Annotated in this window: 37 protein-coding genes and 1 pseudogene (1 of these 38 running past the window's edge); 31 read left to right on the plus strand and 7 right to left on the minus strand. The window is 62.0% G+C overall.

Going from position 1 to position 57,671, the window contains the following annotated elements; all coding sequences use genetic code 11:
- Positions 1 to 414: 414 nt before the first annotated feature.
- The 4 genes from ugpC (at position 415) to JS541_RS12335 (ending at position 15,387) form a co-directional block, all read left to right on the plus strand.
- On the plus strand, positions 415 to 1,542 hold the full coding sequence (ugpC, locus tag JS541_RS12320) for a sn-glycerol-3-phosphate ABC transporter ATP-binding protein UgpC (RefSeq protein ID WP_214374783.1): 1,128 nt from the start codon (positions 415 to 417) through the stop codon (positions 1,540 to 1,542).
- A 158-nt stretch (positions 1,543 to 1,700) separates the two neighbouring features.
- Complete coding sequence (locus tag JS541_RS12325) at positions 1,701 to 3,125, plus strand: DUF4032 domain-containing protein (RefSeq protein WP_214374784.1); 1,425 nt, start codon at positions 1,701 to 1,703, stop codon at positions 3,123 to 3,125.
- A 557-nt stretch (positions 3,126 to 3,682) separates the two neighbouring features.
- Positions 3,683 to 11,056 (plus strand): Cna B-type domain-containing protein, encoded by a 7,374-nt coding sequence (locus JS541_RS15055; protein WP_214374785.1) that lies wholly within the window; start codon positions 3,683 to 3,685, stop codon positions 11,054 to 11,056.
- The gene (locus JS541_RS12335; RefSeq protein ID WP_214374786.1) at positions 11,053 to 15,387 is read left to right on the plus strand and encodes an InlB B-repeat-containing protein; all 4,335 of its coding nucleotides are present in this window, start codon (positions 11,053 to 11,055) and stop codon (positions 15,385 to 15,387) included. Before JS541_RS15055 ends, JS541_RS12335 begins: the two co-directional genes overlap by 4 nt.
- Before the next feature lie 942 nt (positions 15,388 to 16,329).
- Here JS541_RS12335 and rlmB read toward each other — a convergent pair.
- A complete protein-coding gene (gene rlmB / locus JS541_RS12340) occupies positions 16,330 to 17,325 on the minus strand; it encodes a 23S rRNA (guanosine(2251)-2'-O)-methyltransferase RlmB (RefSeq protein WP_214374787.1) in 996 nt (331 codons plus the stop codon).
- Positions 17,326 to 17,409: 84 nt separating this feature from the next.
- Here rlmB and JS541_RS12345 point away from each other — a divergent pair, with 84 nt between their 5' ends.
- Entirely contained in the window at positions 17,410 to 18,774 is a 1,365-nt protein-coding gene (locus tag JS541_RS12345) for an MFS transporter (RefSeq protein WP_214374818.1), read from the plus strand.
- A gap of 114 nt (positions 18,775 to 18,888) precedes the next feature.
- Here the strand turns inward: JS541_RS12345 and JS541_RS12350 are convergent, their stop codons facing one another.
- The 4 genes from JS541_RS12350 to JS541_RS12365 all read right to left on the minus strand — a co-directional run bounded on the left by JS541_RS12350 (position 18,889) and on the right by JS541_RS12365 (position 20,444).
- Entirely contained in the window at positions 18,889 to 19,143 is a 255-nt protein-coding gene (locus tag JS541_RS12350; protein ID WP_214374819.1) for a Txe/YoeB family addiction module toxin, read from the minus strand.
- Positions 19,143 to 19,412, minus strand: coding sequence for a type II toxin-antitoxin system prevent-host-death family antitoxin (locus JS541_RS12355; protein WP_214374788.1), 270 nt, complete (start codon positions 19,410 to 19,412; stop codon positions 19,143 to 19,145). The genes JS541_RS12350 and JS541_RS12355 overlap by 1 nt, the downstream gene beginning before the upstream one ends.
- Positions 19,413 to 19,752: 340 nt before the next feature.
- Complete coding sequence (locus JS541_RS12360) at positions 19,753 to 20,115, minus strand: hypothetical protein (protein WP_214374789.1); 363 nt, start codon at positions 20,113 to 20,115, stop codon at positions 19,753 to 19,755.
- Entirely contained in the window at positions 20,112 to 20,444 is a 333-nt protein-coding gene (locus JS541_RS12365; protein ID WP_214374790.1) for a hypothetical protein, read from the minus strand. Before JS541_RS12365 ends, JS541_RS12360 begins: the two co-directional genes overlap by 4 nt.
- A gap of 370 nt (positions 20,445 to 20,814) precedes the next feature.
- On the opposite strand from JS541_RS12365, the gene JS541_RS12370 reads away from it, so the two are divergent.
- The 4 genes and pseudogenes from JS541_RS12370 to JS541_RS12385 all read left to right on the plus strand — a co-directional run bounded on the left by JS541_RS12370 (position 20,815) and on the right by JS541_RS12385 (position 30,284).
- A complete protein-coding gene (locus JS541_RS12370) occupies positions 20,815 to 23,415 on the plus strand; it encodes a prolyl oligopeptidase family serine peptidase (protein WP_346428315.1) in 2,601 nt (866 codons plus the stop codon).
- 350 nt (positions 23,416 to 23,765) lie between these two features.
- A pseudogene (locus JS541_RS12375) lies at positions 23,766 to 26,339 on the plus strand (YhgE/Pip domain-containing protein); the annotation flags it as partial.
- A 404-nt stretch (positions 26,340 to 26,743) separates the two neighbouring features.
- Positions 26,744 to 29,098, plus strand: a complete 2,355-nt coding sequence (locus JS541_RS12380; protein WP_214374793.1) for a YhgE/Pip domain-containing protein — start codon at positions 26,744 to 26,746, stop codon at positions 29,096 to 29,098.
- Between the two features lie 79 nt (positions 29,099 to 29,177).
- A complete protein-coding gene (locus JS541_RS12385; RefSeq protein ID WP_214374794.1) occupies positions 29,178 to 30,284 on the plus strand; it encodes an alpha/beta fold hydrolase in 1,107 nt (368 codons plus the stop codon).
- Positions 30,285 to 30,305: 21 nt separating this feature from the next.
- Here the strand turns inward: JS541_RS12385 and JS541_RS12390 are convergent, their stop codons facing one another.
- A complete protein-coding gene (locus tag JS541_RS12390; RefSeq protein WP_214374795.1) occupies positions 30,306 to 31,274 on the minus strand; it encodes a transcriptional regulator in 969 nt (322 codons plus the stop codon).
- 416 nt (positions 31,275 to 31,690) lie between these two features.
- Here JS541_RS12390 and JS541_RS12395 point away from each other — a divergent pair, with 416 nt between their 5' ends.
- From JS541_RS12395 to JS541_RS12460, 14 genes are all read left to right on the plus strand, one after another.
- Positions 31,691 to 33,202, plus strand: a complete 1,512-nt coding sequence (locus JS541_RS12395; RefSeq protein ID WP_214374796.1) for an amino acid permease — start codon at positions 31,691 to 31,693, stop codon at positions 33,200 to 33,202.
- A 122-nt stretch (positions 33,203 to 33,324) separates the two neighbouring features.
- On the plus strand, positions 33,325 to 34,536 hold the full coding sequence (locus JS541_RS12400; RefSeq protein WP_214374797.1) for an aminotransferase class I/II-fold pyridoxal phosphate-dependent enzyme: 1,212 nt from the start codon (positions 33,325 to 33,327) through the stop codon (positions 34,534 to 34,536).
- A 200-nt stretch (positions 34,537 to 34,736) separates the two neighbouring features.
- Entirely contained in the window at positions 34,737 to 35,666 is a 930-nt protein-coding gene (locus tag JS541_RS12405; protein ID WP_240539358.1) for a DMT family transporter, read from the plus strand.
- A 257-nt stretch (positions 35,667 to 35,923) separates the two neighbouring features.
- Positions 35,924 to 37,594, plus strand: a complete 1,671-nt coding sequence (locus JS541_RS12410; RefSeq protein WP_240539359.1) for a VWA domain-containing protein — start codon at positions 35,924 to 35,926, stop codon at positions 37,592 to 37,594.
- On the plus strand, positions 37,594 to 38,265 hold the full coding sequence (locus JS541_RS12415) for a hypothetical protein (RefSeq protein ID WP_240539360.1): 672 nt from the start codon (positions 37,594 to 37,596) through the stop codon (positions 38,263 to 38,265). The genes JS541_RS12410 and JS541_RS12415 overlap by 1 nt, the downstream gene beginning before the upstream one ends.
- Positions 38,262 to 39,341: a substrate-binding domain-containing protein gene (locus tag JS541_RS12420; RefSeq protein WP_214374799.1), complete on the plus strand. Its 1,080-nt coding sequence runs from the start codon at positions 38,262 to 38,264 to the stop codon at positions 39,339 to 39,341. The genes JS541_RS12415 and JS541_RS12420 overlap by 4 nt, the downstream gene beginning before the upstream one ends.
- 32 nt (positions 39,342 to 39,373) lie before the next feature.
- Complete coding sequence (locus JS541_RS12425) at positions 39,374 to 40,552, plus strand: toxic anion resistance protein (protein ID WP_236036997.1); 1,179 nt, start codon at positions 39,374 to 39,376, stop codon at positions 40,550 to 40,552.
- 307 nt (positions 40,553 to 40,859) lie between these two features.
- Positions 40,860 to 41,228: a YccF domain-containing protein gene (locus JS541_RS12430; RefSeq protein WP_214374800.1), complete on the plus strand. Its 369-nt coding sequence runs from the start codon at positions 40,860 to 40,862 to the stop codon at positions 41,226 to 41,228.
- A 207-nt stretch (positions 41,229 to 41,435) separates the two neighbouring features.
- Complete coding sequence (locus tag JS541_RS12435; protein ID WP_214374801.1) at positions 41,436 to 41,768, plus strand: putative heavy metal-binding protein; 333 nt, start codon at positions 41,436 to 41,438, stop codon at positions 41,766 to 41,768.
- Positions 41,769 to 41,818: 50 nt separating this feature from the next.
- The gene (locus JS541_RS12440; protein ID WP_214374802.1) at positions 41,819 to 42,778 is read left to right on the plus strand and encodes a TatD family hydrolase; all 960 of its coding nucleotides are present in this window, start codon (positions 41,819 to 41,821) and stop codon (positions 42,776 to 42,778) included.
- Between the two features lie 332 nt (positions 42,779 to 43,110).
- Positions 43,111 to 45,696, plus strand: a complete 2,586-nt coding sequence (locus tag JS541_RS12445) for a KUP/HAK/KT family potassium transporter (protein WP_214374803.1) — start codon at positions 43,111 to 43,113, stop codon at positions 45,694 to 45,696.
- Positions 45,697 to 45,774: 78 nt separating this feature from the next.
- Positions 45,775 to 46,659 (plus strand): class II glutamine amidotransferase, encoded by an 885-nt coding sequence (locus JS541_RS12450; RefSeq protein WP_214374804.1) that lies wholly within the window; start codon positions 45,775 to 45,777, stop codon positions 46,657 to 46,659.
- A 46-nt stretch (positions 46,660 to 46,705) separates the two neighbouring features.
- Complete coding sequence (locus JS541_RS12455; protein WP_214374805.1) at positions 46,706 to 47,431, plus strand: HD domain-containing protein; 726 nt, start codon at positions 46,706 to 46,708, stop codon at positions 47,429 to 47,431.
- Between the two features lie 98 nt (positions 47,432 to 47,529).
- Complete coding sequence (locus JS541_RS12460) at positions 47,530 to 49,140, plus strand: endonuclease/exonuclease/phosphatase family protein (protein WP_214374806.1); 1,611 nt, start codon at positions 47,530 to 47,532, stop codon at positions 49,138 to 49,140.
- A 167-nt stretch (positions 49,141 to 49,307) separates the two neighbouring features.
- Here JS541_RS12460 and JS541_RS12465 read toward each other — a convergent pair whose 3' ends face one another.
- Entirely contained in the window at positions 49,308 to 51,074 is a 1,767-nt protein-coding gene (locus JS541_RS12465) for a sugar transferase (protein ID WP_240539361.1), read from the minus strand.
- A 578-nt stretch (positions 51,075 to 51,652) separates the two neighbouring features.
- Between JS541_RS12465 and JS541_RS12470 the strand changes: the two genes are divergently transcribed.
- The 8 genes from JS541_RS12470 to JS541_RS12505 all read left to right on the plus strand — a co-directional run.
- The gene (locus tag JS541_RS12470) at positions 51,653 to 51,955 is read left to right on the plus strand and encodes a hypothetical protein (RefSeq protein ID WP_214374807.1); all 303 of its coding nucleotides are present in this window, start codon (positions 51,653 to 51,655) and stop codon (positions 51,953 to 51,955) included.
- Positions 51,948 to 52,181, plus strand: a complete 234-nt coding sequence (locus tag JS541_RS12475) for a hypothetical protein (RefSeq protein ID WP_214374808.1) — start codon at positions 51,948 to 51,950, stop codon at positions 52,179 to 52,181. The genes JS541_RS12470 and JS541_RS12475 overlap by 8 nt, the downstream gene beginning before the upstream one ends.
- Positions 52,174 to 52,458: a DUF4160 domain-containing protein gene (locus JS541_RS12480; protein ID WP_214374809.1), complete on the plus strand. Its 285-nt coding sequence runs from the start codon at positions 52,174 to 52,176 to the stop codon at positions 52,456 to 52,458. Before JS541_RS12475 ends, JS541_RS12480 begins: the two co-directional genes overlap by 8 nt.
- 382 nt (positions 52,459 to 52,840) lie before the next feature.
- Positions 52,841 to 54,052 carry an EpsG family protein gene (locus JS541_RS12485; protein ID WP_214374810.1) on the plus strand — a complete coding sequence of 404 codons (1,212 nt, stop codon included), beginning with the start codon at positions 52,841 to 52,843 and terminating at the stop codon, positions 54,050 to 54,052.
- 49 nt (positions 54,053 to 54,101) lie between these two features.
- Positions 54,102 to 54,917 (plus strand): DUF4422 domain-containing protein, encoded by an 816-nt coding sequence (locus JS541_RS12490; RefSeq protein ID WP_214374811.1) that lies wholly within the window; start codon positions 54,102 to 54,104, stop codon positions 54,915 to 54,917.
- Positions 54,901 to 55,896: a glycosyltransferase family 2 protein gene (locus tag JS541_RS12495; RefSeq protein ID WP_214374812.1), complete on the plus strand. Its 996-nt coding sequence runs from the start codon at positions 54,901 to 54,903 to the stop codon at positions 55,894 to 55,896. Before JS541_RS12490 ends, JS541_RS12495 begins: the two co-directional genes overlap by 17 nt.
- A 110-nt stretch (positions 55,897 to 56,006) precedes the next feature.
- Positions 56,007 to 57,116, plus strand: coding sequence for a polysaccharide pyruvyl transferase family protein (locus JS541_RS12500; protein ID WP_214374813.1), 1,110 nt, complete (start codon positions 56,007 to 56,009; stop codon positions 57,114 to 57,116).
- Positions 57,109 to 57,671 carry the 5' portion of a glycosyltransferase family 2 protein gene (locus JS541_RS12505; RefSeq protein WP_214374814.1) on the plus strand. 451 nt of this gene lie beyond the right edge of the window, so only the first 563 of its 1,014 coding nucleotides appear in the window; it begins with the start codon at positions 57,109 to 57,111; its stop codon lies beyond the right edge, outside the window. The genes JS541_RS12500 and JS541_RS12505 overlap by 8 nt, the downstream gene beginning before the upstream one ends.

Here is a 57,671-nt window from a genome sequence, read left to right on the forward strand (position 1 = left end):
AAGTGGAACGCCAAGAGCGACACCCGAGGGGGCGGAGGGAGGGTAAGAGGTGGATAAGGGACAGGGTTCGGGCGGATGAGGGCGGCTGGGTGTGGTGATGGGGCGGCTGCCGGGGCGAAGGACGATCCGACAGCCGCGGCGAATTTGTTCGACGATTGGACGAAATGCGGAATCTTATCGATGAGATTACAAAAATGGCGGAAACACGCCGAAACACACCGTTGACGGAACGCACTCGGCGTGTATAGTAGAGCTTGGCTCAGCGAAGAGATCTTCAACGAACCGAAGATAACTGAACGCCGCGGTTTGGGACTTGGCCGATGTGGGAAGTCACGGACCAACGCACAGTAACAACCCAACATCCCTTTACAACGGATCGTGAGACACGTACCTGTCTCTGAAAGGATAAACATCATGGCAGAAGTCGTTTTCGACCATGTTACTCGTATCTACCCGGGCAACGACAAGCCCTCCGTGGATGATCTGAATCTGGATATCAAGGACGGCGAGTTCCTGGTGCTGGTTGGCCCGTCTGGCTGCGGTAAGTCCACCACCCTGCGCATGCTCGCTGGCCTGGAAGAGGTCAACAAGGGCCGCATCCTCATCGGTGGCAAGGACGTCACCACGATGCAGCCGAAGGACCGCGACATCGCTATGGTGTTCCAGAACTACGCTCTGTACCCGCACATGACCGTGGCCGACAACATGGGCTTCGCCCTGAAGATCGCCGGCACTCCGAAGGACGAGATCCGTAAGCGCGTCGAGAAGGCCGCCGAGATCCTCGACCTGACCGAGTACCTCGACCGCAAGCCGAAGGCTCTGTCTGGTGGTCAGCGTCAGCGTGTCGCCATGGGCCGTGCAATCGTCCGTGAGCCGAAGGTCTTCCTCATGGATGAGCCGCTGTCCAACCTCGACGCGAAGCTCCGTGTCCAGACCCGTACCCAGATCGCTGCTCTGCAGCGTCAGCTGGGCGTCACCACCCTGTACGTGACCCACGATCAGACCGAGGCTCTGACGATGGGCGACCGCATCGCCGTCATCAAGCTCGGCATCCTGCAGCAGGTCGGCGCCCCGACCGAGCTGTACGATCGCCCGGCCAACGTCTTCGTCGCCGGCTTCATCGGCTCCCCGTCGATGAACCTGAACACCCACCCGGTGGTCAACGGCAAGGCGAAGATCGGTGAGGACACCGTGGATCTGCCGGCCGAGGCCGTCAACAAGCTGACCGCTGAGGACGGCGGCAAGATCGTCGTCGGCTTCCGTCCGGAGGATGCCTCCCTGGCCACCCCGGATGACCCGAACGCCTTCTCCCTGAAGGTTGTCAACGTCGAGGATCTTGGTTCTGACGGCTACATCTACGGCAACATCATCACCGATGGTTCCGCCGCGGAGGCCTCTCAGGTCATGTCCGACCAGAACAAGCTCACCACGATTCGTGTGAACCCGCGTGCGCTGCCGAAGGTCGGCGAGACCGTCAAGATCAAGATCGACCCGTCCAAGATGCACCTGTTCGCTCCGTCGACCGAGCTGCGTCTGAACTAGTAGATACTTGGTACGGAGAGATAACCGTACCAACCATTAAACGAGGCATTCTCTTCCTCTCTTAGGCCTCGTTGGAAAGGCCCCGCGTAGTAGCGGGGCCTTTCTTGTACCTAGGCTGCCCGCAAGCCGTTCCGCCTGTACAAGTACGATGGAGTGCTATGGAAGTTAACGATTTGTCCCAACTGGACCCGCGCGCCCTCAAGGCCACATCCGTCAAAGCCGAGGATGCGTCCGCCGAAACGCCCGAGCCGCAGGCGCTGAAGATCACCGCCGCCAGCTCGAACCCGAAGATGTTCACCCTGCCGTGGGAGAAACCGCTCGCCACCTGGCCGGCCGAACTGCTCGCCAACCTGCCGCGAGGCATCTCCCGCCACGTCGTGCGTTTCGTGCACGTGGGCGACGAGGTGTACGCGATGAAGGAGATCACCCGTCAGGTGGCCGAGCGCGAGTACGAGCTGCTGCGCCGTCTGCAGAAGCTCGACCTGCCCACCGTCCAGCCGATCGCCGTGGTCACCGGCCGTCACACGCACGACGGCGAGCCGCTCGAAGCGATCCTCGTCACCAAGCATCTCAAGTTCTCGCTGCCGTACCGTGCACTGTTCGCCCGCAACCTGCGCCCCGACACCGCCGAGCGTCTGATCGACGCGCTGGCCGTGCTCATGGTCCGCCTGCATCTGGCCGGCTTCTACTGGGGCGACGTCTCGCTGTCGAATGTCCTGTTCCTGCGCGACGCCGACGCGTTCTCCGCGTTCCTGGTCGACGCCGAAACCGGCGACCTGCACGTCAACCTGACCGAAGGCCAGCGCGAGTACGATATCGACCTCGCCCGCACGAATATCATCGGCGAACTCATGGATCTGTCGTCCGGCCGACTGCTGCCGAGCGACGTCGACGAGATCGAGGTCGGCAACCGGCTTGCGGACCGCTACCACTCGCTGTGGAGCGCGCTCACGGACACCGACAAGTTCAACCCGGACGAGATGTGGAAGATCGAGAAGCGCGTCAACAAGCTCAACGAGCTCGGCTTCGACGTGGATGAGCTGGAGATGAAGACCGCGGAGGACGGCAAGCGCGTGCTCGTGCGGCCGCGCGTGGTCGACGCCGGCTATGCGTCGCGCAAGCTGCTGCGTCTGACCGGCCTCGACGTGCAGGAAAACCAGGCTCGCCGCCTGCTCAACGATCTGGATGCGTACCGCGCGTCGACGTGGCGTGAGGGTGAGGAGCTGGAGATCGTGGCGACGGATTGGATGCGTGAGGTGTACGAGCCGACCGTGCGCATGATCCCGCGCGAGTACCGTTCGCAGATCGAACCGGCGCAGTTCTTCCACGAGGTGCTCGACCACCGCTGGTTTCTGGCGGAGAAGGCCGGCCACGACGTGCCGATGGCCGAGGCCGTGAAGAGCTACATCGAGAACGTGCTGCCGCAGTACAAGCTCGACAAGAAGGACGTGGACGCGCTGAACGCGGAGGCCGATTCCGGCGTGGTGGACGACGAATACACGTACAACGAGGCCGGTTCGTCGTATGACGACGACGGCTACAACCCGGACGACGACCCGGACGCGGCGGTGTGGGCTCACTGAGTTGTTGGGCGCGAAGACCAGTGGACTTCGCGTAGGCGAGCTTTGAGGGAAGTTCGGCGAGCCTCACGCAAGCGGACCTGAGTCCGTGAATACGTGCCATTTCGACCGATCGAAGCGAGCGGAGAAATCTTCCGATCCTTGGTGATGTGGAAGGTCTCTCCGCTCGTTTGCGTTTGACCGGGCGCGCGAAGGGATACGATGAGACGCGTGAAGGGGCGCGATAAGACGCGACACGCGGTCGTGTCGCGATGCGTGTCGCGGGGATGCATTACGCGATGCCTACGTTCGCAATGGTTGGAGCGCTATTATGCAATTGCAGCAAGTACTGCAAATGACAACATTTGCAGATCGGCGGAGAAGAGGGGTATACTTCGCCGTAAGGCCATAGGTGGGTCTTGGAGACGCTAGAGCAGGCACAATGCTCAACGGAGAAGGTGCTGTAGGGAGCAGATATGACGAAGTGGAAAGCTCACAGGATGTGGCGATCAATTCTGCAAACGATTGCAAAAAACTGGCGTAACTTCAGTGGGAAGCCAGTGCAATCATTGGCAGTACCTGTGTCATCACCCCATGCCGCAACGTACTTTGCGTCCACCGTTGCGGATCCCGTATCAACAGGCGATCCTGCTCGCCGTGCTGCGGCATCCTCCCTATCGTCAACGATCTCGTCCGTCGCCACATCCCGTAACGGTTTCTCCCGCACCCGCACCCGCACCACAGCCGCCCTGCGCACCGCGGCCATCCGCGCCGCCGCGCTCCTCGTCGCCCTCGCCACCCTCCTCGCCGGTGCCATCGTCGGCCCGATCACGGCCCAAGCCGCCACGCAGTACACCATCGGCTCGGACATCGCCCCGATCAACAAGGACTCCACCTCCATCACCATCAACGGCAAGTCGTATACCACCGGCATGAAGGTCAACTACAACGACCCGATCCACGTCGATCTCCACTGGACGGTCAGCAACGACGTCAAGGTCGAACAGGGCGACACCTTCACCTACGACCTACCGGCCGGGCTCACCTTCGAATCCGGCAAGACCTACGTCATGTACGGCGACGACGGCACGGAGCGCGGCACGTTCGTGGTGAACGGCAGCCGTCTCACCGCCACCTACACCCGCGCGGAAGCGGCTGGTACCGACATCAAGGCGTATGTGAAGCTCGACGGCGTCATCGCCAAAACCGACAAGGATGACGGCTCCGGCGGCAAGAAAACGTTCGAGTTCCCCGGCATCGGCAACCTCGAATTCGATGTGAAGCCCATCCATCAGGTCACGGCGCACAAGAGCGGCGCCGTCTCCACCAACGATCCAAGCGTCTACTACTTCGTGGTGGACGTCACGTCGAACGGCACCAACGACAACGTCCGCTTCAACGACACCATGGGCGACCTGCTCACGTACAACAAGGACGTCAAGATCTACACCGATGCGAACTGCACGCAGGAATACACCGGTTCGTGGAGCATTCTCAGCGAGTCCGACCATGCGTTCAGCGTGAACGTCAAGCATATGGACGACGGCCAGACGCTGTACGTCAAGTACGGCACGACCATCAACCGCAAGGACGTGGTCGAGGCGTCGAAGAAGTGCCAGAGCTTGGGCGACCAGGCCTCCTGCCAGATGGTGAACAACAAGTTCGAGTACTATAGCGACGACGACACCAACCACAAGACCACCGAGAAGCAGATCCTGCTCAACAACACGTGGGGCGTGACCAAGACCGGCACGCAGAAGGACGGCAAACTGCAGTGGACGATCGTCATCCAGCCCGGTGACGATTCGGTGACGAACGGTTTCACGATCAAGGACGTCCTCGGCGCTGGTCTGGTGGAGCCGAGCGATGATACGGCGGTGAAGGTCCGGTATTCGGATAACAAGTGGTATGCGGATGACAGCCAGACCACCACTATCACGTGGGGCGACCTCAAGAACGGCACGGCCAAGTTCCCGTATAAGACGGACTATGCGGACGGCTCGCACAAGCCGTACGCACGGTACGAGATCATCTACACGACGGCGGTCAAGGATGCCGATAAGCCTGCCGCCGGTTCCGGCGAATCCAAGGAGTTCAAGAACAACTACGAGTTCAATCCCGGCGATGGCAGCGACACCAGCAAGGGCGACGGCTCCGGCACAGTGACCGACGACTCCATCGGCCTGTCCAAGCAGTACGTCGGCGATGAGGACGCGCTCGACAACTTCAAGTGGGTCACGACGTTCACCGCGAAAAGCGATCTGCCGGCCGGCGCCGTGCTGACGGATCGGCTGGACTGCAACGGCAGCACCACCAGCAGCAACAACGGCACCACGACGGTCACGCCATGCGCTGACGCGAACATCGTCGGCGACTACCAGCAGTTCCCGAGCACCGATGCAGGCAACATCACGATCTACACTGATGCGGCTCGTACGCAGCGATACGACGGTACCGTCGAGGCGAAGATCGCCGACGATCTCAAGTCGTTCACGTTGACGTTCAAGGACAAGCTGGACAAGGGCACGACGCTGTACATCGCGTACTCGACGCGCGTCAAGGACGCGAATAAGCTGCCCGCCGACCGCAAGTTCTACAACACCGCGATATCGGCCGGCAAGACCGCGACCGCCACGCATCAAGGCGGTGCCGACAACATGAACAAGTCGACCATCGAATACTGGGACGGCGGCGACCCCAACGGCGCCAAGCCGCACGATACCGGCATCCCGCGCTGGAAGCTGCATGTCCATGACATTTCGGCGAACGTGTCGTCGGTGGTCATCACCGACACCATGCCGAAGAACACGACGTACGTGTCCGGTTCGCTGCGCGTGGAGGACGACAACTACACCAAGTACAGCGGTGTGAGCGTGGTCGACAACGGCGACGGCACGTTGACGTTCACCATCGCCAAGGGCAGCGCCGCGTTCGCCCGTGCGCAGACGTCGGCCGGTCTGAACATCATCTATGACACGAAGATCGCCGATATGAGCCAGGCGTATAAGGATCAGCAGTACGGGTGGCTGAAGCTGACGAACTCGGCGAAGATCACCGTTGACGGCAAGGCGCAGATCGAGGATCATGCCGAGTTCTCCGTCGAGCTTAAGGATGTGCTGACCAAGGATGGCAAGTACGACAAGACCACCGCGCCGTACATCAACTACACAGTCAAGGTGAACTCCGGTGCGAAGGAACTCAACAACGGCAATACGCTGACGTTGACCGATACGCTGGGTGCGGCGCTCGCGTTGCGTATGGACAGCGTGGTGATCTCGGATACGAATACCGGCGCGGAAGTGCTGGGTGCCACGTATGCGTACGATCCGGTGACGCGGCAGATCACGTTCCGGCTTCCCGACAAGCGCGCGATCACGATCACGTACAAGGCGTCGGTGCAGCTGGCTCCGGGACAGGATTTCGGCGATCTCGGCAGCAACCGGATCGTGCTGGAAGGTTTCGAGAACAGCGGCGGCGACAAGACCACGAACCAGACCGGCAAGGTGACCGAGGCGCAGGGCGGCATGTCCGACAGCTCCCACGCGCTGCAGATCTACAAGTACGCCGACGGCGATTCGACCAAGCCGCTGAACGGCGCGAAGTTCACGGTGGAAGCGTTGACGGTGGATAAGTCCGATGCCGATAACCCCAACGCGTGGAAGCAGACCGGTGCAGAGACGATCACCGGCAATCTCCAGTCCGGCACGTCCGGCTATACGCAGACCGTGGGCCTGCGTGCCGACACGATCTACAAAGTGACCGAAACAACGGCGCCGGAAGGCTATACGAAGTCCGATACGCCGTTGTACGTGGTGTTCCCGGGTCAGGACCAGGACAAGGGCGTGGACTACTACACGGGCAAGACGGTCGACGGCCAGCCGCTCACCGTCGCCGCGGCCGGCAACGTCACGCTCCAGACCTACCTGTGGCCGGTGAGCAACGACAGCGCGGCGAAGGGCAAGTTCAAGCTCGACAAGAAGGACGAGCAGGGCGCATGGGTCGCCGATGCGGAGTTCACGCTGACCAAGGACGGCGACTCCACGTTCAAGCAGGTGCAGACGACCAAGAATGGCGAGTCCCTGCTGTTCGAGAACCTCGCCCCGGGCACATATACGCTCACCGAGACCAAGGCTCCGAAAGGCTACACGAAGGTCGATCCGATCACCGTGACCGTGTCGAACGCCGGCAAGGTGATCGTCAACGGTAAGGAAATGTCCGACAAGGACGGCGAGCACCTGACCGTGACCGATCGCAGCGACGTCACGTCGTTCCGCGCCACCAAGGTGTGGGACGACAACGAGAACCAAGACGGCGGCCGTGGCACGGTCGTGTTCCACCTCATGAAGTCCGTTGGCGGCAGCGACCTGGTTATCGTGCCCGGTCAGGATCGCACGATCCCGCCGAGCGCCGACAAGACCACCGTGGAATGGAACAACCTGCCCGTGCGCGAAGGCGGCAAGGAAGTCACCTACTCGGTGACGGAAACCTACACCGCGGCGGACGGCGACAAGGGCGAGTACACGCAGGGCGAGCCGCAGTGCACGACCAACGCGGCCGACAACGTGCGCGAATGCGTCATCACCAATACGCACACGCCCGTCACGACCAAGATCGGCGTCACCAAGGTGTGGAACGACGACAACAACTCCGACGGTTCCCGTCCGGACAGCGTCACCGTGCAGCTCTACGCCAACGGCAAGGCCATCGAGGGCAAGACCGTCACGCTGAACGACGGCAACAAGTGGAAGGCCGGCTTCACCGGCCTGCCCAAGTACGCCGACGGCGAGCCGATCGTCTACACCGTGCAGGAGACGCCGGTGCCGAACGGCTACACCGTGGCCGTCACCGGCAGCGCGGACAGCGCCAAAGGCTTCACCGTCACCAACACGCACTATCCGGACAACACCAAGGTCTACCTCTCCAAGCGCGACCTCGGTGGCACCGAGATCGCCGGAGCCGAGATGAAGCTCACCGGCAAGCTGGACGACGGCACGAAGTTCAAGACGGAGACGTGGACGAGCAAGGCCGGCGAGTCGAAGGAATTCGCGCTCGAGCCCGGCACGTACACGCTCACCGAAACCAAGGCGCCGGCCGGTTACTACAAGGCCGACCCGATCGAGTTCACCGTCACCCGCGACGAGCTGACCAAGAAGCTCGAGGTGCGCGTCAAAGGCCAGGTGCAGGACGGCAACGTCGTCGTGATGACCGACGTCTACCAGCCCACCGACGTGCAGGTCTCCAAGGTGAGTCTGACCGGCGGCGTGGGCGAGATCGCCGGCGCGACGCTCACCATCACCGGCACCACGCTTGCCGGCAAGACGATCGACCCGTTCACGTGGACGTCGCGCAAGGGCAAGACCCAGACTGTCACGCTGCAGCCCGGCTCGTACGTGCTGCACGAAAGCGAATCCCCGTCCGGCTACCTGCCGGCGCGCGACATCGCGTTCACCATCGCGGTCGGCGGCAAGATCACCATCACCAGCGACGACGAGGACGTGCTGAACGGCAGCACGATCACCATGACCGACGAGCTCAACAAGACCGACGTGACCGTCTCGAAGGTGGCCGTATCCGGCGTGGCCGAACTGCCGGGCGCGCAGTTCAAGCTCACCGGCACCACGTTCGAGGGTGACGACAGCCCGTTCAGCGGCGAGGACTTTAAGGACTACCAGGAGTGCTCGGCCGATTCGGCCAAGGCCACCGACGCCGCCGCGTTCGACTGCCGCGACGCCAGCGGCCGGTATCTGCAGTGGCAGACCAAGGCCGGCGGCCCCACCACGTTCAAGCTGCCCAACGGCACCTATACGCTCACCGAAACTAAGGCCCCGACCGGCTACGACGTGATTAACACGACGATCACGTTCACCGTGCTCAACGGCAAGGTGATCGTGGACGAGAAGGCGCAGAACGGCAACATGATCCGTGTCGAGAACGCCACCAAGGCGTACACGAGCGTGTCCGTCACCAAGCGTTGGGAGGACAACGGCAACTCCGACGGCTACCGCAAGGATAAGGACGGCGTATACAAGCTCAAGGTGTTCGCCATCCTGTACCGCAACGGCAAGGCGATGGCCGACGTGGACCAGTGCGGCACGGATTCGTATGCCAGCGAATACTGCGTCGAACTGAATGTAAAGAACAACTGGACGTACGACTGGACCGGCCTCGACCGCAACGATGATCAGGGCGAACGGTACAGCTACACCGTCGACGAGAAACTGGTCGACGTCAACGCCGACGAGCACAACGCCGACAAGTACCATCAGACGATCGTCAAGAAGCAAGGCATCGACGGCGCCGAGTTCACGATGTACAACATCCACAAGCCGGACGCGCAGGACATCGAACTGGTCAAGAACTGGGACGATAAGAGCGACCAGGACGGCAAGCGTCCGCAGTCCATTCAGGTGACCGTGAAAGGCACCAGCAAGCGGCCGAAGACCGACGGTACCGAAGGCCAGGAGGAGTACACGGAAACGCTGGTCGTCACCGACCTGAAGATGCCGGAGAACAATGACGATCCCAATACGTGGAAGTGGACGCTCGAGAACCTGCCGAAGAACAACGCGTACGGCAACCCGTACACGACGTACACGGTGACCGAGACAGCCGTGGCGTACTACAACGGCTACGACGAGCATCTCAACTGCACTGTCGGCGAGAAGAAGGACGGCTGCAACGTGACGTTCACGGAGCAGAAGGCGACTGGTGACTCCAAGACCCCGGTCTACGAGATCACCAACACACATACGCCGGAAACGGTGAACGTCGCGGTGAACAAGGTGTGGGACGACACGAACGACTTCAACGGCCTGCGCCCGAAGCGCGTGACGCTGTGGCTGCTGTCGAGCGTGTGGCAGGATTCCTCCGGCAAGAACATCGTGAACGGCTGGCCGACCCCGCAGGCTGACAAGTGCGAATCCAGCAACAAGAACGTCTACGGCGTGAGCTGCATCGTGCTCGACAAGAACGGCGAGGTGAAGGATACGTCGGCGAAGTCTGATTCAACCGGTGACACCGGCACATCCGGTGACGGCTCGGACTCGTCTGTAGACACGCAGTCCGCAGACGCCGACGAATCGACCGGCAACTCCGGCAGCACCGACGTGACCGCGACCGACAACAACACATGGTCGTACACGTTCACGAACCTGCCCAAGTACTACAAGGGCAAGGAGGTCGTGTACACGCTGACCGAAGAGGCCGTGAATGACTACACCGCCTCGACGGTGGAGGTGTCCAAGTCGGCGACGACGGATGGCCAGTCCGATCAGACGGCGACCGTCGCCGAAGGCGACACGGCCGGCGGCGCGTCGACGGAACCCAAGGCCGACATCACGCTCACGCTGAAGAACACGGATACGCCGGACTACACCCAGCTCGACGTCACCAAGGCGTGGGTCGACAACGACAACAGCGAGAACAAGCGTCCAACCGAAATCCACGTGCAGGTGTACGAGGTGACGACCGGCAAGCTCGGCACCACGGCCACCGCGTTCTCGGACGCGGCCGGCACCGGTGATACCGGCACGGTGACGCCCGGCATCTCGTTCACGCAGAACACCAACACGACCGGACTGGTGAAGGTCGAAGGCCAGAAGGCCACGCTGAGCGAGTCCAACAACTGGCACGCCACCTTCACGAACCTGAACGCGCACAAGCAGTACACCGTGCGCGAGGTCGATGCCAACGGCAACATCATCGCCGCGGTCGACGGCTACCAGCCGCCGATCATCACCGGCAACCAGGACGGCAAGGGCTACACCATCACCAACACGATCATCCCGACGCTGCCGAACACCGGCGGCGAAGGTCTCGCTCGCACGATGCTGTTCGGCCTCGCGTTCATCGCGATCAGCGGCGCGTTCCTGGCCAGCCAGCTGCGTGACGGCAACGGCATGATGATCGGCGGCACGCGCCGCAATAAGCACGGCAAGAAGGGAGGCGCCCGATGATCGGGAGCGTCAGGAAGATAGCGGCCGCGCTGATCGGCGTGGCCATGGCGATCAGCGGTGCCGCGGCCACCTCGGTCGCGGCGGTTGCCGACGAGACGGACAAGACGACCGCCACGCAGACGACCGTCACGCAGACGACCGCCACCGCGAAGGCGCTGAACAACAGCGACGTCACCATGATCGCGTTCCAGCAGTCGTGGAAGACCATCGCCAAGGAATGCACCGAGGTGTACGGTCCCGAAGGCGTCGGCTACGTGCAGATCTCCCCACCGCAGGAATCCATCCGCGGCGCCGAATGGTGGACGGTCTACCAGCCGATCAGCTATTCGCTCAACTCGCGTTTCGGTACCGAGGACGATCTCAAGAACATGATCACGACCTGCCGGGACGCCGGCGTGCAGATTATCGCCGACGTGGTGCTCAACCACACCTCCGGCCACGATGTGGCCTGGGTCGACGATCAGGTCGGTGTGGCCGGCACCGTGTACAACGGCACGTATGGCCGTTACCCGGGCATCGGCATCTACCAGTACGAGGAGAACGGCAACAACCACCAGTACGGCCTCCCCTCCGGCGACTTCCACTCGTGCCGCGACGACATCAAGGACTACACCAACGTGCGTGAGGTCCAGGAATGCCGACTGCTGACCATGTGGGACATCAACACCGGTTCCAGCCACGTGCAGGACATCCAGTCCGACTATCTTGCGCATCTATGGAACATCGGCGTACGCGGCTTCCGTATCGACTCGTCCAAGCACATCAGCACCGCCGACCTCGCCGGCATCAAGGCCAAGCTGGCGGCGAAGATCGGTGTGCCGACCAGCGCCATCCCGTTCCAGCAGGAGGTCATCTACCATCCCGGCGAGGCGAGCGAACTCGCGCCGGGCAACTACACGAGCAACGGCGACGTCACCGAATTCTCGTACGCCACACAGCTCAAGCAGTACTTCAACGACGACATCAGCCGTCTGCAGTACATCACGAACGGTCTGCTGCCCAGCGACAAGGCCACCGTGTTCGTGTCCAACTGGGATACCGCACGCGGTTCCGAAACGCTGACGGCCGAATCCGGCTCGCGGTACGAACTCGCGAACGCCTTCATGCTCGCGTACGACTACGGCAAGCCGAAACTGATGTCCGACTACTACTTCACCGAAGACCAGCAAGACGCCGGCGCGGAAGGCACGACCGAAACGCAGGCGCCGTACGTCGATTTCGACACGGTCTGCACGGCGAGCGGCAACTCGTCGTCCGTCGCCGTCGCCGCATCCGAGATCACGCGCAAGCAGGGCGACTGGCTGTGCGAGCAGCGTTGGGCGTCCGTGCGCGGCATGATCGGTTTCCACAACGCGGTCGCCGGCACGTCCGTCGCGAACTGGCAGAACAACGGCACCAACAACATCGGCTTCGCGCGCCGCGACTCGACGACCGGCGAGGACAAGGGCTTTATCGCGATCAACAACACGCTGCAGGAGCATCAGGAAACGTATAAGACGAACCTGCACAACGGCATCTACTGCAACGTGTATACGTCCAGCACGAAGTGCGACGAGGTCGAGGTCAAGGGCGGCCAGTTCACCGCGACGATCGGCAAGCGCTCCGCCGTGGCGATCTACGACGGCATGACCAAGGACGATTGGAAGGGCTACGGCGACAAGGGCACTACCGACTCCGGCTACGACGATGAGGTGGCCACCGGACGCATCGGCGACACCGACACCACGATCTACTACAAGCCGAGCGCCGATTGGGGCGAGAACGTATACATCCAGTACGCGTCCGGCAGCAACCTGCCCATCGACACCCCGGTGAAGATGACGAAGGTCTCGGCCTCAAGCGACTCGTGCGCGGACGCCGACGGCTGGTACCAGATCACCATCAAGGACGTGACGTCGCAACGCTTGCGCTACCGGTTCACCAACGGTAACGGCACGTGGGACTACCATAACGGCACCACGAACGACGCAGAAAACGGCGTCTGGTACGAGAATGCGGTCGGCACGGTGCTGACCGCGATCGAGAACCACGACGAGACGATCGGCGTGCCGTTCACCTGCGCCGTGACGCCGCAGACCACGTTCACCGTGCACTTCAAGGCGGCGAACGACACGCAGAAGAAGGCGACCGGCGTGGTCGTGTGGGCGGATGGCCTGGCGGCCGAATACCACGCGTTCAACGCGACCGAGAACGACGGCACCATGCGCATGACCACGACGCTGAAGGGCGACTACACGAAGGTGCAGTATCGCATTGTCGGTTCCGCTTCCACCGACGAGGGAGCTGTCGCCGGCACGTCCGATGCGTACGCTGCCGCAGTGATCGACTACCACTCCGGCAGCGTGCTGGCCAAGGTGCGCGGCTCGATCGAATCGTGGGTCGAGCAGAACGTCGCCTACGACAAGTCGTCGGAGGCGCGCGATCCGGCGACGACCCCTCAACCGAACGACGTGAAGAACCCGAAGAAACTCACCATCACCGTGCACTACATGCGCGCCGACGCCAACTATCAGGAATACAACCTCGATAAGGACGCGTGGAACGGCTGGGATCTGTGGACATGGTCGGGCGAGCAGACCGGTTCCGCGGTGAAGTTCACCGACCACGACGACTACGGCATGATCGCCACGATCGAGTACATGCAGGAGACGAAGGGCAACCGCAGCCCCGAGTTCATCGTGCGCAAGGGCGGCGACTCGTGGAGCGGCAAGGATCCGGATGCGGATCGACTGGTCCCCGAGTCGGCGATCACCGTGGAGGCCGGCCAGACGAACACCGGTACGGCCGAGATCTGGCTCATCGGCGACGATCCAACGATCTACACGCATCGCCCGGCCGTCTCCGGCGTGACGTTCAAGACCCTGTTCGACTGGAACGTCAGCCCGCAGACGGTGCCGTACGGCGGCACGGTCGCGGAACTCGACCCGCGTCAGGTGCCGCAGCGGCCCGGCTACATCTTCAACGGATGGAGCACGCGCGAGAACGGCTCGACCGGACTGTTCAAGCTCGGCGAGGACGGCACCCCGGTGTATGGACGCCTCAAGCTGTGGGCGCAGTACACCAAGGCCAACCTGGTCAGCTTCGACACTGGTGAGGGCGGCTCGTGGGTTGACTCGCAGACTGTGGCCGACGGCGACAAGGCCACGCAGCCCGCCGATCCGACCCGCGAAGGCTACACCTTCGACGGGTGGTACACCAAGGCCGACGACACCGGTGCCAAGTACGACTTCAACACCGCGGTGAGCGGCGACATGACGTTGTACGCGCACTGGAAGATCAAGGAGTTCACGGTGACGTTCTCGACCGGCGACGGTGGTTCCGCGGTCGCGTCCCAGCGCGTCAACTACGGCGAGACCGTGACCAAGCCGGCGACCGACCCGACGATGGACGGCAAGAAGTTCATCGGCTGGGTGACGGACGACGGTTCCGGCAACGCCACCGATACGCCGTACTTCTTCACCGCCAAGGTGACGAGCGACCTGACGTTGCACGCGAAGTGGGGCGATCCGAACGACACGTACCACATCGTGACGTTCCACGACAATGCCGCGGCCAACGGTTCCGGCGACGTCGCGGACGTGACGGCGGTGTACGTCAAGGCCGGCGAAAAGGTCACGGCTCCGGGCGACGGTTCCGCGCCGACTCGCGACGGGTATCGTCTGGATCGATGGACGAGCGATGCCGCGGGTAAGACGACGTTCGACTTCACTCGCGAGACCGTGACCGACGACCTCGACCTGTACGCGCAGTGGGTGAAGGTGTGGACGCTGTCGTTCAACCTCAACTACGACGGCGCGCCGATGATCGACCCGCAGACCGTGGACGAGGGCATCGCCACCAGCGACCATGGTGCCGTCGAGCCGACCGTGCCGACCCGCGACCGGTACAAGTTCGCGGGCTGGTACACCAGCAAGGATCTGACCGACGACTCCAAGTTCACGTTCGGCACCAGCACGGTGACGGCCGACACGACGCTGTACGCCAAGTGGGAGAAGAGCGGTGACGTGTGGACGATCACGTTCGACCTTAACGGCGGTGAGCTGCCGACCGATGCCGGAACCGAGCTGAACCCGCAGCAGGTGTACGACGGCGAGAAGCTGCTCAAGCCGACGAAGAACCCGGTGCGGAAGGACCACACATTCCAGGGCTGGACGACCGTGCGCAACGACGCCCTCGCCATGGGCAAGGACGACGGCACCGGCAGGTTCACCGGCGGCAGTGCCTTCGGCTTCGAGTGGAACAAGGACACCAACCGGTACGAGAGCAAGATCCCGATCGACCGTGACGGCACGCTCTACGCCCTCTGGTCCGAGAACTCGGCCACTAAGTAGCGGAGTCTGTCCCATCCCGATAGGCAGCGGCGGTGAACGGGTATCCCGTTCATCGCCGCTCTGCGTTCATCCCTCCGCCAGCGGCAACACGCCCCGCCTTCCCGGGCATACGGCCGGTAATGACCACGAAACCGGCCGTATGCCCGGGAAGCGCGTCTGCGGGCGCCCGCTGCTCCCTCGAAGCGTGCGTTTCTCCCGGGCTTGCTGCCGGTTTGAGAGGTGAAAACGGCTGTATGCCCGGGGAAGAGGTGGTTATGTTTCCGCTCGCGGCGTGTGTTCCGTTCCTTCCCGGGCATACGGCCAGTAACAGCCACACAACCGGCCGTATGCCCGGGAGGGTGTGCCGGGTTCCCGGGCTTACTGCCGGTTTCGACTCCTAAAACGGCCGTATGCCCGGGGAGTGCGTCTGAGGGTGCCCATGTTTCCCTCGAGGTGCGCGTTCCTTCCCGGGCATGAGGCCGGTTTGAGGGTTGAAAACGGCCGTATGCCCGGGGATGGGTGGTTGTGTTCCCCGTGGTGGGTGTCCCGTTCCTTTCCCCGGGCATATGGCTGGTAAAGGCCGTAAAACCGGCCGTATGCCCGGGAGGGTGTGCCGCCTTCCCGGGCATACTGCCGGTTCCGGCTCCTAAAACGGACGTATGCCCGGGGAGTGCGTCTGAGGGTGCCCATGTTCCCCTCGAGGTGCGCGTTCCTTCCCGGGCATGAGGCCGGTTTGAGGGTTGAAAACGGCCGTATGCCCGGGATGAGTGGTTGTGTTCCCCGTGGCGGGTGTCCCGTTCCTTTCCCCCGGGCATACGGCCAGTACGGACCGTAAAACCGGGCGTATGCCCGGGAGGTTGTGCCGCCTTCCCGGGCATACTGCCGGCCTGATGCAAAAAACGGTCGTGACCCGACATCAGGTGCCGGGTCACGACCGTTTTTGTATGTTGCCTTAAACTGGGGTCACGCCTGCGCGGCGGCGGCCTCGCGGCGGGCGCGGGCGACCGCGTACAGGCTGATGCCCGCGGCGACCGACGCGTTGAGCGACTCGACCATGTTCGAGATCGGGATGCCGGCGATCGAATCGCACGCCTCGCGTACAAGACGGCTCAGGCCGCTGCCCTCCGAACCGAGCACCACCACGAGCGGATCGGTTTCGAAACCGGTCTCGCCCACCATCGCGTCACCGCCGCCGTCAAGGCCGACCACGTAGTAGCCGCGTTCCTTGAGACCGTCGATCGCCTTGTTCAGGTTCACCACGCGTGCCACCGGCATGTGCGCGGCCGCACCGGCCGACACCTTCCATGCCGCCGCCGTCACCGAAGCGGAACGACGTTCCGGCAGAATCACGCCGTTCGCGCCGAACGCCGCCGCCGAACGGATCACCGCGCCGAGGTTCTGCGGGTCGGTCACGCCGTCCAGCGCGATGAACAGCGGACGCGCGTTGATACGTGCGGCGGCCGAATTTGCGGCCTCCATCGCGCGCGACTTGCGTTCGGCCTGCTCGACCAGATCGGCCAGTGCGGAATACTGGTACGGCTGCACCTTGAGCACCACGCCCTGGTGGTTCGAGGAGTGCGCGATGCGATCCATCTCGAGACGGTCGGCCTCCAGCAGATGCAGACCGTTCGCGCCGGCCAGCTTGACGATCTCGCGAGTGCGGTCGTCATGTTCGATGCGCGCGGCGATGTACAGTTGCGAGCTCGGCACGCCCACGCGCAGCGCCTCGAGCACCGCGTTGCGGCCGATGACCAGATCATCGGAATCCGACGTGAACTTGGCCGCGCGACGGCGTGCAGCCAGTCGCGGATCGGCCATCTGACGGCGCTGTGCGATCTTCTTCTCGCGATACGCCTTGTGATACACGCGGTCCTCGGCCTTGGGAGTCGGCCCGTGCCCGCGCAATGCATTACGATGCTTTCCACCCGACCCCTTGGTCGGTCCTTTCTTAATAGCCATAGGTGCCATTCTCCCAGCACCCCGCGCCAAACGCGGTGTGCCGGCATATGCGGGCGTAATAGGATGTTTCCCGTGAAACAATCGATGACGCGACGCAATATCTTCGGACTGCCCCTGCTGTTCTGGGGCCTGTGGCTGGCCCTGCTGATCCTATGGATGGGGCGCTTCGTCATCTCGTTCATGTCGATGTATCTGGTCAAAGACCTGCACGTCGACGCGGGCGTCGCCGGCACGATCGTTTCCATGTACGGATTCGGCGGCATCTTCGGCTGTCTGTTCGGCGGTTCGCTGTCCGACCGGTTCGGCCGTCAGTCGATGATCATCAGCGGCGAGATCGGCGCGGCGATCATGCTGATCATCCTGTCGTTCATCGACGATCCGTTCGTGATGGGCGCGATGCTGCTCGTCTACGGTGCGATCTCGTCCATCCCGACCCCGGCCATCGCCGCGTACATCGCCGACGTCGTGCCGATGCGCGCGCAGAAACGTGCGTACACGCTGCAAACGTGGGCGGTCAACTTCGGGTTCGCGATCGGCCCGATCATCGCGAACCAGCTCGTCAAGATCTCGTACACGCTGATGTTCTACGCGGAGGCCGTCATCCTCGTCGTCGCGACGGTCATGCTCATCGTCTTCTTCCACGAAGCCCGCAAACTCGCCGGCCGCGGCGCGGCTGCCGATGTCATTTCGAGCGACGGCGAAGCCGAAGTCGAGAAATCTTCTCCAAGTCCGGCCGCGTCAGCCTCGGAAGATCTCTCCGCTCCGCTTCGCTCCGGTCGAGATGACAGGGGAGAGGGGCGATCCGATCAATCCGCAGAGCAGCCCGTCTCGATGCTCGACAACTACCGTCGCGCGCTCACCGACTGGCCGTTCATGTCGATGGTCGTGTTCATGTTCTGCTATACGATCGCGTACTTCCAGCTCACCAGCGGCCTGCCGATCGCGCTCACGCAGCTCGGCATGGGCACGGACCAGTATTCCGTGCTGCTCACGATCAACGGTGGCATGCTGTGCCTGCTGCAGATCCCGTCGCTCGCCGTGTTCAACCGCATGAGCAACACGCGCGTGCTCGTCCTCGGCATGCTCATGACCGCGGTCGGTTACGCGTTCCAGATCGGCGCGACCACATGGCACGGCTTCGCGATCGCCGCCGTGCTGTGGACGCTCGGCGAACTCGGCACATTCCCGATCGCCGCGACCACCGTCGCGAACCTCGCCCCGGCGAACGCGCGCGGCACGTATCAGGGCCTGTACAACCTCGTCTGGTCGCTGTCGAACGGCGCCGCGCCGCTGGTCGGCGGCTGGATGATTTCCCGCTTCGGCAGCCGCACGCTGTGGATCTGCTGCACGGCGATGTTCCTGCTCGTCGCCGCCGGGTTCGCCGCGACCAAGGGCGCTCGCGAACGCGCCGTGGCCCGCAACCTGCGTGAAGCCGACCTCATCGGGTGAGTGGCTCGTTCTGTTCCGCAGTTGCTTTCCGTGCGGCGTGCGAGGCGACGGTGTTGGACCGTAGTCGATTGGCATCGCGCGGTTGCTTCCATCCGATGTCGTAGCCGCGCGCGTCTAGTAGTGGTCTTTCGCGGACAGAATACACAGTCGGTCGCCGTCGACCGTGTAGATCAGCCGGTTTGCCGCGTCGATGCGACGTGACCAGGCGTTGTCGAATATCCACTTAAGCGGTTCCGGCTTGCCGATGCCTGCGAACGGGTCGCGCTGCATGTCTCTGATGAGTGTGTTGATGCGTTTAAGCGTTCGTTTGTCCTGTGATTGCCAGTACAGGTAGTCGTTCCACGCGTCGTCCGTCCAGCACAGCAGCATCATTCATCCTCCGGTTCAATGAGGTCGTGCTGCGCGCCGCCGCCCTGCTCGAGTTGCGCGATGCCGCGCGCGACCTTGCTGCGCAGATACGGGTTTTGCGCCACTCGCGCCGATTCCATAAGCGAATCGTAGTCGTTGACGCTCATGACGATCACGTTGTCTTCGGGGTTGACGTTGGTGACCAGCAGCATGTCGGCGTCTTCGTTGACCTTGCGCATGTATGACTTGAGATTGTTGCGGAACGCGCTGTACGACACTGCCTGCACCATGTTGATCTCCATTCGCGGCGGCGATAGTGATTGTACAGGATATTGTACTATGTAATGTGGTGCGGGGTTGGGCGGCGCGATGCTGCGGGGCGCGTGAATCGGTACGGTTGTGGCGGTCATGGTCGTCGCTCCTTCGTCGATACGGCTGCGGGCCGGTTTCGGCTGCGCGATGTCCGATGACCATATCCGATACCGACTTCCCCGCGCAAGCCAAACCGGGGTATGTGGTCGAAAGGTATCGGGTTATCCACACCCGGCGTGTCTGTCCACATTTGTTGTGGATAACCGACTGTTCGGCCTCGCTCAATTTGTGGATAAGTCCGGCGGATTGTGTCGGAGTCTATGCCAACGCTCGATCGATGAGTTCGTTGATGGCTTCCTCTCGCGTGAGGTGATGCGTCTGCGCGTAAACGAGGAGCTTCTGTTCGCGGGTGAGTCCAGATTGCGCGAGGCTTTGGCCGAGTGCCTGCCGCGTGTATTCGCTCGGTGTGATGTGCTTGATGTTGGCAGCGGCCTCCACGAGCGTCCACAGCTCGTCCGGAACGCGGATGGTGTGGGCCTTCATATCGACGCGACTTGGCGGGAACGGATCCGATTCGCGGGTGAGCGTGCAATCCGGGAACCCGTCCTCGGCCTCCTGTGCCCAGCGTTCGACCATTTCGTCGGTGATGGGTGTGCCGTCTTCGGCCAGATACTGCTTCATGCTTGACTCCATTCTTTGAAGAATCCTTTGGTCAGATAGTTGGCGTGAATGATGAGCGGTGCCTTGTCCGCGGTCTTGACATACACGAGTTCGATCGCACGGCGCTGCTGGTCGAATCCGACGGCCGCCCAACGCGGCGGATCGGCGTCGTGATCCCGTGCGCGGATGCGGGCCGGGCCGATGCGCGTGACGAATGCCGACTCGATCTGCGCACTCGTCAACCCGTGTGCGGTCAACGCGTGCGGGTGGATGTCGATATCGGGTTCCTGATGATCATCGTACCATGCCGTATGACGATTGTCATACATTGGGAATGGGCTGTCGGTCATTGATCGTCCTTTCGCGTCGGTGCGGAATGGACGATGACTGTACGTATCAGCTGGTCCCCGCGCAAGCCAAACCGGGGTATGTGGTCGAAAGGTATCGGGTTATCCACACCCGGCGTGTCTGTCCACATGTGTTGTGGATAACCGACTGGCGTCTTTTGTGGCGATTGTGGATAACTCTGATGATCGTGCCGGCGATGCTGCGATGTCGCCGTGCTGTCATGTGCGATATCCACGGAATAGTGATCGTTAACGCGGGTGTGCGGGCGGCGGGGTAAGGTGGCGCGGTATGAGTGAAGATACTGCTGTGAACGGCGTCAACAACGACGCCGCGACGAATACCGATAATGTCGTCAACGGCACCGCGGTGAATATCAATGATGCCGCCGCCGTCAACGACGCGATCGCCGCGTTCCCCAAACTGCGTGCCCGCACGCTGCGTTTCGGCTGCGGCGCGCCGCGCTCCGCACAGGTGATCGGCGACGGCACCCGCGCCCTGTTCCTGCGCTCGGACGGCCCCGAAGACCTCGTAACCGCGCTGTGGCTGAGCGTGATCTCCCCAGACGGCACGCATCATGAGGCCAAACTCGCCGACCCGCGCGACCTGCTCGCCGATGCGGATTCCGAGGACGTGCCGGCCGAGGAGAAGGCCCGCCGCGAGCGTGCCCGCGAAGGTGGCATGGGCATCGTGAGCTACTCGGTCGATGCTGCCGGCCGCCGCGTGGTCTTCACGATCAACGGCCGTCTGTTCCTCACCGAAATCATTGACGGTACCGCTCTCGATGACGCCCCGACCGCCCGCACGCGTCAGCTTGCCGCACCCCAGCTCGACACCGACGACCAGTGGATCTACGGCCCGGTCCTCAACCCGCGCATCAGCCCGGACGGCAAGCACGTGCTGTACACGACTGGCGAGCATCTCATCCTCATCGACATCGCCGACTGGGACGATGCGCAGGCCGTCGCCGATCAGCCGGCCGGCGAACTCAACGACGGCGTGTTCGTCGCCGCGGACAATGCGGAAGCCGCGCTGCTGGAAGGTACGATCGCCGCGGACGACGACGAGACGGTGGCCGGCGACCGGATCGGCTCGATCTGGAGTGTGTGCGACAACGATCGCAGCGGTGACAACGATGGCGAACATGTCGCCGAAAACACGTGGAAGATCGGTCTCGCCGAGTTCGTCGCAGGCGAGGAGATGGACCGCTATGACGGCTTCTGGTGGGGGCCGGACTCGCGCCACATTCTCTTCGAGTCGTTCGACATGTCGCCCGAACCGATGTGGTACATCAGCGACCCGGCCAACCCCGACCATCCCGCGGACGGCCGCCACTACCCGCGCGCCCTCACGCGCAACGCCGACACGCATCTGACCGTCGCCGAGCTCTCCTTCGATGACAACGATCGCTACTGCGGCATCGCCGGTGCGTCCGTCAAGTGGGATCGCAAGACGTACGAATACATCGCCGCCGTCAACTGGAACAAGGGCCACGATCTGATCGTGCTCGTGCAGGATCGCTGCCAGCGCAATGATCAGGTGCTCGCGGTCACGGTCGATGGCGCGCAGTCCGGTGCGACGCGCGTGCTCGAAACGCACCACAACGACCAGTGGATCGACCTCGTGCACGGAACGCCAACGTTCGCGCCGGACGGTCGACTGATCTGCCCGCTCAACGATATGGACACGGACACGAACCGGCTGACGGTCGACGGCCGGCCGTTCACGCCGGCCGGCTGGAACGTGCGCGACTTGCTCGACGTGACCGATCACGACGTGCTCGTGCGCGTGCAGCGCGAACCCGATCTCGCGCCCGACGTGCCGGCCGCGTGGGCCGACGGCGACGCGGCAGGTGTCGCGGACGAGCGGCTGGTCGGCGGTCACGACGCTCGCAGTTTCGACGTGGTGAGCATTGCATACGATGGCACGGTCACGCCGGTCACCACTGCCCCCGGCGCATGGACGGCCTCGCGCGGACCGCGCGGCATCGTCGTGTCCGGTCACGACATGACCCATCTCAAATCGCAGATGTGGCACGAGACGATCGCCCCGCAAACCGGCGACCAGCAGCCCGCCGGCCCGAGCGCAACCCAACCGCGCCGCTTCGAGATCGCGAACCATGCCGCCGAACCGGGCTTCACCGCGAACGTCACGTTCATGCGGCTCGGCGAACACCGCCTGTACACGGCCATCATCGCGCCGAGCGCCAGCAGCCCGTACGCGCACGCCGAGCAGCTGCCGGTGCTCATGAAGCCGTACGGTGGACCGGGATTCCAGCAGGTCATCGCGAACCAGTACATGTACTGGGAAGCGCAGTGGTGGGCCGATCAGGGATTCCTCGTGGTGACGGCGGACGGCCGCGGCACCACCGGCCGCGGACCGAAGTGGGACCGCGAGATCTTCGAGAACATGAAGGACGTGACGCTAGCCGACCAAGTCGATGCCGTGCACGCGCTGCCTGACGCGATCGCCGCGCTCAACGCCGACGAATCGCTGCGCGCCGGCAACGACACCGGCGACAGCGCCGCCCGCCCGGCCATCCCCGCCCCCGACCTTGACAAGGTATGCATGATCGGCTGGTCGTACGGCGGCTTCCTCTCCGCGCTCGCCGTGCTGGACGCGCCCGACGTGTTCAAGGCCGGTTGCGCCGGCGCCCCGCCGACCGACTGGACGCTGTACGACACGCATTACACCGAGCGCTATCTCGGCCTCGACCCCGAGGTGTACGCGCGCAACGGCATCGTGCAGGATGCGCCGAAACTGCATCGCGCGCTCATGCTCATCCACGGGTTCGCCGATGACAACGTCACCATCGCGCACAGCCTGCGACTGAGCCAAGCGCTCATGGCCGCCGGCCGGCCGCACACGTACCTGCCGCTCACGGGCATCACGCACATGACCAACGACGAGACGGTGGCCGAGAACCTGCTCACCCTCCAGCGCGACTTCCTGCGCGACGCCCTCGACCTGTGCTAAGCCGTGAGCCTTCTAGCGGAAAACGGACGCTGGGACGCCCCCTAGCGACCGTTTTCCGCGAGAAAAGGGCCGCTCCTAGCGGGAAACGCCCTCTGCGGGGCGATTATGCGGTCGTTTTCCGCCAGAAACCTCCAGATCCTGGCGGAAAACGACCTCGCACCGTGCAAAGAGAGAGCGTGGCACCCGCGGAACTGCACCCGGGGCATGGTGCGCCGTCCCGCACCCGCCACTATGTGAGAGACCCGCGGCCGCATAGCGGTCGATGTGTGTTCGCCGAACGGATATCTGGACAGCGGCGCGTTTTATAGTGGGGCTGATGCCAGCGGCCGTGGTGTGAAAAGAGGATGTACGTGCACACGATTTTGAGGATCTTCACCCGCGACTTCCTGCGGATCGTCCGCAACCCCGTCGCCCTCGTGGTCACGCTCGGCGTGGCCATCATCCCGTCGCTGTACGCATGGTTCAACATCCTCGCCAACTGGGACCCGTACTCGGCCACCGGCAACCTGCAGGTCGCCGTCGCCAACGACGACGCCGGCGCGACCAACGACCTCGTCGGCAGTCTCAACGCCGGCAAGCAGGTCGTCGCGCAGCTCAAGAAGAACAGCAGCCTCGGCTGGCGGTTTGTCAGCGAGGAACAAGCCATCCAAGGCGTGCAGTCCGGCGAATACTACGCGGCGATCGTCCTGCCGAAAGACTTCAGCGAAAACCTCGTCGGCTCGGTCACCGGTTCGAAGAACAAACCGCAGATCAAGTACTACGTCAACGAAAAGAAGAACGCGATCGCGCCGAAGATCACCGACACCGGCGCGACGACGATCGATTCGCAGATCAACGCGACGTTCGTCTCGACCGTGGCCGAAACGCTCGCGGACACGATCACGAAAGCCGGCAACACGATCGGCGACGCGGCGAACGATACGCAGCAGGACACGATCGGCGACCTCAATACCGTGCTCGCCGACCTCGACGACGTGCAGCGGTCGCTGACCGACCTGCAGTCAACCATCGACCAGTCGACCGGCACGATCGACAGCGCGAAGCAGAACGTCGCCGATCTCAAATCGACGATCGCCGCGGCTAAACTCGCGTCCGGCAACGCGGGCGGCCTGCTCGCGCAGGCACAGTCCGGCGCGCAGGACTTCTCCACGCAGCTCGTCGGCAAACTCGACGACGGGTCCGCGCAACTGTCCGCGCTCGCCGTCACCGCGAACCAGTCGGCCGGCACGATCACCGGCACGTTCAACCAAGCGCAGGATTCGGTCGACACCGTCACCGACGCGATCAACAAGCCGCTCGACAGCGTCGCCGCAACGATCGACCGGATCAAAACCGCGCTCAACGATGCCGGACTGCCGCAAGACACCACTGATAAGGTCGGCCAACGCATCTGGAAACAGGTCGATGCGATCGACCAGGCCATAACCCAGCAGCAACAGCAGGTCGCCACGTTCCACCAGGACACCACGCAGTTCATCACGAGCGGCAAGGATGCGACCGGCAACCTCTCCGGCGCGCTCACCGACACCGCAAGCGGCGGCATCGCCACGCTGGGCACCGCGCGAAGCAGCCTCACCGGCACGATCCTGCCGAACATCACCGCCTCACTGAACAGCTTCTCCGCGCTCAACGGCACCCTGAACGGCACGCTCACCTCGCTCGACTCGACGCTCGACCAGACCAGCGGGCTGCTCGACCAACTGTCCTCAACGCTTGCGCAGACCAAAACCACGCTCGGCGCCACGAAGGACTCGCTCGCACAGGTCTCCGCCGACATCACCACCGTGCGCACCGACATCGCCGCGCTCGACAGCTCGGCCGCGTACCAGAAGATCCGCGACGCGCTCAACCTCGACAGCAAGGGGTTCGGCGAGTTCATGGGCACGCCGGTCACGCTGCACACGAACGTCGTGTACCCGGTCGACAACTACGGGTCGTCGGTCACGCCGTTCTACACGAACCTCGCGCTGTGGGTGGGCGGCTTCGTGCTCATCGCGATCTACAAGCTCGAGGTCGACCGCGAATCGCTCAAGCACGTGACCGCCACGCAGGCGTATCTCGGCCGCTGGCTGCTGCTCGTGACGGTCGGATTCATGCAGTCGGTCATCGCGTGCGTTGGCGACCTCGTGCTCGGCATCCAGTGCGACCATCCGCTGCTGTTCATTCTCGCGGGCGTGTTCTGTTCGTTCGTGTACATCAACATCATCTACGCGCTGGCCGTCGCGTTCCGGCATATCGGCAAGGCGGTCGCGGTCATCCTCGTCATCATGCAGATCCCGGGCGCGTCCGGCCTGTACCCGATCGAACTCATGCCCGACTTCTTCCGCGAACTGCACCCGTGGCTGCCGTTCACGTACGGCATCAACGCGATGCGCGGGCCGATCGCGGGCCTGTACGGCGGGCAGTACTGGTCGGACATGCTGCATCTCGCGTACTACCTGCCGGCCGCGCTGTTCGTCGGCCTCGTCGTGCGGCGGTACGCGATGAACCTGAACGCGCTGTTCGACCGTCGCCTCGGCGACACGGACCTGATGATCACCGAACACAATTCGATGGTCAACGAGCGCGTGAGCCTGACGCGCGTGTTCCGTGCGGTGTCCGACAGCGCGGACATGCGCGAGGTCATCAAGCGGCGCGCGCACCGGTTCTTCGCGATGTATCCGCGCATGATCGTCGCCGGTCTCGCGCTGCTGACCGTGCTGCCGGTCGTGTTCCTCGTGCTGCTGTTCGTGCTGCCCGCGAAGATACAGATGCTGACCGCGTGGATCGCGTCGATCATCGTGATCGACGCGTATCTGATCGTGGTGGAATACACGCGCGAAAGCTACGCGCGCCAGCTTGGCGTGAGCGCGATGAGCGCGGACGAGTTCCGCGACGTGATGCTCAACGGCTACGTGTGGCGGCGCACGCACGGGCGGCATGAGGCGCGGCGTGCGGGCGGCTTGGCTGCCGCGGCTGCCGTTCCGGGATTGCTCGGCGGATTGGCGGCCGGCGCCGCGCGTGACAATCGCACGGACGTTGCGGACGATCTGGAATACGGTTCCAGCCCGGACATCAACGAGATCACGCAGGAGCTGCCGATTCTCGGCGGCCGCCATCGGCGTAGGCATGCTGCCGATCCGACTCCGACCGACTCGGCCACTCCTGTCATTTCGACCGAGCGTAGCGAGCGGAGAAATCTTTCCGGTGAATCGGCGACGGAAGATTTCTCGACTCCGCTGCGCTCCGCTCGAAATGACAATGGTGTGGATCGCTCCGCTCGAAATGACAATGGTGGGGGAACCGGTTCTGCCGGCAACGGCAATCACACGACGGAAGGAGACGCGCGATGAGGAACATCTGGCGAATCTTCGTGCGCGACGTACGCCAGTCCACGCGCAACGTGATCGCGGTCATCGTCGCGATGGGCCTGGTCATCATGCCGTCGCTGTACGCGTGGTACAACATCGCCGCCAGCTGGGACCCGTACGGCAACACCAAGTCGTTGAAAGTCGCCGTCGCGAACGTCGACAAAGGCTACAAGTCCGAACTCATGCCGGTCACCATCAACGTGGGCGAGACCGTGACGAACGCGCTGCGTGCCAACCACCAGCTCGACTGGCAGTTCGTCGACAAGGACAAGGCCATCGACGGCGTGCACTCCGGCGAATACTACGCCGCACTCGTCATCCCGAAGAGCTTCAGCGCCGACATGATGACGCTGTTCTCCGACAAGGTCAAGCACGCGAAGCTCGAATACTACCTCAACGAGAAAATCAACCCGATCGCGCCGCACATCACCGATCAGGGTGCATCCACGGTCGCCACGACCATCGACCAGACCTTCGTGAAAACGCTCGGCGAGGTCGCGCTCAACCTCGCATCCAGCGTCGCGGACTACGCGCAGAGCCCGGAAATGTCGCAGTACGTGACGAACGCGACCGAGCACCTGTCGTCGATGTCGTCCAAGCTCACGAGCACGGCCGCGCAGATCGACGCGTACTCGTCGCTGCTTGGGGCTGCGAACGATATCATCACGTCCACCGACAAACTGCTCGGATCGGCCGGATCTGGCGCCGCCGATACCAAAAAGGCCATCGCGCAGGCGAGCGACGGCGTGAGCGGGCTCGACAGCGCGCTCACCGGCGCGACGAGCGGTGTGAAAACCGCGCTCGGCCAGGCCGATTCGTCGTACGATTCGATCAGCAAGCAGATCGACGCCGCGTTCGACGACGTGAACTCGCAATCCTCGCAGGTCTCCGGCAAACTCACTGACCTGCAAGCCAAGATCCAGGAACAGGCCGACGGATTCGGCTCGTACGCGTCCGCGCTGGACTCGCTCGCGCAGTCGCTGGCCGACCAGACCGGCACGACGATCGGCGAACAGGCCGTCTCGGACGTGCGCTCGGCGCTCGGCGCGGCTTCCGCGAAGGCCCGCGACGCTCAGACGGCACTCGCCGACGCCGCCGCCTCGCTCGGCGACGCGGCGAAACAGCTCAACACGGGCACCGCCGACGCTGACGCCGCGCGCCAGCAGCTCAAGGACAAGATCGCCGCCGCGCGGCAATCCGTCAGCAGCCTCAACGACTCCTACAACGCCACGCTCAAGCCGCAGCTCGACGCGCTCGCATCATCCATGAACGACGTGGCCACGCAGACCGGCACCGTGGTCGACGGGCTGAGCGCCACCATCAGCAGCGTTTCCGGACTGTCGGGCAGCATGTCGGGCAGCATCTCCGGCATGCGCACGGCGATGTCCGACGCGTCGTCCACGCTCGCCAAATCGGCCGCGAAACTCGACGATCTCTCATCGACCATCAAGTCCACGCTGTCGGGCGGCGTGCCGGACGTGTCGTCGCTCACCAGCGACCCGGATACGCTCGCGACCGTGCTGAGCGCGCCGGTCTCCGTTAACCGCATCGCCGTGTATCCGATCGCGAACTACGGCTCCGCGATGACGCCGTTCTACACGGTGCTGTCGATCTGGGTCGGCGCGATCATCCTCGTCGCCATGCTCAAGGTGTCGATCTCCGACCATGAGAAGGCGAAGATCCTCGGACTCGGCAACGAACTGCCGCTCGGCGAGACGATGGGGCTGCGCGAGGCGGTGATCGCGGGACGCGCCGCGGGACCGGCCGCCGCGCTCGACGTGCTCATGAAGCCTCGGCCCGAATCGCCGGGCAACGCGAGCCGGTTCGGACTGAAACTGCATCAGGAATACTTCGGACGGTACATGATCTTCGGGGCGCTCGCGCTCATGCAGGGCACGCTCGTGTGCCTCGGCGACCTGCTGTATCTGGGCGTGCAGTGCGAGCATCCGTTGCAGTTCCTGCTCGCCGGGTGGCTGGCCGCGCTCGTGTTCTCGTCGCTCATGTACACGCTCACCGTCTCGTTCGGCGACATCGGCAAGGCGATCGCGGTGGTGCTGCTCGTCGTGCAGGTGGCCGGCACGGGCGGCACGTTCCCGATCGAGACGTTGCCGACGTTCTTCCAGATCCTGTCGCGGTGGCTGCTGTTCCCGTACGCGGTGGACGCGATGCACGCGGCGATGGCCGGCTCGTACGGCATGGAATATTGGGTGTCGATGGGCAAGCTGGCGCTGTTCCTCGTGCCGGTGCTGCTGCTCGGGTTGGTGCTGCGCAAGCCGGTGATTCGCCTGAACGATTGGATCATCCGCAACCTCGAAAGCACGAAGGTGATGTGACGGGAGCGGCGCGTGTTGCGCGGACGGGCATGGTGTTTTGCCCGGTTTCTCGCGTCGGCGGATTGGGTAGCATGGTGGCATGGATCTGAGGATGCTTGATGAGAACCGGTACGCCGACGAGATGCGCGGGAAGGTGCTGCCGGCATTGACGCGATGCCGCGCCGAAGGATGGATGGAACCGGCCGAAGTGGATGGGCTGCCGGTGTTGCCCGGAACCGCTGTCCGTGGCGCTGAGGGCGGCGGTGACGCAGCGGATGCGGCGCACGCCGGCAAGCTGCACTACGTCTGCTACGACGCGGCCAAGTTCGACGCGTTGCGCGAGGACGATGCGACCGGCATCTTCCGCGGCGCGATCGTCATCTCGCACGGCTTCACCGAGTTCTCCAAGAAATATTCCGAACTCATCTGGTACTTCCTCCTCGCCGGCTATTCCGTCTGCCTCATGGAACACCGCGGCCACGGCCATTCCGCCCGCGACGTGAGCGACGACTGGCTTGTGTGGATCGACGATTGGCACCGCTATGTGGCCGACCTCGCCAAATTCGCCGACACGATCGGCAAACAGTACGCCGACGGACAGCCGCTCAACCTGTTCTGCCATTCGATGGGCGGCGGCATCGGCGCGGCCGTGCTCGAACAGCATCCGACCCTCTTCGACAAGGCCGTGCTCTCCGCCCCCATGATCGCCCCCGCCACCGGCGTCCCGAACTGGCTGGCCCGCGCGCTCGCCGAAGTGATGTGCGGCATCGGCCTTGGCAAGCATCCGGTGTTCGGCCAGGGGCCGTTCGTGCCGGAGTACAAGCCGGAGGAACATGTGGGCGCGTCCGCGGCGCGCACGCGCTGGTATCACGAGTGCCGCTGCGAGGACGAGCGTTGCCAGACCAATGCGGCCGCCTTCGCGTGGGTGCGCGAGGCGCTGCGCCTCTCGCACGCGGTACTCAAGCCGGACGCGTGCGAGAACATCGAGACGCCGGTGCTGCTGTTCCAGGCCGGCCGCGACATCTGGGTGCTCAACGAACCGCAGAACCGGTTCGTCGCCCGCGTGAAGAACGGCGGCGGCGACATTCGGCTGGTGCGTTACCCCGAGTCGGTGCATGAGATCTTCAGCATGCCGAACGACACGTTCCGCCCGTACCTCAAGCAGATCCTCGACTTCTACGAGTCGAACGAGATCCAGACGCTGTGACGGCTTTCGCCACACGGAGAGCTATTCGGCGCCGGCTCGCACCTGCTTGAGGTAGCGGTAGACGGACGGCTGGGATACGCCGAGCCGTTCCGCGACCGTGTCGACCGCGCCCTTGAGTGTGAACACACCCGCGTCCTCCAGCTCGCGGATGAGGGCGAGCCGTTCGTCGCGGCTCATGCGCTCCGGTTCGACCCCCGCGTTCGCGCAGAACGCCGTGATGCGGCTGATGGTCAGATCCTCGGCGTTCACGGAGAAGTTCTCGATCGGCGCGGACAGGCGCGCATGCGACGCGGCAGCGCCGGCCGGGCCGGCCGCGGAACCGGCTCCTGGATCGCACGCGCAGCACCGGCATCCCGGCTCATGGCCGTCGTGGCCTGCCGCACGGTCGGTCTGTCCGACGGTCCCGGCGTCGCCGGATCCGCCGCCTTCGCCGTGCGCGCCGGTCTCCGTGCCGTTCGCGTCCGCCGTGCCGTCGGCGGTCTTCGCGTCGGCTGCCGCGTCGGCCGCCCCGTCGGCCTCCGCGCCCGCGGCATCCCCGGCCAGCGTGCTTCGCCGCACGGCCGCGCCGAACCCCTTCGGCATCGCCGGCGCCAGATAGTCGAACAACTGGGCCACCGCATGCACCGCACCCACCAGCGTCGACGCGTCGTGGTTGATGCACAGCGTCCCGATGGCATCCCCGTCCTCGTCGCGGATGAAGAACGTGGACGACACCAGCTCGCGCCCGTCCGCCGTGGTGCCCGTGTAGCGCGTGATGTAGTCGCGCCGCTCATATTCGCGGTTGCGCCACACCCGCAGGATCAGGTCGGTGGCCGGCCCGCCGAGCGAGCGTCCGCTGACGTGCCCGTTGGCGATGGCCACGATGGAATGTTCGAAGTCGCGGCAGTCCTGCAGCACGACCTCGGTGTTGCGTCCGAGCGCCACGCCGAGGAAGTCGACCAGCGCCGCGTAGGGCTTGAGTTCGGGGGAGATGTTCGGTGATGCTGGCATGTGCTCTCTTCTCGGGTGATTCGTCTGGTTCGGTCGGTTCGGGCTGTGCGGGCCGACCGGTCGGACTGCTCGGTCTGTAACGGTCCACGCCGGTTCGGACTGTTCCGGTCGGTTCGGACGGACTGGGCAGGCCGTCCGGCAGGACTACAGGCGGTTCGATCGGACCGTGGGTTCGTGCCGATCCGCAGCGCCCGCCGCCGCGCGGTGTGCCATCATCCTAGACGCACCCGCGCGATCGCGCCCGCCCGCGTCCGTTCGACGAAAATCCGCAAAGTGATAATAATTTATCTTTCTGCAAAATAATTATCATTCCCGTAACACAACGCGACCAGACCCGCAACGTGCCCGGCCCATACTGTCATGCAAACGCCGCGGATATTCGATCCGCGACGGCACGGTGTAAGGAGGTGGCCACGATGGAGACTTCACAGGCCGACTATGAACAGGACGATCTTCAGCGCGGGCTCAAGCCACGGCATATGCAGATGATCGCGATCGGCGGCGCGATCGGCGTCGGATTGTTCTACGGATCGTCCGGCGCGATCCAGTACGCCGGGCCGGCCGTGCTGCTGGCCTACGCGATCGCCGGACTCGCGATCTTCTTCGTGTGCCGCGCGGTCGGCGAGATCGCGGTCGAGGAACCGGTCGCCGGCGCGACCGTCGCCTACGCGAGCCGCTACATCCACCCGTTCGCCGGATTCGCGCTCGGCTGGACCGGCCTGCTCGGCTGCATCGGCGGCATCGGCGCCGAGTTCAGCGCCCTCGGCGCGTACGTGCAGTACTGGTTCCCGCAGGTGCCGACGTGGGTGTCCGGAGCCGTCGCGCTGGCCGTGATCGCCGCCGTGAACCTCGTGTCCGTATCGTCGTTCGGCGAGATGGAATTCTGGCTGTCCGCGATCAAGGTCGTCACGATCCTCGCGATGATCGCCTGCGGCAGCTGCATCATCGTGACCGGACTCGGCGACGGCGGCCACGCCGCGCTGCTGCACAACCTGACCGCCAGCGGCGGGTTCCTGCCCAACGGCCTGACCGGCCTGATGTTCTCGCTCGTGCTCGTCGCGTTCGCGTTCGGCGGCACCGACTCCGTCGCCTGCGCCTCGGGCGAGGCGGCCAACGTGAAGAAGACCCTGCCGAAGGCCGTCAACGGCGTGTTCTGGCGCATCATGATCTTCTACGTCGGCGCCACGCTCGTCATGCTGTGCATGTGGCCGTGGAACAAGCTCGCCGGCGTCGGCAGCCCGTTCGTGCAGGTCTTCTCGCAGATCGGTATCCCGGCCGCCGCCTCGATCATCAACTTCGTCGTGATCACCGCGTCGCTCAGCTCGCTCAACAGCGGCATGTACCTCTACAGTCGCCAGATCTACAACCTCGCGTTGCAGGGCCGCGCCCCGAAGGCGCTCGCCAAGGTCTCCAAGCACAAGGTGCCGTACGCGTCCGTGCTCACGATCTCCGCAGGCCAGATCCTCGGCGTGCTGCTCATGATGGTGCTGCCCGAGCGCGCGTTCGAACTGTGCTCCGCGATCGTCGTGTTCATGCTCGTGTTCGGCTGGGTGTGCGAGCTGCTCAGCGAGCTGCACTTCCGCACGATCAAGCGCCGCGAAGGCAAGGAAGACGAGCTGACGTTCAAGATGCCGTGGTGGCCGTACTCGAACATCTTCGCGCTCGCGTTCATGGCGCTGATCCTCGTGATGATGGCGATCATGCCGGCCTACCGGATCACGTACCTGGTGACGGTGCCGTGGATGCTGATGCTGTTCGTCGTCTACCGCGTGCAGGAGCGCTCGCGGGCCAAGCGTGAGCTGGCCGTGGACGTGAGCCGCGGCGTGGCAGTCACGGATGGCGCGGTTCCGGCTGCGGTGGTGGCCGCCGAAGTCGCGGACGCCGAACCGGCGGCGGTTTCGGCCGCGGTTGCTGTGGCAAGCATCTGAAGCGATTAAGCTAAATACAGTTTGGCCGCAGGCCCGCGGTGGCAGCCCGGGCCGGGGCCGCAAACGGAGTGCCGGTTCGACATGTGCCGGCACTCCACGTATGTCAGAAAGGAAACACGTCAATGACCTACGATTTCACGTCCATCATGGATCGCCACGGCAAGGATTCCATCGCGGTTGATGGCCCGGGCACCATGCCGGGATTCGCTCCCGATCCGCCGAAGGAAGGCTTCGACGTGATTCCGATGTGGGTCGCCGACATGAATTTCCCCACCGTCCCGACCATCACCGAAGCGATCATCGAACGTGCCAAGCATCCGGCGTTCGGCTACTTCCAGCCCACCGACGAATACTTCGACTCGATCATCAAGTGGCAGTCCGTGCGCAACGGCGTGACCGGCCTGACCAAGGAGGCCATCGGCTATGAGAACGGCGTGCTCGGCGGCGTGATCTCCACGCTGACCGCGTTCGCGGCCCCCGGCGACTCGGTGCTGCTGCACAGCCCGACCTACATCGGCTTCACGATGAGCATCGAGAACAACGGCTACCACATCGTCCACAGCCCGCTCAAGCGCGACGAGAACGGCATCTGGCGCATGGACTTCGAGGACATGGACCGCAAGATCAAGGAGAACAACATCCACGTCGCCGTGTTCTGCAGCCCGCACAACCCGTGCGGCCGCGTGTGGGAGCGCTGGGAGATCGAAAAGGCGATGGAGGTCTACAAGGCGAACGACGTCGTCGTTATCTCCGACGAGATCTGGTCCGACATCATCCTCTCCGGCCACAAGCACATCCCGACCCAGTCGGTCAGCGAGGACGCCCGCAACCGCACCGCCGCGTTCTACGCGCCGAGTAAGACGTTCAACCTCGCCGGCCTGGTCGGCAGCTACCACATCATCTACAACAAGTACCTGCGCGACCGCATCGTCGCCAAGGGCTCCAAGTCGCACTACAACGAGATGAACGTGCTCTCGATGCACGCGCTCATCGGCGCGTACAAGCCGGAAGGCTACGAGTGGTGCGACGAGCTGCGCGACGTGCTCACCGAGAACGTGGACTACGCCTACGACTACATCACCACGCACTTCAAGGGCGTCTCGCTCGCCAAGCCGCAGGGCACGTACATGCTATTCCTCGACTGCAGCGAATGGTGCAAGGAGCACGGCGTCGAACTGCCCGAGCTCGAGAAGCGCGGCTGGGACGTGGGCGTGGCCTGGCAGGACGGGCGCATGTTCAAGGCGCCGTGCGCGATCCGCATGAACCTCGCGCTGCCGCTGAGCCGCGTCAAGGAGGCAATGGACCGCCTCGACAAGTACGTGTTCAACGCGTAAGCCGTCGCCGGCTGGCCGGTTCGACTGATGTCCGCCGGCTGGCCGGTTTCCGTCCGACCGTTCCGGTCGTTGCGGCCGTAACCGAGCCCGCGTCGCAGTACGTTGGCTTGGTTGCGGCCGTTTCCGTGTGCCGCCCGATCCTGCGCGATACAATGCGTGGGTTTGTGATTCACGCAGAGGAAAGATCGGGCGGTGCAGTGATGGCGGAGCGCAGCGGACGGAGTCGTCGTCGGGAGCCCTCGTTCGAGCGCACCCCGCGCGACATCCTGATCGGCGCGGCGCTCGTGCTCGCCGGCGGCGTCATGTGGGGCACGAACGCCACCGTCTCGAAACTGCTCATGGGCACGTACCATGCCGATCCGCTGTGGATCGCGTGCGTGCGCGAACTGTTCGCCGGCATCACGTTCCTTGCCGTCGCGGCCGTGCGCCAGCGTCGTCTGCTGATCGGCGCGCTCGCCGACCGCAAGGGGTATCCGTCGCTCATCGGCAGCGCGCTGGTGTGCGTGCTGCTCGTTCAGGTCGCCTACCTGTGTTCGATCAACGCGACGAACGCGGGCACGGCGACCGTATTGCAATCGCTGAACCTGCTGTTCGTGCTTGCGTACGTATGCATCCGTAGGCGACGGTGGCCGAACCTGCGCGAAAGCGTGGGCGTGGCGCTCGCGTTCGCCGGCGTGGTGCTGCTGGCGACCGGCGGCGACCTGACGACGATCATGCTGCCGGCGATCGGCCTGATGTGGGGCCTGATCAACGCGGCCGCGACCGCCGCGATGTCGGTGCTGCCGATCCGGCTGATCGCGCGGTGGGGCAACATGACGGTGAACGGGATCATGTTCGTGATCTCGGGACTGGTGCTGCTGCCGGTGGTGCGGCCGTGGGCGAGCGCGCCGGCGCTGGACTGGTTCGGCGCCCTGCTGATGGTGTACACGGTGGTGTTCGGCACGTTCGGCGCGTTCGGACTGTTTCTGGCCGGGATGATGCGCGTTGGTTCGATGCGGGCGACGATGCTCGGCACAAGCGAGCCGGTCGCCGCGACGATCACGTCGGTGGCGTGGGCGGGCGCGGTGTTCTCGCCGGCCGATTTCGCAGGGTTCGCGATGATCCTCGCGATGGTGTTCCTGGTGCGCTGAGGCCGTAACTCAGCGGTGGTTGCGGACGGTGATGCGGGGGCAGCGCCGCGTAGCGTGCGTGCGGAGCGATGTTGCCGGCGCCGAAACGTAATGTACTGTTCACCATGCGTTCAGGTGTTGCTGGTTGCCGTGATGCCGCCGTATTCGACAATGGTGATATGAGTGGAACAAGCAAGGGTTCTCGCAACAACGTAGTGTGTGAAACGCTTCGTGAAACAGGCCGTGACGTCGCGGTCGGGTTCCGCGCGGCCATTGCCATGCGATCCGCGGTCCGGCGGACGGTGACGGCGGCTGTTGCGATCGTGGCCTCGCTGACGATGCTCGCCGCATGCTCGATGCCGGGCAGCGGCGGAAGCGGCAATGCGGACCCGGGCAAGACGCAGTCGTTCACGCCGGCCAAGGGCAAGGCCGAAGCCACGCTGAACATCGCATCCGGTTCGGAAAACAAGGAAGTAGCTGAAGCGATTCAGCAGGCGGTTGACGATTCCGGCGTGGCCGTCACCATGAACTACATGGGATCGCTCGACATCATGACCGCGCTCGAGAACGGCGGCGGCAATTACGACGCGGTCTGGCCGGCGTCGTCGATGTGGATTTCGATGGGCGACACCAAGCACATCGTCAAGGACGCGGCCAGCACGTCCACCACGCCGATCGTGTTCGGCATCGCCAAGTCCAAGGCCGTCGATCTCGGCTGGGCCGATTCGTCCGGCAAGACGAAACCGGTCAAGACCGCCGACATCCTCGCCGCCGTATCGTCCGGCAAACTCAAGTTCTCGATGACCTCGGCCACGCAGTCGAACTCCGGCGCGTCCGCGTATCTCGCGTTCATGACCGCGCTCACCGGACGCGACGAGCCGCTCAATGCCAACGATCTCAGCGATGCAAAGCTTACCAATCAGGTGACCGCGCTGCTCAAGGGCGTCGACCGGTCGTCCGGCTCGTCCGACTGGCTCAAGGACATGGTTGTCGCGAACCCCGACCGGTTCGACTCGATGGTCAACTACGAATCGCTGGTCATCCAGGCCGACAAACAGCTCACGCAGAACGGCCATGACCCGCTGCTGACGATCTATCCGGCCGACGGCATCGCGGTATCCGATTCGCCGCTCGGCTACGTCGATCGCGGGCAGAATCTCGACTCGTCGTTCGCAAAGTTTCAGAAGGCCCTGAGCTCCAAGGACTCCAAGCTGCTGTTCGAGCGCGCCGGTCGGCGCACCGGACTCGGCGGCACGCTTGCGTTCGGCAGCGACAACGATGTCAAGCAATCGTTCCGCGCCGAGTGGGGCGTGAACACGAGCGCCGACGCGCTGAAAACGATCGCACTGCCGTCGGCCGACGTGATCAGCCAGGCGCTCACCGTCTACCAGACCAAGCTGCGCAAACCCAGCTATACGATCTGGGTTGTCGACTACTCCGGCTCGATGAGCGGCGACGGCAAGGACGGCGTGGTCGGCGGGCTCAAGGCCGCGCTCGACCCGAACGAGGCGAAGCAGTCGCACATCGAACCGTCGGACGGCGACGTGAACATCCTCATCCCGTTCTCGTCCACCGCCGAAAACGCGACGCGCGTCAACGGCGCGAACACCGGCGAACTGCTGTCGCGCGCCGAGACCACCGAGGCGACCGGCGGCACGAACATCTACGACGGTCTGAACTCCGCGCTCGGCATGCTGCCGGAAAACCCGGGCAACTACACGACCGCGATCGTGCTCATGACCGACGGCCAGTCCGACACCGGCGACAAGAACTACTTCACCGACGAATACCGGTCGCGCGGGCAGGACGTGCCGATCTTCTCGATCATGTTCGGCGACGCCGACCCCGACCAGCTCAACGAACTCGCGAACCTGAGCAACGCGAAGGTGTTCGATGGCCGCGACGGCAATCTTGCCGCAGTATTCCGTCAAGTCAAGGGCTTCAACTGATGATCGGTGTGATTGCTGGATTCGTCATCGGACTGGGACTGGCCGGTCTCGCGTTCTGGCTGGCCGGCGGCGGTCTGCTCGGGATGGCGCTCGGCGTGGTGTGCGCGGTGGGCGGCTACATCGCCGGCTCGACGCTGTTGCAGCCGGAACGCCGGCTCGGCAAGATCGTCGTGTCCGCTCTGCCGAACGGGCAGAAGGCCGCGGCCGCGATCGACGACGCGAACGCTATGCTGAACCGCATCAGCATGCTCGCCGGGCAGATCGGCGACCCGCAGGTGCGGCGCGAGGCCGACGACTTCATCGCCGCGACGCGTGACCTGACGCGGTACGTGACCACCGACACGAGCGCGTACGCGACCTTGCGGCACTACACGAACGTGTACGGCGGGCAGACGGCGAAACTGCTCAAATCGTATGTTGACGTGGAACGCTCCGGGGCGCACGACCAGCTGCCGGTCGCCCAGCGCGAGACGGTCGAGGCGTTGCAGGTGCTCGAACGCACGGCGGCCGGGGAGCTGTCGCGTGCGGTGTCGGCCAAAACGCTCGGCATCGCGGCCGATTCCGAAGCGATCCAGCGCCTCGCCAGCATGGACGGCTATTCGACGGCGGGCGACGGCGGCGCGGAACATGACGATGCCGTACATGACGGTGCAGAGGGGAAGGCGCAATGAAACTCACGAAATCGAAGATCTTCGGACTCGTGTCGCTGGTCGTGGTCGTCATCGTGATCCTCGGCACGATCGTCTGGCGGCAGTCCCAGCCCAAGCCGGTCGAAATCCAGGAGGTCAACGGCTATCTCGGCGGCGAGAAAATCGGTCTGTTCGACGACGACGAATTCGCCAAACTGGCCGAGCAATCCGGCCTCAAGGTCAACTACCGCAAGGCCGGATCGCTGGCCATGATGGACGCCGACCGGGCCGGCATGGACTACCTGTTCCCGTCGTCGCGCGCGGCCGTCGAATACGGCAAGGCCAAGGGCGTGGACACGTCGAACGCCGACATCGTGTTCAACTCGCCGATCGTGATCTACACGCACAAGACCGTCGCCGACGCGCTCGTCGGCAGCGGGATCATGAGCAAGGATTCGGCCGGCGCGTACCACCTGGACATGGCCAAGGCCGTCGACGCGATGACGAACAACAAGACGTGGGCCGACGTCGGCTATCAGAACGGCTACGGCCAGTTCCGCATCGACTCGACCGATCCGGTCAAATCCAACTCCGGCAACGAATACGCGGCGCTCGTCGCGACGGTGCTCAACGGCGGACAGCCGGCCACAACCGACTCGGTCGCACGCGACTCCGCCAAGATCAAGGCGATCTTCGCGAAATCAGGCTGGATGGAAACCAGCTCGGAAGACAGCTTCAACCAGTTTCTGACGCTCGGAGTCGGCTCCAAACCCATGATGATCGGCTACGAATCGCAGCTGCTCGACCTCGCGGTCAACCAGCCGGACGCATTCAAACAGGTGAAGGACGATGTCGTGATCGTCTACCCCACGCCGACCGTGTGGAGCACGCACACGCTCATCGCGCTCGACGACAAGGGCTCGCAACTGCTGAAACTGCTCAAATCCGAAGCCGTGCAGAAGCTCGCATGGGAACGCCACGGGTTCCGTGCGGCCAACTTCGCCGGCACGGACTCCATCAAGCGGTTCAACGTGCCCGGCACGCTCGAACAGGTCACCGCCGTCACCGAACTGCCCAACAACGCCGCCATGCAGGCCATCATCAAAGCCTTGAGCTGAAACCAGCACCAACATCCGAAAGGGGAACCATCATGACCAAGCAACTCACCCTCGCCGACCTCGCCGGCGGCAACAACGCCGTCGTCTCGCCGAGCCTCGCCACACCCGCCGATCCGGCCGCCGGAACGGTCGTCCCCACCGCCGACCAGGCCAAGGCCGAAGCCGCGCTCACGCCGGACGAGCAGATCGCCAAGCTGCCCGCCGCCGACCAGCAGCAGATCGCCCAGCTCGCCGGCAACATCGACCTGACGCGCGACGGCATCGAATCGTCGTACGGCAAGGACGTGCAGCGCGCCACCTCCACGTTCGCCGACGAAATCCTCTCCGAAACCCGGTCCAAAGACACCGGCGAGGCCGGCGACCTGCTCGCCACCATGCTCACCACCATCGACGAGGCCGAACTCGGCGGCTTCCGCAAGCTCCCGATCATCGGCCAGGTCGCCGTCTCCATCGACAAACTGCGCCGCCGCTACCAGAAGGTCGACGCGCAGATCGACGAGATCATCACCAAGCTCGAACAGGCGCAGGCCAAGCTCGTCGCCGACATCTCCATGTACAACACCATGTACGAGCAGAACGCGCAGCAGTACCGCTCGCTCAAGCTCACCGTGCTCGCCGGCAAGAAGGCGCTCGCCGACTTCAACGCGAACCAGCTGCCCGCGCTCGAGGCCGAGGCGGCGAACAGCGGCGACGCGATGCAGGCGCAGGTGCTCAAGGACTTCAAGTCCAAGCTCGACCGGTTCGCCAAGCGGCTCGACGACCTCGACCGCGTGAGCGTCGTCACGCTGCAGACCGCGCCGCAGATCAAGATCATCCAGAACGCCGACCAGACCATCGTCGACAAGATCGACACAACCATCTCCACCACGATCCCGGTGTGGAAGTCGCAGATGGTGATCGCGCTGGGCCTGTCGAACCAGCGGCAGGCGCTCGACCTGCAGAACAAGGCCGACGACGTGACCAACAAGCTGCTCTCGCGCAACGCCGAGGCGCTGCACAAGGGCGCGGTGGACGCGGAGAAGGCGAACCAGCGGTCGGTGATCGAGATCGACACGTTGGAGAAGATCAACTCCGAGCTGATCGCCACGCTGCGCGAAACCGTGCAGATCCAGAAGGAAGGCAAGGCGAACCGCGAGGCCGCTCAGGTGAAGATGCGCCAGATCGAGTCCGATCTCAAGGCCGCGCTCATCGACAACGCGCAGCGGCTGTAGGAGCCGCCGGGCGGCGTAGCGGTCGTTTCCTGCTATGATCGGAGCCCTTCTGGAGGAAAACGACCTCTGCGGGCGCCTGTAGAGGTCGTTTCCCGCCAGAATCGATATCTTCTGGAGGAAAACGGACATTTTTGGCTCCCGTAGCGTCCGTTTCCCGCCAGAAAGCTCTGATCCTGGCAGGAAACGGACGCCATCCAGCCGTCTCCGCGGCCCCGCACTCCGCCCGCCTGGCCGTCGCCCCCGAATCAGGGACGAATCAGTGGTTTCCCTGAGCCTTTGCGCGCCGCGCACATGCCATGATGGACTCATGAGACTGTTAGGCAATATTCTGTGGCTGATCCTCGGCGGCCTGTTCCTGTCGCTCGGCTGGGCGATCGTCGGCCTCGTGCTGTGCGTGACGATCATCGGCATTCCGCTGGGACTCCAGGCGTTCAAAATGGCGGCGCTTACGCTGACGCCGTTCGGGCAGACGGTGGTGTACCGCGGCGGTGTCGGATCCACGCTGGCGAACATCCTGTGGGTGGTGTTCGTCGGCTGGTGGATGGCGATCGGGTATGTCGGCGCCGGATTGGCGAACTGCATCACGATCATCGGCATCCCGTTCGGCATCCAGTCGTTCAAGATGGCCAAACTGGCGCTGTGGCCGTTCGGCGCGGACATCGTCAGCGTGCGATAGCCGGGCGTGGCTCCGGCTCCGGTTATCTGCGAGATCTGCGAGCTGGGGGTAACGACCATCACTCAATCAGCATGACGTGGAACGGACCCATTACGCGTTCTTCGCGTCGTTCGTGATATGGGATGATCCGCGATGCGGACGTACAATGAGACCGTTGGGAGCGGTCGGTCTGATCCGGCCACACGATTCGAGCAAAGGGGATCGACCATGATTCTGGTCACCACCACGCCGTCGGTCGACGGCTACACGGTCACGAACTATCAGGGCATCGTGTTCGGCGAGGTCGTCGCCGGTGTGAACATGTTCAAGGACATCGGCGCGAGCTTTCGCAACATGTTCGGCGGCCGCAGCCAAGGTTACGAGGAGGAGCTGTTGAACGCCCGCAACGAGGCGATCGCCGAGATGCAGCAGCGCGCAGAAGCCCTCGGCGCGCATGCCGTGATCGGTGTCGACATCGACTACGAGGTGCTCGGCACCGACGGTTCGATGCTCATGGTCACCGCCTCCGGCACCGCCGTGCAGCTCGCCCGCAAGGCGTGACGGCAAGACGGCAAACCCGCGGGCAGTCGGCCGGCCTACACTGGTGACCCATGAGCAAGCATCATCACCGCGACCGCAGCTGGGCGCCCGCGCCGCCCGCATTGCCGGCCGACGCGCAGGTCATCGACAACCATACGCACGTCGCCTCCGTCGTGCCGTTCGCCCGTGCCATGAGCCACGAAGCGGTCGAAAAAGGCCAGCCGGAAGTCCCCGTATACGGCGTGGACGAATTGCTCGCCCAAGCCGCGGCGGTCGGCGTGACCGGCATCATCGACTGCGGCTGCGAACTGCCGAACCTGCAGGTTGCGATCGACATGGCCCGCGAACACCCGGGCCAGGTGCACGCGGCCATTGCCATCCACCCCAACGAAGCCGTACGCCACGGCCATCGCGCGGCGCCCGGTCCGGACGGACTTGCCGTGAAATACCAGCCGTACCACGACGTGAGCTTCGACGATGCGATGGCCGAAGTCGCACGGCTCGCCAGAGCATACCCGAAACAGGTCGTCGCGATCGGCGAGACCGGCATGGACCTGTTCCGCACCGGCGAATCCGTTGCGCACCTGCAGCGCGAGGCGTTCCGCGCGCATATCGCGCTCGCCAAGGAATTGAACCTGCCGATGCAGATCCACGACCGCGACTCGCACAGGGAAGTCATCGAGACGCTGCTCGCCGACGGCGCCCCCGAACGCACCGTGTTCCACAGCTACTCGGGCGACGCCGCGATGGCCGAGATCGCACGCGAGCACGGCTGGTACCTGAGTATGTCGGGAACGTGCAGTTACAAGGGCAACGACGGGATCCGCGAATCGGCCAGGATCGTCGGACTGAATCACGTGATGGTCGAGACTGACGCGCCGTACCTGACACCGATGCCATACCGCGGCCGGACGAACGCGCCGTATATGATCCCGTACACGCTGGCCGCGCTCGCGGACGTGTTCGACATGCCGATCGCCGACGTGGCGCGCGGCACGCGCGAGACGACGCGGACAGTGTACGGGATCTGACGCCAACCTTCTGACGCTCCCTCAGTCGGCCTTCGGCCGCCAGCTCCCTCAGCCGAGGGAGCCTAGGCTCGCTACGCTTGCATAACATATGCATCATTGCGCTGATCCTGTCGTGAATATGACGGATGTGCAAAGGACTGGGAAACGCCTTGTTTTTCCGGGCGTAGCGAACTGCGTCGGTCTGTGAAAAGTTGGCAAAAGTCCCAAACGCGCCTAGACTGGCCCCTAAGCAGCGAAGAAGCCCGTCGGAGAACGTGTTCCGGCGGGCTTCTTGCATGCGAGGTGGTGCTCAGGCGGAGGAAGGTCCCCTGCCACTGTGGAGGAAAGTGTTTATGGCGCAACAACCCGACGAAACCTTGCTGAAGGCCGACACGTTCACGAACGCGCCCAAGGTTTCCAAACGAACCCTCACCAAAGAGGAAAAAGAAGAACTTGAAAAGCGGCGCATGGCCGAGCAGAAAGAGGCCGTGAAGCTCGCCGAGACCGAGAGCAAGGGGCCGCTCGGTCGCTGGTGGGCGCGTCTGCAGTCCGGCCCGAACAAGATCACGTGGTCGCTGGCGCTCGTCGCGCTCGGCGTGGTCTACGGCGACATCGGCACCTCGCCGCTGTACACCGCGCAGACGTTTCTGTCGGGTCAGGGCGGCTTGGCGAATGCCGACCGTGAGGCCGTGCTCGGTCTGCTGTCGCTGATTTTCTGGTCGATCACGCTGATCACGACCGTCAAGTACGTGTTCATTGCAATGCGCATCGACAACAACGGCGAGGGCGGCATCTTCGCGCTGTATTCGCTGATCCGCAAGCATGGCACATGGCTGGCCATTCCGGCGATGGTCGGCGGCGCGGCGTTTCTCGCCGATTCGGTGCTCACGCCGGCCGTCTCGATCAGTTCCGCAGTCGAAGGTCTGAAGACGTTGCCGCCGCTCGAGGGGCTGTTCGACAGCGATCCCGATCTGACGCTGATGATCACGGTGGTGATCATAGTGGTGCTGTTCGCGGTGCAATCGCGCGGAACGGAAAGCATCGGCAGGGTGTTCGGCTCGATCGTGCTGGTGTGGTTCACGTTCCTGGCGGTTGTGGGGGCCGTGAACTTGTCTAACGATTGGACGGTGTTCGCCGCGCTCAACCCGGTGTACGGCATCCGGTTCCTGTTCAGCCCGCACAACGCCGCCGGCATCGCGCTGATGGGCACCGTGTTCCTGTCCACCACCGGCGCGGAGGCGCTGTACTCCGACATGGGCCATGTCGGCCGCGGCAACATCTACTTCACCTGGCCGTTCATCAAGATCTCGCTCGTGCTGTGCTATTTCGGCCAGGGCGCGTGGATGCTCAGGAACCAGCACAACGCGCAGCTCGCGCATATCGCCAGCCTCAACCCATTCTTCCAGATGATGAACACGAACGTCCGCTACGTGGCGGTCGTACTGTCGGTCACCGCCGGCGTGATCGCCTCCCAGGCCCTGATCACGGGCGCGTTCACGATGGTTTCCGAGGCGACCCGACTCAACTGGATGCCGCACCTGCAGGTGCGCTACCCGGCCAGCACCCGCGGCCAGCTGTACATTCCGGTCGTCAACGGCGTGCTGCTGGCCGCCACGCTGTCCGTCCTCGCCATGTTCCGCGACTCCGAACACATCTCGGCCGCGTATGGACTGGCGCTCACCATCACGATGATCACCACCACGATCCTGCTCGCGGTCTACATCTGGTACGCAGGCCGTCGCGTCGGTGCGATCGTCTTCCTGTTCGTTTTCCTCGCCATCCAGACCATGTTCTTCATCGCGTCGATGGCGAAGTTCCTGCACGGCGGCTGGTTCACCATGCTGCTCACGCTCGCGATCCTGTTCATCATGTATACGTGGGATCGCGGCACGAAGATTGAACGTTCGCAGCGCCGGCACATGCGTCCGGCCGATTTTCTGCCGATCCTCGGCCGGCTGCACGGCGACTTCCGCATCCCGTATTTCGCCGACAACATCGTCTACCTGACCGCCGATCCGGAAATGAAGCGGCTCGACACCGACGTGTTCTTCTCGATCTTCGCCGAGCATCCCAAGCGTGCGCGCGCATGGTGGGTCGTGTCGGTGCAGACCACCGACGAGCCGTTCACGCGCGAGTATTCGGTGGAGAATTTCGGCACCGAATACCTGTTCCGCGTGCGCATCCGGCTGGGATTCAAGGTGTCGCAGTCGATTCCGCCGTACCTGCACCAGATCATGCATGATCTGAGCCGCACCGGCGAACTGCCCGAACAGAAGTCGATCTATCCGAAGGTCGACGCCGACCCCGGCATCGGCACGATCCGCTACGTGCTCATTCACAAGGATCTCATGCCCGAGTCGAAGGTCACGGCGCTGGGTGCGGTCGCGCTGCGCACCAAGTACGCGATCCGCCACATCGCCGGCTCGCCGTTCAAATGGTTCGGTCTGGCGCCGTTCAACCCGATTGTCGAGGTGCAGCCGCTGTTCATCGCCACGCGCCGTCCGCCGCGGCTCAAGCGCGTCACGCTGCGCAAGCCGGGCAGCGAGGGACGCATGAGCGAGAACGGCGCCGGCCTGTCCGCGGATGCGGCCGACGCGGGATTCGGCGTGGTCAGCCAGCCGGTCCCGTCGAACAAGTCGTGGGCGCGCGCGGCGAACGCGGCCGTGCAGGACGCGGCCTTGCGCCGGCCGCTGCGTACGGTTGCGGACGGTGAGACGACGGTGGTGATGCAGCGCATCACCGATCCGGTGCCGCAGCTGAAGAACGGTACGGATACGGTCGACGGCAACGACGGTGCGGCCGGACGCGATCATGCCGCCGGTCAGATGGCCGATCATGTCGCCGGTAAGCCGTCCGATCGTACTGTTGATCGTTCTGCCGATCGTTCTGCTGATCGTTCTGCCGACAGCGTTTCCGACGTGCCGCGATCCGGAGAATAATCCACGATAGACCGCTATAAGCAACTCCTATAGCCACGCCGTCGTGCGGCCGCCGCGCGTCCGGTACAGTACATAACCATGTGCAGATTACTGGGATACGCGACGGCCGGGGCCAATACGAGCCTTGCGGCCGTGCTCGGTCAACCTGCCGTAGACGAGTTTCGTGAGCTCAGCGAGATCCACAACGATGGTTGGGGTGTGGGATTGCTGTCGAAGCCCGTCGAACCGCCCTACACCCGGGACGGCGGCGCGCCCGCGCCGGAAACCGGTGTCCAACTGTATAAGAGCACGGTCGCCGCGCGCTACGATTCGGTGTTCCCCGACTTTGCGAACGCCCCCGCGCGCGGTGCCCTGTGGCATCTGCGGCTCGCCAGCTCGAATCTGCCGCTCATCCTCGAGAACCAGCAGCCGTTCTACGCGAACGGTCTCACGTTCATCCACAACGGCGACATCTCCGACGAACACGGCGTCAACATCGTCAACAACCGCAGCTATCCGGTCAACCAGGGCGCGTTCCTGGCGACCGGCGGCCAGTCCGATTCGGCGATCTTCTTCTCCGTCATCCTCGAGTTCATCGGGTTCGGTTTCGCGCTGGACGAGGCCGTCGCGCAGGCCGTGCGCCAGCTGCGCCAGACCTATCCGAAGTCGAGCTACAACTGCATGATCCAGAGTGAGGACCAGTTCATCGCGCTGTGCGCCGCGGGCCGCGAAGTGACGAGCGAGCGCATCGTCGAGGTGTACGACCGGTACGGCCGCGGCGAACAGGCGCACGACTACCGCGTGCTGCGTTACCGTTCGCTTGACGGTTCCGCGATCGACGACCGCGGTGCCGGCAAGGGTGGCGTGGTCGTGGCCAGCTCCGGGTTCGAGCAGTCCGAGGCCGACGGATGGACGCGGCTCAACAACGACGAGATGATCGTCGCCTCGAACCGTACCGGCACGTTCCGCGTGCGTTCGATCTGATTGTTCGGTTGCCCGGCCGTTCGGTTGCCCGCCTTACAATGGCCGTATGACCGGATACATCCCCACGCTTGAGCAGATCGACGAACTGCATCGCCGGATCGCGCCGTCCGAAGCCGCCTATGACCTCATCCACACGCACTGCATGATCGTCGCGCAGATCGCATGCCAGCTGGCCCGTCGCCAAAACGCGTTGTTTATGCGCCGCTGCACGCTGCCGCACACCGAATCTGGCGAGCTGGACTGCGTCGCGGTCCCGCCGACCGGGGGAGTGGAAGGCGGCAAAGTGCCGCCTCGCCTGCTTGACGAGCATCTCGTGATGATCGGCGGCCTGTTGCACGACATCGGCACGTACCAGGTGCTCAAGCACGACGGCACGGACGGCGAACCGCTCAAGTTCAGCGGCAAACGCTATATTCTGCACGGTCTGCTCGGCTACGAGTGGCTGCTCGGGCAGGGCGTGGACGAGTCGATCGCGCAGTTCGCCCGCAACCACACCGGCGTCGGGCTCACCAAGGACGAGGTGATCCGGCAGGAGCTGCCGCTGCCGCCGGCCGATTACGTGCCCGTCAACCTCGAGCAGGAGACGGTGATGGTGGCCGACAAGTTCCACAGCAAGTCCACGCCGCCGAAGTTCCTGTCGGTCGATGCGTACACCGCGAAAGCCGCGCGGTTCGGCGAGGAGAACAGCCGCAAGTGGCTGGATTTGGTGGAGCAGTACGGTCGGCCGGACATCGCGGCTCTGGCCGAGAAGTACCATATGCGCATGGTGTGATGTGTGGCGTGCGTGACGTGCGTGACACCGATGAACTGATGATGACTGATGATGAATGACAACGTGGGCGATATGCGCGCGATATAGAGGGGATGCGTATGACCGAACCGACGAACGGCGCAGGATGGCAGAACAGACCGCAGTACGAGCCGTCCGATCCTGAATACGATGCCGTGTACGGCCATCACTTCGACTGGCAGCGCAAGGAGGATGGCGGCGACGCGCAGGACGGCGAGACGCGCGCGATGCCTGCGGTCCCAGCGCCGCCTGCCCCGTCCGCCGCTCCCGCCGCGGCGATGCCTGAGGTCTACGAGACCCAGCCGATTGCGCAGCCGTTGCAGCAGCCCGGCGCGGCCGGACTGAGGGGATCTGCCGTCGCGTCGCAGTCCGAGGTGACGCCGACGCAATACGTACCGCCGGTTCCGCCGGCTCCTGCTCAACCCTCGTCTGTCGCGCCTGGCTCGGCGTCGTTCGAGTCCACGCCGACGCAGTATGTACCGCCGGTCCAGATCCAGTCCGTCCGACCGGCCCAACAGCCCGTACCGCCGATCCCACAATACGAGCAGCCGGCCGTGCAGCCGCAGCGGCAACTTGGTGCGGCTGCCATCAACAATGGCTCCGATATCATGAACAACAACGCATACGCCTCATCGCCGCAGTCTCAGGAGCGCACCCGTTCCAAGCGCGGCAACTGGTTCACCAAGCCCGGCAAGCACGGGTTCCTCAGCTTCTTCCTGTGGGTGGCCATGCTTCCGTGCATCGGCATCATGGTGCTGCGCGAGACCAACAAGGTCGATCAGGATGGCCGCGCGCTGCCCGAAATCCTTGCATTTGTGCCGATTTTCGGCATCATCGCCGCGGTGGTGCTCGTACTGGCCGTGCTGTGGCGGCGCAAGCTGCTCACGCTGGTCGCGCTCGCGTGCGTCGCGGTGCAGGTCATGTGGCATATCGGCTATTTCATGCCGGCCGTGAAGATCTCTGAAACCGCGAAGCAAACGGTCGCATCGGCCGCCGCCACCGATGACAACGTTGCCCGCATCATGACGCTGAACACCCGGGAAGGCAAGGCCAGCGCGCAGCAGATCGTCGCAGCCGTTCGCACGCAGCATGTGGAGGTTCTAGCGCTCGAGGAGGTCAGCGACAGCCTGCTCACCGCGTTGCAGGAGGCCGGCCTATACGATGTGCTGCCGTATTACGTGACGTCGGTCGCGACGGCGGGCGACAACGGCGGCATCAACGGCCTGTGGACGATGGCTCCGATGAGCAACATTTCGGAGAGCCTGCTGCCCACGGAGGCCTCGCAGATGCCGGCCGGTTCGGTGCAGATCGGCAAGGCGACGGTGCGGTTCGTGGCCGCGCATCCGAGCTCGCCCACGCGCGGCAACCAGGGCGTGTGGAGTTCGGGACTGAGCACGATCAGTGATCTGAAGAACTACGACTGGTCATATGTGATCATGGGCGACTTCAATTCGACGTGGGACCATCCGCGTTTCCGTTCGCTGCTCGGCGACAGTTTCGTCGACGCGGGCGAGCAGGCCGGCGAGGGCTTCCACTTCACGTATCCCGCGAACTCGAAGATCCCTTCGCTGATCGAAATCGATCACATCGTGTATGCGAAGAACCGCGGTGTGAAGATCGGGCAACTCGCCACCGAAACCATCGCCGGTTCCGATCACAAGGCCCTCCTCGCCACCCTCGAAACCGAGTGACGCGTTCTAGGCGTGCTGCGGTGATGCGCCTGTTGTATCGGAATCGCGCGTCGTTGCGCGATGCTCAAGAGTCTCGGCCCCCTCGGCTGAGGGGGCTGTCAGCCGCAGGCTGACTGGGGGAGCGTCCGCGGCACGCTAGTGCCGCCAGCAACAGCATCGCGCGCCGATCAGTACGCGCCATCCCCGCGCAGCACCACGCCGACCGTCTTGATGAGGATCGCGATGTCGGTCATCAACGACCAGTTCTCCACGTAGTTCACGTCGAGGAACTCGGCGTCCTCCTGACTCAGGTCGTTGCGGCCGCCGATCTGCCACGGACCGGTGATGCCCGGCCGCACGAGCAGTCGCGTCGAATACAGCGGCGAGTACTGGTCGACCTCGTACTGGCGCTGCGGTCGCGGGCCGACGAGCGACATGTCGCCACGGATCACGTTGATGAACTGCGGGATCTCGTCGATCGAGGTCTTGCGGATGAACTTGCCCACGCGCGTGATGCGCGGATCGTTCTTCACCTTGAACGTGGCGCCGAGCTCCACGCCGGCGGCCTTGGCCACTTCGGCGTCCATCTTGTCGGCGTCGACGCGCATGGAACGGATCTTCAGGCAGTAGAACGGCTTGCCGTAGATGCCGATGCGCTCCTGCTTGTAGAACACCGGGCCACCGTCCTCAAGCTTGATGGCGATGGCCACCAGTCCGATGATGATCATGCCCGGGATGAGCGCGACGAGCGAGCCGAGGATGTCCATCGTGCGCTTGCACAGTCGCGTCGGCCACGAGTACTGCGGCAGGCTGGCGGACAGGATCGGCAGTGCGGAATCGTTGCGCAGCACGAGTCGGCCGCCGCCGATGTCGGCCACGGACGCGGTGATCGCGAGTTCCATGTTCGCCGATTCCACGGCGAGCGAGAGGGTGCGCATGGTTTCCGAATCGCGGGTGAGCACGTCGGTGATGAGCACGCTCTGCGCGCCGAGATGCTTGGCGGTTTGAGCGAGGTGCGAGTTGAGCGCGAGCACTCGCAGGCGGGCCTCCTGGTCGTTGCGCGGTTCGAACGGCACGGCGATAAGGTGTTGCGGCGCGTCCGGGTCGCTGTCGTTGGAGACCGCGGCGATGGGGCAGACCGCGATCGGCGCGTAGCCGGCGGACAGACCCATGGTCGTGGTGAGCTTGTCGATCGTCTCGTGGATGCCTTGCGGCGAGCCGACGAGCACGGTGGGGAAGTTGAATTCGCCGCGGCGGCGGTTGGCGTGCAGTACGCGACGCATGATCCAGCGTTCGATCGTGGTGATGACGGCGGCGATCACCGGTGCCAGCACGACCAGCGTGCGCGGGTACGGCACGTTGAACAGGAAGCCGATCGAGCAGACGGCGATGAAGTCGATGAGCGCGGCGGTGAGGATCTTCGCGTACAGCGAGTAGCCCTCGCCCATGGTGTGGCGATGGTAGCTTTTGATGATCGCGAGCGAGACGATCCAGACCGCGCAGAACGTGATCGTGGTGATCAGGAATCCGCCGGGAAGCTGTTCGGTCACCGTCATGATGATGTCGGGACGCACGGCGTAGATGATGGAGCAGCTCAGGAGCATCATCATCGCGTCGAGCAGAACGAGCGCGAGATTGTAGTACAGCTGCCAGGCGGGGATGGTCGGCATCGCGCGAGCTGTGCGGGTGGTTGCGCTGGCATTGCGGGCGGTGCCGGTGGCGCCGCTGCCGAGTCGCGAGGCCGATGCCGCGGCGGACGGCGTGCTGGACGCGGCCGACGTGTAGGAGCCGTCAAAGAACGTGGTCTGGATGGGCTGCTGGTAGTAGTCGTCGCTGGCGTGACCGCTGTCGACGCGCATGCCCACCACGCGGGCGCGAGGCGAGGTGACATGGATCTCCTGGGTGGCCATGTCCTCGTCCTGTTCCATCTTCAGTGTCGTGCTCTTCTCCGCCATAGTCTTCTCCCCCCCCCCTGTTGCTCGGTAAGGACGCGCGGCGAAGGGAGGTGGGGTTTGTATCCACCGCGCGACCGACGCACCGCGGCAGCGGAGCGCCCCATTTTCCCATACTGCTTCTCTACCTTACTATGCGTCCGCGTCTTTGGGGGTGCGCGGACTGTGGAGATTGCGGCCGGACCGCGGGCGCCGCGTGGCTAGGTCACGCCCGGATCTCGGCCGCAACGTGGTGAGCGAAGGTGGTGATGATGTCTCGTGAGGCCTTATATTTGGCTGATATGCGGCGGCTGCGGTGGTCGTTGCTGTGCTCCCGTTTCCTGTTTTGGACCGTTTTCGTTTCCTGTTTTGGACCGTTTTCATTTCCTACTTTGGCTGATTGGCTTGTATCGGTCGATGACTGGGGCGCGTCTTCGCCGGTCGTCTTCGATCCGGGATCGGATGTGCAGACTGTATCGAGTGCTGAAACCGACCGTTCTAGACTGTGACGAAGGTATGAATCAATCGCCTGCAGGTTCCTTGGTACATCTACCTATAATTAGATAGACCGTTAGCGATGTTGATCGGGAAGGAGTCAGACCATGCCATTGACTGCTGATGCTTCCGACTTGGTAAACGATACCGCGTATCTGAGTGCTGAGAACGGATTCACTGTGTTCGAATACGGGAAAGCTCGTATCAGGTTCCGTGCTCCCTATTCGCTGGAACGATACACTAAAGTCAAGCAATGGGACAACGGTTATCTCGTCGTGGATGCGAAGTACCGTCACAACGATTCTTCTGAGGAAGAGTACATTGATCTTGCTCCGGTGCTCAATGACCTCTACATCAATGCCGACAGGTTCTTGCGTCCGATCAAGAAGGTGGAGGTGTCCCATGCCTGATATTGCAGCAGTGGCCGGTGCCGCGGGAATGATTGTGAATGGTTACGCATTCACTCGTACCGAGGACGGACACGTTAAGGTGCTGAACCTTAATTCGCCGGATTCGGCTGTAGTGCTTGATGATGAGGGCAATGTGCTTGAAACCAGTATGAATGATCTGGAAGTGGGCATTGTGCGGGATTATTACCAAAACAACAAGGAATTCTTGGAGACAGCTCATGCCTAAGTACTTCCAATTTATGGTTGCTGGGTACTATCTCTACTTCACTTCGTTCTGTGTCATCGAATGCATGCATGTACATGCGAGTGACACCAAACTCACGGAAGCGGGATCGGCGAAGTTCTTTGTGAAGGCCAACGGCGATACAACCCTTGAACGGCAAGGAAGACTCACCGCGAAAGAAGTTGCCACCATCCAAAGGTTCATCAAGAAGAACTATCGAGAAATGTATCTCAAATGGAAGGAGTACAGTACTGAAGATTTTTATGGGCAGGGACGGTGAGCCGTTTAAGTAAACGGTGAGGCGGCTGCGATGCCGAAGTCACAGGATCTCGGCTGCTTTCCCTGCTGAGCGTATCCCGTAGACTGGTATAAGAGGTCACCGCCTTGCCTTCTCCCCCTGCGGCCATATAATTCTGTATATTGTTGCCGTTTCGGCGGCGATGCCTGAACGAACGTCGAGCTGATGGGAAGAACTATGAAGATCGCGGTTGCTGGTACTGGTTATGTGGGGTTGTCTGTGGCGTTGTTGCTCTCGCAGCATAATGAGGTGCATGCGTTGGACATCGTGCCGGGATGCTGATCTCCCGAGTTTGCGGCATAGTTTTTCTTGCGCTGGTCTTCGTTATGCAAAGCATGATGACAACATGTGAAAGATATTTACCATGATCATATATTCGTCGGTGTTTGTCGTATTGCTTATTTTTGCAATAGTCAATTATATGACTAGTGTCAGTCAGCTAGATACTGGTCTGAAGCATGCTTCTGAAAAGGCCATTCATATACGAAACATTACACATGCTTATATGTATGCGGGCTCATATCTAGGTGCTCCTCTTTTTATCTTATTTCTTCTAACTGCCCTACGATATGATGTTGGTAAAGATTACCAGCATCATATCGATATATTCCACTGGATACAGGAATCCGGGCCAGATGAAGTTTATGTGGAAAAGGGGTATGCTTACTTCAACCTGTTAATCAGTGAGTTAGGATTACCGGTAGAGATTCTGTTTGTAGTAGGCGGCTTGCTTGTTTGCGGATCGATATTTGCCGTGGCATACTATTTGGTTCCAGCTCGATACTGGTCTCTTTTCGTGGTGCTGTTCTATTTCGGTGGTGCTTTCTTTTCGTCTCTTAACTTAGTTCGTCAGTATTATGCGATCAGTCTGTGCCTCATTTCTTTCCTCTTATTTCTTAGGAAGCACTGGATTGGATCGTTGTTTGTATTTGCCGCTGCCGTATCGTGTCATAGTGCCGCAATAATTTTCATACTTGTTCCTGTCCTGGCGGTTTTAATGAAGTCAAAGGTGACGCACGTTTTCCTTATTATTTTATATTGCTTGTCTTTGATATTCATTCTTGTTGATATTCACCAATTAATATTATTGGTTGAGCCGCTTGTTCCTGATCGTTGGCAGCATTACCTGAATGATTCGCAATTCCTTGATCGTAATAAATTTGCATTATTGAAGCTTGTCGTTCCTAATGCCGTATTGATAATATACTCGTTAACGGAGTGGAAGAGTAATCTTTTATCTCGTTTTTTTGCCAAGGTGGGCAACCAAGAGAAAAAGGATCTGCTTGTTTCCTCCGACGATGTTGTTATGGCGGGAACCGCTTTGTTCGTTATATCTCAGAATGCTTTCTACGGAGTCATGGTTTTGACTCGAATGTCGGAATTCTTCTGGATGTTTTATTACGCTGCAATCGTGTATCTCATTGCAGGATGTAAGAAACGTGTGGTGCAATTCGGGTGTGCAGGAACTTTCTTGCTTTACTTTGTTCTCTTGACTGTTGTTACCATTTTCATAAAAAATGGTAATGATGTCATGCCCTATACGTTTATATTTGCACCTAATGTTTCTTTTTCCTGAACCGTAAGCATTATATATTATCCATTTAGTAGTACAGGTGAAATTATTTATGACAAGGTTCGAACGTAATACTGATATATGCGTTGGTGTTGCAACGCACAAGCCATATCGTATGCCCACAGATCCTATGTATCTTCCGTTGCATGTCGGGGCTGCATTGCATCCTGATGTTTGTCCGGACATGGTAGGTGATGATACCGGTGACAATATTTCGAACCGCAACGGATATTATTCAGAGCTTACTGGTCTGTACTGGTTGTGGAAGAACGATCATTCCGCATATAAAGGACTGGTTCATTATAGGCGTCATTTGGCCACTCGGAACATGTGGAAAAGACTTACTGCTAACGATCGTTTCGATCGCATTGTAACTGGAGATGAGGTCCGAGCCATTCTCCGTGATCATGACATCATTGTCGCGAAGCGGCGTAATTACTACATTGAAACCGTATATTCCCATTATGGCCACACTTTTCATGCAGAGCAGTTTGACCAGTGCCGTGAGGTGCTCATGGACCTCGCTCCTGCTTATGTGTCTGCCTGGGATCGTCTCATGCAGGCTCGTGGAGCGCATATCTTCAATATGTTTATTATGAGCCATGAAAAGTTTGATCAGTATTGCGCATGGATGTTCCCCATCCTTTTTGAACTGGAACGGCGTCTGGATCCGGCTCAGTATGATGCTTTTCATGCGCGATATCTTGGTCGCGTAAGTGAGCGTCTGTTGGATCCATGGTTAGAGACCAACGGTTATTCCTATGCCGAACTTCCGGTGGTGAGCCCAGAGCCTGTGGACTGGTGGAAAAAGGGCACCGGATTCCTCATGGCAAAATTTGGAGGGAAGACGTATGACAAGAGTTTCTGAGACCGTGACTCCCAAGGTCAGCATCATTCTTCCGGTATATAACGTTGAGAAGTATCTGGACAGATGTTTCGAGACCATTTGCAATCAAACATTCCGGGATTTTGAGGTGTTGGCTGTGGACGATGGCTCCACCGATGGTTCCGGTGCTAAGTGCGATGCATGGGCCCAGAAAGACGGGCGAATCATATCGCTGCATAAAAAGAACGGTGGCTTGTCCGACGCTCGAAATTACGGGCTGGACCGAGTTCGTGGCGAGTACATCACATGTATCGATTCCGACGACTACGTGACCGAAGACTATCTGGAAGTGTTGCTATCTCTGTTTCAGTATGCTCCCGGATGCAAAATGGTAGGAGCCGGGCATTATGTCGCACGGCCCAAGGGCAATGAGTTGGACTATCATGCCGATAAGCCGGTGACTGTGCTTAGCCGACGTGAGGCTTTCGAAAGCGTGCTATATCACGGCATCGTCAATGTATCGGCATGGGCTAAGATGTATCACCGATCGTTATTTGAACATGTGCGATATCCCAAGGGCCGTCTATATGAGGATACATACATTTTTGGTGATCTACTTAACATGACGTCATCATACGTTTTTGCGAGCAAGCCGGTATATTACTACTGCAAACGTGATGATTCGATCGTAAGCGGCGGATATACGTCGAGGCGACTCGAATTCATCAACTCAGTGGACAGACTGGTGCGTGAGGCTGAGAATTGCGATCCTGCTTTGCATGGTGCTTGCGTGAGGCGACAAGTTCATGCTCGACTGAGTGTATTGCGTTATATGCAACAGGTTTCCGGTGCGGATCGCACGCAACGTGACGAATTGAGGCGTTACGTGCTTGCTAACGAACATGCGATTCTCATTGATCCGAAAGCCCCGAGCCGCGATAAGCTCGCAATACGTTTGCTCAAGATGGGATATTGGGCTTACTACCGGTGCTGGGCATTATATGAATTGCTGCGTCAATAGGGTACAGCTCTGTTGCTGTCCTATGTGGTTCTTCACATCTCTGCGCGATATGTGATTGTGCCTCCGTTATATTATTGAACCATCCATCTCCTATATAAGGTCAGGGTTTTATGAAAGCTGCAGTGATCACTCTCCATCAGGTTGATAACTATGGAACACAATTACAAGCTTTAGCTACACAGGAGAAGCTTAAGGAATACTTTGACGACGTTACCTTCATCGACTATCGTCGTCCGGATACATATGGCAAGGGTCTTCTGGATACATTTGCGCAAGGGAATCCAGTACGAGCCCTGGCTATTTTGCCGACCTTACTACGCTGGAAGAGCGTATTTGGAACGTTTAGGAAGAATAATCTCAATCTGACTGACAAGGTCTACTATTCTGAGGCTGATTTTAATGATTTCCGAGATGATGCGGATGTCTACTTCTCGGGTAGCGATCAGGTATGGAATGCCGGTTGGAATGGCGGAGTCATTCCCTACTTCTACTTGAGTTTTGTGCCGGACGGGAAACCGAAGTATGCCTATGCTTCGAGTTTTGGCAGGAAAACACTCCCTGACGATGAGGTGAAATCCTCAAAACGGTACATTGACCGTTTTACAGAGATTACCGTCCGTGAAGAAAGCGGAGTGGATATTGTCAAGAATCAATACGGTTTCTCGAATGTGCAGCGAGTGGTGGATCCAACCTTGGCTATGCCTCCTGAATTTTGGAGGAAGGTTGGTAATGCCATCAAGAACATGCCTAAAGAATATATTCTTATTTACAATTTGAATCGCAATGCTGATTTTGACCGTTATGCAGAACGTGTTGCCAAGAAAACAGGATTGCCGTTGTACCGCTTCTGTACTCGATATGATCAAATATTTCGGTCGGGGAAGAGTCTGGTGATTCCGGATATTCTTGACTTTATAACGCTTGTTGATAATGCAAAATATGTCATTACCGACTCGTTCCATGCCACGGCTTTCTCGATGAATCTTAACACTGAGCCAATCTGCGTGTATCCTAATGCATATTCGGGTCGTATCTCGGAATTCCTCAAATTGGTTAATTCTGAGCAGATGCATGCAAAAGACTATGACGATCTGGATATAGTGAATCGACATGTGGATTTTGATGAAGTCAATGCAATTCTCGAAGCGGAAAGAAAAAAAGTGGATAAGTTCCTTGAGAATATAGTTTCCCGTGAGACAGTGAGGCATAACTATGTGTAAAAAGATTGAACCTATATCAAATCCTTTGATTTCTGTGATTGTGAATGCTTACAATGTAGAGCAGTATATACGACGGTGTTTAAATTCTGTTTTGCACCAGACATATAGGAATCTTGAGATAATTGTTGTTGACGATTGTTCATCGGACCAGACTTCTCATATTATAGATTCTATTGCTGAAATTGATTCAAGAATTCATGTCCTGCATCATTCGATGAATACTGGATTATCTGGAGGACGCAATACTGGTCTCGAAAATTGTCATGGTAAATATATTACGTTTGTTGATGCTGACGACTGGCTTGAACCTGATTACGTGGAATATTTGTATTCGCTGATTGCAAAATTTGATGCTGATGTGGCTATAAGCCGCAATTTCTTTACCTCTCGGTTTAGAACGCAGATTACAAATGATGCTTTCTCGTGCATTACTTCCGATGACATGCTCTGCGATATTTTCTATAATCGTATTCATGTAGGTGTCTGGAATCGATTGTATCGGAAAACGCTAATTTCTGGTAAAAAATTCCGTCTTGAATCAAAGACCGGTGAAGG

Origin of the sequence: Bifidobacterium sp. SO1, assembly GCF_018555335.1 — a bacterium.
Taxonomy (GTDB): Bacteria; Actinomycetota; Actinomycetes; order Actinomycetales; family Bifidobacteriaceae; genus Bifidobacterium; species Bifidobacterium simiiventris.

What these genes read in the sequence shown, in the direction of transcription:
- JS541_RS12325 (WP_214374784.1), top strand. Translation starts at nt 1,701, where the DNA reads ATGGAAGTTAACGATTTGTCCCAACTGGACCCGCGCGCCCTCAAGGCC.
- rlmB (WP_214374787.1), bottom strand. Translation starts at nt 17,325, where the DNA reads ATGGCTATTAAGAAAGGACCGACCAAGGGGTCGGGTGGAAAGCATCGT.
- JS541_RS12500 (WP_214374813.1), top strand. Translation starts at nt 56,007, where the DNA reads ATGAAAGCTGCAGTGATCACTCTCCATCAGGTTGATAACTATGGAACA.
- JS541_RS12380 (WP_214374793.1), top strand. Translation starts at nt 26,744, where the DNA reads ATGAGGAACATCTGGCGAATCTTCGTGCGCGACGTACGCCAGTCCACG.
- JS541_RS12415 (WP_240539360.1), top strand. Translation starts at nt 37,594, where the DNA reads ATGATCGGTGTGATTGCTGGATTCGTCATCGGACTGGGACTGGCCGGT.
- JS541_RS12480 (WP_214374809.1), top strand. Translation starts at nt 52,174, where the DNA reads ATGCCTAAGTACTTCCAATTTATGGTTGCTGGGTACTATCTCTACTTC.
- JS541_RS12475 (WP_214374808.1), top strand. Translation starts at nt 51,948, where the DNA reads ATGCCTGATATTGCAGCAGTGGCCGGTGCCGCGGGAATGATTGTGAAT.
- JS541_RS12400 (WP_214374797.1), top strand. Translation starts at nt 33,325, where the DNA reads ATGACCTACGATTTCACGTCCATCATGGATCGCCACGGCAAGGATTCC.
- JS541_RS12410 (WP_240539359.1), top strand. Translation starts at nt 35,924, where the DNA reads ATGCGATCCGCGGTCCGGCGGACGGTGACGGCGGCTGTTGCGATCGTG.
- JS541_RS12445 (WP_214374803.1), top strand. Translation starts at nt 43,111, where the DNA reads ATGGCGCAACAACCCGACGAAACCTTGCTGAAGGCCGACACGTTCACG.
- JS541_RS12455 (WP_214374805.1), top strand. Translation starts at nt 46,706, where the DNA reads ATGACCGGATACATCCCCACGCTTGAGCAGATCGACGAACTGCATCGC.
- JS541_RS12490 (WP_214374811.1), top strand. Translation starts at nt 54,102, where the DNA reads ATGACAAGGTTCGAACGTAATACTGATATATGCGTTGGTGTTGCAACG.
- JS541_RS12405 (WP_240539358.1), top strand. Translation starts at nt 34,737, where the DNA reads ATGGCGGAGCGCAGCGGACGGAGTCGTCGTCGGGAGCCCTCGTTCGAG.
- JS541_RS12485 (WP_214374810.1), top strand. Translation starts at nt 52,841, where the DNA reads ATGATCATATATTCGTCGGTGTTTGTCGTATTGCTTATTTTTGCAATA.
- JS541_RS12495 (WP_214374812.1), top strand. Translation starts at nt 54,901, where the DNA reads ATGACAAGAGTTTCTGAGACCGTGACTCCCAAGGTCAGCATCATTCTT.
- JS541_RS12360 (WP_214374789.1), bottom strand. Translation starts at nt 20,115, where the DNA reads ATGAAGCAGTATCTGGCCGAAGACGGCACACCCATCACCGACGAAATG.
- JS541_RS12430 (WP_214374800.1), top strand. Translation starts at nt 40,860, where the DNA reads ATGAGACTGTTAGGCAATATTCTGTGGCTGATCCTCGGCGGCCTGTTC.
- JS541_RS12385 (WP_214374794.1), top strand. Translation starts at nt 29,178, where the DNA reads ATGGATCTGAGGATGCTTGATGAGAACCGGTACGCCGACGAGATGCGC.
- JS541_RS12435 (WP_214374801.1), top strand. Translation starts at nt 41,436, where the DNA reads ATGATTCTGGTCACCACCACGCCGTCGGTCGACGGCTACACGGTCACG.
- JS541_RS12390 (WP_214374795.1), bottom strand. Translation starts at nt 31,274, where the DNA reads ATGCCAGCATCACCGAACATCTCCCCCGAACTCAAGCCCTACGCGGCG.
- JS541_RS12450 (WP_214374804.1), top strand. Translation starts at nt 45,775, where the DNA reads ATGTGCAGATTACTGGGATACGCGACGGCCGGGGCCAATACGAGCCTT.
- JS541_RS12440 (WP_214374802.1), top strand. Translation starts at nt 41,819, where the DNA reads ATGAGCAAGCATCATCACCGCGACCGCAGCTGGGCGCCCGCGCCGCCC.
- JS541_RS12395 (WP_214374796.1), top strand. Translation starts at nt 31,691, where the DNA reads ATGGAGACTTCACAGGCCGACTATGAACAGGACGATCTTCAGCGCGGG.
- JS541_RS12345 (WP_214374818.1), top strand. Translation starts at nt 17,410, where the DNA reads ATGACGCGACGCAATATCTTCGGACTGCCCCTGCTGTTCTGGGGCCTG.
- JS541_RS12335 (WP_214374786.1), top strand. Translation starts at nt 11,053, where the DNA reads ATGATCGGGAGCGTCAGGAAGATAGCGGCCGCGCTGATCGGCGTGGCC.
- JS541_RS12425 (WP_236036997.1), top strand. Translation starts at nt 39,374, where the DNA reads ATGACCAAGCAACTCACCCTCGCCGACCTCGCCGGCGGCAACAACGCC.
- ugpC (WP_214374783.1), top strand. Translation starts at nt 415, where the DNA reads ATGGCAGAAGTCGTTTTCGACCATGTTACTCGTATCTACCCGGGCAAC.
- JS541_RS12355 (WP_214374788.1), bottom strand. Translation starts at nt 19,412, where the DNA reads ATGGTGCAGGCAGTGTCGTACAGCGCGTTCCGCAACAATCTCAAGTCA.
- JS541_RS12460 (WP_214374806.1), top strand. Translation starts at nt 47,530, where the DNA reads ATGACCGAACCGACGAACGGCGCAGGATGGCAGAACAGACCGCAGTAC.
- JS541_RS12365 (WP_214374790.1), bottom strand. Translation starts at nt 20,444, where the DNA reads ATGACCGACAGCCCATTCCCAATGTATGACAATCGTCATACGGCATGG.
- JS541_RS12420 (WP_214374799.1), top strand. Translation starts at nt 38,262, where the DNA reads ATGAAACTCACGAAATCGAAGATCTTCGGACTCGTGTCGCTGGTCGTG.
- JS541_RS12470 (WP_214374807.1), top strand. Translation starts at nt 51,653, where the DNA reads ATGCCATTGACTGCTGATGCTTCCGACTTGGTAAACGATACCGCGTAT.
- JS541_RS12350 (WP_214374819.1), bottom strand. Translation starts at nt 19,143, where the DNA reads ATGCTGCTGTGCTGGACGGACGACGCGTGGAACGACTACCTGTACTGG.
- JS541_RS12465 (WP_240539361.1), bottom strand. Translation starts at nt 51,074, where the DNA reads ATGGCGGAGAAGAGCACGACACTGAAGATGGAACAGGACGAGGACATG.